Annotated in this window: 47 protein-coding genes (2 of these 47 cut by a window edge); 22 read left to right on the forward strand and 25 right to left on the reverse strand. The window is 68.8% G+C overall.

Translation table 11 applies throughout. The features are described from left to right. The 4 genes from qcrB to ctaE form a co-directional block, all read right to left on the reverse strand. Positions 1-1,512, reverse strand: the 5' portion of a protein-coding gene (qcrB, locus tag ACQCO7_RS11390) for a cytochrome bc1 complex cytochrome b subunit (RefSeq protein WP_464071711.1). The gene continues 129 nt to the left of window position 1, outside the view; the window shows 1,512 of its 1,641 coding nt (coding positions 1-1,512); the start codon lies at positions 1,510-1,512; its stop codon lies beyond the left edge, outside the window. Continuing rightward, complete coding sequence (gene qcrA / locus ACQCO7_RS11395; RefSeq protein ID WP_409114679.1) at positions 1,509-2,567, reverse strand: cytochrome bc1 complex Rieske iron-sulfur subunit; 1,059 nt, start codon at positions 2,565-2,567, stop codon at positions 1,509-1,511. The genes qcrB and qcrA overlap by 4 nt, the downstream gene beginning before the upstream one ends. Beyond that, positions 2,564-3,376 (reverse strand): cytochrome bc1 complex diheme cytochrome c subunit, encoded by an 813-nt coding sequence (qcrC, locus tag ACQCO7_RS11400; protein ID WP_464071712.1) that lies wholly within the window; start codon positions 3,374-3,376, stop codon positions 2,564-2,566. The genes qcrA and qcrC overlap by 4 nt, the downstream gene beginning before the upstream one ends. Before the next feature lie 79 nt (positions 3,377-3,455). Next, entirely contained in the window at positions 3,456-4,076 is a 621-nt protein-coding gene (gene ctaE / locus ACQCO7_RS11405; protein WP_409114680.1) for an aa3-type cytochrome oxidase subunit III, read from the reverse strand. 166 nt (positions 4,077-4,242) lie between these two features. Between ctaE and ACQCO7_RS11410 the strand changes: the two genes are divergently transcribed. Then, the gene (locus ACQCO7_RS11410) at positions 4,243-4,644 is read left to right on the forward strand and encodes a response regulator (RefSeq protein WP_464071713.1); all 402 of its coding nucleotides are present in this window, start codon (positions 4,243-4,245) and stop codon (positions 4,642-4,644) included. A 78-nt stretch (positions 4,645-4,722) separates the two neighbouring features. On the opposite strand, the gene ACQCO7_RS11415 is transcribed toward ACQCO7_RS11410, so the two are convergent. The 4 genes from ACQCO7_RS11415 to ctaC form a co-directional block, all read right to left on the reverse strand. Then, positions 4,723-5,988: a L,D-transpeptidase gene (locus ACQCO7_RS11415; protein ID WP_464071714.1), complete on the reverse strand. Its 1,266-nt coding sequence runs from the start codon at positions 5,986-5,988 to the stop codon at positions 4,723-4,725. A 152-nt stretch (positions 5,989-6,140) separates the two neighbouring features. Further along, positions 6,141-6,539 (reverse strand): cytochrome c oxidase subunit 4, encoded by a 399-nt coding sequence (locus tag ACQCO7_RS11420; RefSeq protein WP_464071715.1) that lies wholly within the window; start codon positions 6,537-6,539, stop codon positions 6,141-6,143. After that, positions 6,536-8,266: an aa3-type cytochrome oxidase subunit I gene (ctaD, locus tag ACQCO7_RS11425; protein WP_409114684.1), complete on the reverse strand. Its 1,731-nt coding sequence runs from the start codon at positions 8,264-8,266 to the stop codon at positions 6,536-6,538. The genes ACQCO7_RS11420 and ctaD overlap by 4 nt, the downstream gene beginning before the upstream one ends. Then, a complete protein-coding gene (gene ctaC, locus ACQCO7_RS11430; protein ID WP_464071716.1) occupies positions 8,263-9,222 on the reverse strand; it encodes an aa3-type cytochrome oxidase subunit II in 960 nt (319 codons plus the stop codon). The genes ctaD and ctaC overlap by 4 nt, the downstream gene beginning before the upstream one ends. Positions 9,223-9,499: 277 nt before the next feature. On the opposite strand from ctaC, the gene ACQCO7_RS11435 reads away from it, so the two are divergent. After that, complete coding sequence (locus tag ACQCO7_RS11435; protein WP_464071717.1) at positions 9,500-10,822, forward strand: aminotransferase class V-fold PLP-dependent enzyme; 1,323 nt, start codon at positions 9,500-9,502, stop codon at positions 10,820-10,822. A gap of 20 nt (positions 10,823-10,842) precedes the next feature. On the opposite strand, the gene ACQCO7_RS11440 is transcribed toward ACQCO7_RS11435, so the two are convergent. Continuing rightward, positions 10,843-11,817, reverse strand: a complete 975-nt coding sequence (locus tag ACQCO7_RS11440) for a carbohydrate kinase family protein (protein WP_464071718.1) — start codon at positions 11,815-11,817, stop codon at positions 10,843-10,845. Between the two features lie 131 nt (positions 11,818-11,948). Here ACQCO7_RS11440 and ACQCO7_RS11445 point away from each other — a divergent pair, with 131 nt between their 5' ends. Continuing rightward, positions 11,949-12,161, forward strand: coding sequence for a hypothetical protein (locus tag ACQCO7_RS11445; protein ID WP_464071719.1), 213 nt, complete (start codon positions 11,949-11,951; stop codon positions 12,159-12,161). A gap of 132 nt (positions 12,162-12,293) precedes the next feature. Continuing rightward, a complete protein-coding gene (locus tag ACQCO7_RS11450; RefSeq protein WP_464071720.1) occupies positions 12,294-14,198 on the forward strand; it encodes a hypothetical protein in 1,905 nt (634 codons plus the stop codon). 60 nt (positions 14,199-14,258) lie between these two features. Here the strand turns inward: ACQCO7_RS11450 and ACQCO7_RS11455 are convergent, their stop codons facing one another. Beyond that, the gene (locus ACQCO7_RS11455) at positions 14,259-14,615 is read right to left on the reverse strand and encodes an iron-sulfur cluster assembly accessory protein (protein WP_031487357.1); all 357 of its coding nucleotides are present in this window, start codon (positions 14,613-14,615) and stop codon (positions 14,259-14,261) included. A gap of 253 nt (positions 14,616-14,868) precedes the next feature. Between ACQCO7_RS11455 and nadA the strand changes: the two genes are divergently transcribed. After that, complete coding sequence (gene nadA, locus ACQCO7_RS11460) at positions 14,869-16,053, forward strand: quinolinate synthase NadA (RefSeq protein ID WP_464071721.1); 1,185 nt, start codon at positions 14,869-14,871, stop codon at positions 16,051-16,053. A 137-nt stretch (positions 16,054-16,190) separates the two neighbouring features. On the opposite strand, the gene ACQCO7_RS11465 is transcribed toward nadA, so the two are convergent. Continuing rightward, entirely contained in the window at positions 16,191-16,463 is a 273-nt protein-coding gene (locus ACQCO7_RS11465) for a hypothetical protein (RefSeq protein ID WP_464071722.1), read from the reverse strand. Positions 16,464-16,617: 154 nt separating this feature from the next. On the opposite strand from ACQCO7_RS11465, the gene ACQCO7_RS11470 reads away from it, so the two are divergent. Genes ACQCO7_RS11470 through ACQCO7_RS11480 form a run of 3 tightly spaced genes read left to right on the forward strand, consistent with a single transcriptional unit; the run spans position 16,618 to position 17,906 of the window. Continuing rightward, positions 16,618-17,463, forward strand: coding sequence for a DUF5753 domain-containing protein (locus ACQCO7_RS11470; protein WP_464071723.1), 846 nt, complete (start codon positions 16,618-16,620; stop codon positions 17,461-17,463). Continuing rightward, positions 17,442-17,639: a DUF397 domain-containing protein gene (locus tag ACQCO7_RS11475; RefSeq protein WP_464071724.1), complete on the forward strand. Its 198-nt coding sequence runs from the start codon at positions 17,442-17,444 to the stop codon at positions 17,637-17,639. The genes ACQCO7_RS11470 and ACQCO7_RS11475 overlap by 22 nt, the downstream gene beginning before the upstream one ends. A gap of 24 nt (positions 17,640-17,663) precedes the next feature. Then, positions 17,664-17,906, forward strand: coding sequence for a DUF397 domain-containing protein (locus ACQCO7_RS11480; RefSeq protein ID WP_464071725.1), 243 nt, complete (start codon positions 17,664-17,666; stop codon positions 17,904-17,906). A 98-nt stretch (positions 17,907-18,004) separates the two neighbouring features. On the opposite strand, the gene ACQCO7_RS11485 is transcribed toward ACQCO7_RS11480, so the two are convergent. Together ACQCO7_RS11485 and ACQCO7_RS11490 are read right to left on the reverse strand one after the other, a co-directional pair. Further along, positions 18,005-18,271 (reverse strand): hypothetical protein, encoded by a 267-nt coding sequence (locus tag ACQCO7_RS11485; protein WP_464071726.1) that lies wholly within the window; start codon positions 18,269-18,271, stop codon positions 18,005-18,007. A gap of 56 nt (positions 18,272-18,327) precedes the next feature. Then, the gene (locus ACQCO7_RS11490) at positions 18,328-23,064 is read right to left on the reverse strand and encodes a ricin-type beta-trefoil lectin domain protein (protein ID WP_464077194.1); all 4,737 of its coding nucleotides are present in this window, start codon (positions 23,062-23,064) and stop codon (positions 18,328-18,330) included. Positions 23,065-23,538: 474 nt separating this feature from the next. Between ACQCO7_RS11490 and ACQCO7_RS11495 the strand changes: the two genes are divergently transcribed. Further along, positions 23,539-24,117 (forward strand): Uma2 family endonuclease, encoded by a 579-nt coding sequence (locus ACQCO7_RS11495; protein WP_464071727.1) that lies wholly within the window; start codon positions 23,539-23,541, stop codon positions 24,115-24,117. Between the two features lie 5 nt (positions 24,118-24,122). Here ACQCO7_RS11495 and ACQCO7_RS11500 read toward each other — a convergent pair whose 3' ends face one another. The 7 genes from ACQCO7_RS11500 to ACQCO7_RS11530 form a co-directional block, all read right to left on the reverse strand. Further along, positions 24,123-25,094 (reverse strand): PLL family lectin, encoded by a 972-nt coding sequence (locus ACQCO7_RS11500; protein ID WP_464071728.1) that lies wholly within the window; start codon positions 25,092-25,094, stop codon positions 24,123-24,125. 195 nt (positions 25,095-25,289) lie between these two features. Further along, positions 25,290-27,428 carry a protein kinase domain-containing protein gene (locus ACQCO7_RS11505; protein ID WP_464071729.1) on the reverse strand — a complete coding sequence of 713 codons (2,139 nt, stop codon included), beginning with the start codon at positions 27,426-27,428 and terminating at the stop codon, positions 25,290-25,292. An 80-nt stretch (positions 27,429-27,508) separates the two neighbouring features. After that, positions 27,509-30,607 (reverse strand): efflux RND transporter permease subunit, encoded by a 3,099-nt coding sequence (locus ACQCO7_RS11510; protein ID WP_464071730.1) that lies wholly within the window; start codon positions 30,605-30,607, stop codon positions 27,509-27,511. A gap of 159 nt (positions 30,608-30,766) precedes the next feature. Then, entirely contained in the window at positions 30,767-31,447 is a 681-nt protein-coding gene (locus ACQCO7_RS11515; protein WP_464071731.1) for a response regulator, read from the reverse strand. Continuing rightward, a complete protein-coding gene (locus ACQCO7_RS11520; protein WP_464071732.1) occupies positions 31,444-32,721 on the reverse strand; it encodes a sensor histidine kinase in 1,278 nt (425 codons plus the stop codon). Before ACQCO7_RS11520 ends, ACQCO7_RS11515 begins: the two co-directional genes overlap by 4 nt. A 349-nt stretch (positions 32,722-33,070) precedes the next feature. Further along, positions 33,071-33,349 carry a PspA-associated protein PspAA gene (gene pspAA / locus ACQCO7_RS11525; RefSeq protein WP_464071733.1) on the reverse strand — a complete coding sequence of 93 codons (279 nt, stop codon included), beginning with the start codon at positions 33,347-33,349 and terminating at the stop codon, positions 33,071-33,073. Positions 33,350-33,371: 22 nt separating this feature from the next. Next, positions 33,372-34,169, reverse strand: a complete 798-nt coding sequence (locus ACQCO7_RS11530) for a PspA/IM30 family protein (RefSeq protein ID WP_409114701.1) — start codon at positions 34,167-34,169, stop codon at positions 33,372-33,374. Positions 34,170-34,385: 216 nt separating this feature from the next. Here ACQCO7_RS11530 and ACQCO7_RS11535 point away from each other — a divergent pair, with 216 nt between their 5' ends. Together ACQCO7_RS11535 and ACQCO7_RS11540 are read left to right on the forward strand one after the other, a co-directional pair. Beyond that, positions 34,386-35,015: a DUF3043 domain-containing protein gene (locus tag ACQCO7_RS11535; protein WP_464077195.1), complete on the forward strand. Its 630-nt coding sequence runs from the start codon at positions 34,386-34,388 to the stop codon at positions 35,013-35,015. A gap of 86 nt (positions 35,016-35,101) precedes the next feature. Beyond that, positions 35,102-35,803, forward strand: a complete 702-nt coding sequence (locus tag ACQCO7_RS11540; RefSeq protein ID WP_464071734.1) for a class I SAM-dependent methyltransferase — start codon at positions 35,102-35,104, stop codon at positions 35,801-35,803. 57 nt (positions 35,804-35,860) lie between these two features. On the opposite strand, the gene ACQCO7_RS11545 is transcribed toward ACQCO7_RS11540, so the two are convergent. Then, a complete protein-coding gene (locus ACQCO7_RS11545; RefSeq protein ID WP_010360665.1) occupies positions 35,861-36,073 on the reverse strand; it encodes a hypothetical protein in 213 nt (70 codons plus the stop codon). A 178-nt stretch (positions 36,074-36,251) separates the two neighbouring features. Here ACQCO7_RS11545 and ACQCO7_RS11550 point away from each other — a divergent pair, with 178 nt between their 5' ends. Continuing rightward, on the forward strand, positions 36,252-37,454 hold the full coding sequence (locus ACQCO7_RS11550; protein ID WP_464071735.1) for a bifunctional adenosylcobinamide kinase/adenosylcobinamide-phosphate guanylyltransferase: 1,203 nt from the start codon (positions 36,252-36,254) through the stop codon (positions 37,452-37,454). A 209-nt stretch (positions 37,455-37,663) separates the two neighbouring features. Here ACQCO7_RS11550 and ACQCO7_RS11555 read toward each other — a convergent pair whose 3' ends face one another. Then, complete coding sequence (locus ACQCO7_RS11555; RefSeq protein WP_464071736.1) at positions 37,664-38,491, reverse strand: methyltransferase domain-containing protein; 828 nt, start codon at positions 38,489-38,491, stop codon at positions 37,664-37,666. Between the two features lie 135 nt (positions 38,492-38,626). On the opposite strand from ACQCO7_RS11555, the gene cobT reads away from it, so the two are divergent. The 3 genes from cobT (at position 38,627) to ACQCO7_RS11570 (ending at position 42,184) form a co-directional block, all read left to right on the forward strand. Then, positions 38,627-39,724: a nicotinate-nucleotide--dimethylbenzimidazole phosphoribosyltransferase gene (cobT, locus tag ACQCO7_RS11560; protein ID WP_464071737.1), complete on the forward strand. Its 1,098-nt coding sequence runs from the start codon at positions 38,627-38,629 to the stop codon at positions 39,722-39,724. A gap of 88 nt (positions 39,725-39,812) precedes the next feature. After that, on the forward strand, positions 39,813-41,492 hold the full coding sequence (locus ACQCO7_RS11565) for a phosphatidylglycerol lysyltransferase domain-containing protein (RefSeq protein WP_464071738.1): 1,680 nt from the start codon (positions 39,813-39,815) through the stop codon (positions 41,490-41,492). Next, on the forward strand, positions 41,489-42,184 hold the full coding sequence (locus ACQCO7_RS11570) for a hypothetical protein (protein WP_464071739.1): 696 nt from the start codon (positions 41,489-41,491) through the stop codon (positions 42,182-42,184). Before ACQCO7_RS11565 ends, ACQCO7_RS11570 begins: the two co-directional genes overlap by 4 nt. A gap of 90 nt (positions 42,185-42,274) precedes the next feature. Here ACQCO7_RS11570 and ACQCO7_RS11575 read toward each other — a convergent pair whose 3' ends face one another. Next, a complete protein-coding gene (locus tag ACQCO7_RS11575; protein WP_464071740.1) occupies positions 42,275-43,021 on the reverse strand; it encodes a hypothetical protein in 747 nt (248 codons plus the stop codon). 60 nt (positions 43,022-43,081) lie between these two features. Between ACQCO7_RS11575 and ACQCO7_RS11580 the strand changes: the two genes are divergently transcribed. Continuing rightward, on the forward strand, positions 43,082-43,864 hold the full coding sequence (locus ACQCO7_RS11580; RefSeq protein ID WP_464071741.1) for an adenosylcobinamide-GDP ribazoletransferase: 783 nt from the start codon (positions 43,082-43,084) through the stop codon (positions 43,862-43,864). Between the two features lie 394 nt (positions 43,865-44,258). Here the strand turns inward: ACQCO7_RS11580 and ACQCO7_RS11585 are convergent, their stop codons facing one another. Next, positions 44,259-45,065, reverse strand: coding sequence for an endo alpha-1,4 polygalactosaminidase (locus ACQCO7_RS11585; RefSeq protein ID WP_464071742.1), 807 nt, complete (start codon positions 45,063-45,065; stop codon positions 44,259-44,261). Between the two features lie 260 nt (positions 45,066-45,325). On the opposite strand from ACQCO7_RS11585, the gene ACQCO7_RS11590 reads away from it, so the two are divergent. The 5 genes from ACQCO7_RS11590 (at position 45,326) to aceE (ending at position 54,538) form a co-directional block, all read left to right on the forward strand. Further along, positions 45,326-46,843, forward strand: coding sequence for a leucyl aminopeptidase (locus ACQCO7_RS11590; protein ID WP_464071743.1), 1,518 nt, complete (start codon positions 45,326-45,328; stop codon positions 46,841-46,843). 504 nt (positions 46,844-47,347) lie between these two features. After that, positions 47,348-48,736: a dihydrolipoyl dehydrogenase gene (lpdA, locus tag ACQCO7_RS11595; protein WP_355876539.1), complete on the forward strand. Its 1,389-nt coding sequence runs from the start codon at positions 47,348-47,350 to the stop codon at positions 48,734-48,736. A 60-nt stretch (positions 48,737-48,796) separates the two neighbouring features. After that, positions 48,797-50,551, forward strand: coding sequence for a 2-oxoglutarate dehydrogenase, E2 component, dihydrolipoamide succinyltransferase (sucB, locus tag ACQCO7_RS11600; RefSeq protein WP_464071744.1), 1,755 nt, complete (start codon positions 48,797-48,799; stop codon positions 50,549-50,551). A gap of 227 nt (positions 50,552-50,778) precedes the next feature. Beyond that, complete coding sequence (locus ACQCO7_RS11605; RefSeq protein ID WP_464071745.1) at positions 50,779-51,402, forward strand: GntR family transcriptional regulator; 624 nt, start codon at positions 50,779-50,781, stop codon at positions 51,400-51,402. 424 nt (positions 51,403-51,826) lie between these two features. Continuing rightward, positions 51,827-54,538, forward strand: a complete 2,712-nt coding sequence (gene aceE / locus ACQCO7_RS11610) for a pyruvate dehydrogenase (acetyl-transferring), homodimeric type (protein WP_464071746.1) — start codon at positions 51,827-51,829, stop codon at positions 54,536-54,538. Between the two features lie 51 nt (positions 54,539-54,589). On the opposite strand, the gene ACQCO7_RS11615 is transcribed toward aceE, so the two are convergent. Beyond that, positions 54,590-55,798 carry a serine hydrolase domain-containing protein gene (locus ACQCO7_RS11615; protein ID WP_464071747.1) on the reverse strand — a complete coding sequence of 403 codons (1,209 nt, stop codon included), beginning with the start codon at positions 55,796-55,798 and terminating at the stop codon, positions 54,590-54,592. Between the two features lie 213 nt (positions 55,799-56,011). Here ACQCO7_RS11615 and ACQCO7_RS11620 point away from each other — a divergent pair, with 213 nt between their 5' ends. Next, positions 56,012-57,671, forward strand: the 5' portion of a protein-coding gene (locus tag ACQCO7_RS11620; RefSeq protein WP_464071748.1) for a protein kinase domain-containing protein. It continues 188 nt past the right edge of the window; 1,660 of the gene's 1,848 nt are visible here — the first part of the coding sequence; the start codon lies at positions 56,012-56,014; its stop codon lies beyond the right edge, outside the window.

Below are 57,671 nucleotides of genomic sequence, written 5' to 3' on the forward strand. Positions count from 1 at the left end.
CTTGACCCCGTTCTCGTCGGTGGTCGCGCCGATCGCGACGGGCTCGTACTGCTCGTGCGCGGTGAGCGTGTGCAGCTGCTCCTGGCTGAGCGGCTCGTGGATCTCGATGAACTCACCGTGCGGCAGGCGCTTGATCGTGCCGGTCTCGCGGCCGTGCAGCACCTTGTCCTTGTCACGGCGCTGGAGGCCGATGCAGATCCGCTTGGTGACGATGAACGCGAGGACCGGGAGGACGAAGAAGCCGATCCGGACGAACCAGGTGATCGCGTTGATGGAGAGGTGGAAGTGGGTGGCCCAGAGGTCGTTCCCACCGCCGATCAGCATCACGAAGTACGCGGTCAGCCAGGCCACACCGAACCCGGTGCGGGTCGGGGTGTTGCGCGGCCGGTCCAGGATGTGGTGTTCGCGCTTGTCGCCGGTGACCCAGGCTTCGATGAAGGGGTAGACGGCGATGGCGACGAGCACCAGCGGGAAGATCACGATCGGGATGAACACGCCCAGGACGAGCGTGTGGCCCGCGAAGTTGATCTCCCAGCCCGGCATCACGCGGACCAGACCCTCGGCGAAGCCCATGTACCAGTCCGGCTGGGCGCCCGTGGACACCTGGTCGGGACGGTAGGGGCCGATGGCCCAGATCGGGTTGATCTGCGCGATGGCCGCGATGACCGCGATGACGCCGAAGACCAGGAAGAAGAACCCGCCGGCCTTCGCCATGTACACGGGCAGCAGGGGCATGCCGACGACGTTGTTGTTCGTCTTGCCGGGACCCGCGAACTGCGTGTGCTTGTGGTAGAAGACCAGGATCAGGTGGGCCACCATCAGGCCGAGCATGATGCCCGGCAGCAGCAGGATGTGGACCGAGTAGAACCGGGCCACGAAGTCGCCGCCGGGGAACTCCCCGCCGAAGATGAAGAACGACAGGTACGTGCCGACCACGGGGATCGACAGCAGCACGCCCTCGATGAACCGCACACCGGTACCCGACAGCAGGTCGTCGGGGAGCGAGTAGCCGGTGAAGCCGGTGAACAGCGACAGCACCAGCAGCAGCCAGCCGAACAGCCAGTTGACCTCGCGCGGCTTGCGGAACGCGCCCGTGAAGAAGACGCGCATCATGTGGATCATCATCGCGGCGACGAAGATCAGCGCCGCCCAGTGGTGGATCTGGCGGATGAGCAGACCGCCGCGCACCTCGAACGAGATGTGCATGGTCGAGGCGAACGCCTCGCTCATCAGCTGTCCCTGGAGCGGGACGTACGGGCCGTGGTACTCCACCTCGTTCATCGACGGGTGGAAGAACAGCGTCAGATACACACCCGTGAGGATGATGATGATGAAGCTGTACATGCAGATCTCGCCCAGCATGAACGACCAGTGGTCGGGGAAGATCTTGCGCATGTTGGCCTTGGCGAGGGAGTAGATCCCCAGCCGGCCGTCGGCCCAGTCGGCGACGCGCTCGCCGGCCGGTGCCTTCCCGCGTTCGCGGGACTCCTCAGTGGACGTCGTGGTGCTCATCCGCGCTCCCAGAACGAAGGACCGACGGGCTCGTCGAAGTCGCCGAGCGCTTCAAGGTAGCCCTCGTCGTTGACGCCGATGCGCAGCTGCGGCAGGGCGTGGCCGGCGGGGCCGAAGATCACCCGGGCACCGTCGGAGAGGTCGAAGGTGGACTGGTGGCAGGGGCAGAGCGCGTGGTGCGTCTGCTGCTCGTACAGGGAGATCGGGCAACCGACGTGGGTGCAGATCTTCGAGTAGGCCACGATGCCGTCGTGCGACCACTCAAGCTCGCGCTTGTCCTTGATGTTCTCCGGCTGGATCCGGATGATCATCAGGGCCGCCTTGGCGATCTCCGTCTGGAACTCGTGGTCGTGCTCCTCCAGGCCCTCGGGCTTGGCGAAGGTCAGCGACCCGACCGCGACGTCCTCGGGACGCAGCGGCTCGTTCGTGTTCATGTTGACGAGGAGCTTGCCCTTGGCCCACAGCGTGGTGCGCAGCTTGGTGCCGGGCAGCGGGCCGAGGTCGCGCAGCAGGACGACGCCGGAGAGCGGGAACATGGCCAGCGCGCCGAACATCGTGTTGCGGATCAGCTTGCGGCGGCCGAGCGCCGACTCCTTGGCGCCCTGCTTGAAGTCGGCCAGGACCTTGGCCTTGACCTCGGGGGCCGCCTCGATCGGGTGGCGCTCGTCGGCCATCTCCTCGTCGGACATCAGGGTGCGGGCCCAGTGGACCGCGCCCGCGCCGATGGAGAACAGCGCCACGCCCAGGGTCAGGCCCAGCGCGAAGTTCAGCGCGTTGAGGTGCCCGATCGGGAAGACGTAGATCGCCTTGTCGTGCGGGATCGCCACGTACGAGGCGATGAACGCGACGGTGGCCAGCATCGAGACCGTGAAGAGCAGGGCGACCGTACGCTCGGAGCGCTTGGCGGCCCGCTCGTCGATGTCCTGGATACGGTGCTCGTGGGGCGGGAGACCGGGGTCGGCGAACGGGTTCTGCTCGTCCGCGACGTCTACCGCGCCGTGCGCGTGATCCTGCGCTGCCGGCAGGTTCTCTTCTGGAATGTCTTGGCTACTCATGACTTCTTGGCCTTTGCGGTCCGAGCGGCGACCCAGACGGCGACCGCGACGAGCGCGCCGAGGCCGAAGATCCAGGCGAACAGGCCCTCGCTGACCGGGCCGAGGCCGCCCAGCTCCAGGCCGCCGGGGTTCTCGGTCTCGTCACCGTTGACCGCGTTCACGTACGCGATGATGTCCTTCTTGTTCTGCGGCGAGAGCGTCCCGTCGCCGAACGAGGGCATGTTCTGCGGGCCGGTCTGCATGGCCTCGTAGATGTGCTTCGGGTCCACGCCCTCCAGCGTCGGCGCGAACTTGCCCTTCGTCAGGGCGCCGCCCTTGCCGGTGAAGTTGTGGCACTGCGCGCAGTTGGTGCGGAAGAGTTCGCCGCCCTTGGCGATGTCGGCCCCGTCGGGGCCGTACTCCGCCTTCGTCGGGACGGTCGGGCCCGCGCCCAGGGAGGAGATGTACGCGGCGAGCTGGTCGATCTGCGCCTGCGCATAGATGACCTTCTTGCGGGGGACCTGCGCGCCCTGGGAGGTCGCGGCCGGCATACGGCCCGTGCCGACCTGGAAGTCGACGGCGGCGGAGCCCACGCCGACCAGGCTCGGACCGTCCGAGGAGCCCTGACCGCCGGTGCCGTGGCAGCTGGCGCAGCCCACCGCGTAGAGCTTCTTCCCCTCCTCGATGGTCAGGGACTGGGCGGTTTCGTCAGCCTTGGCCTTGTCCGCGGGCGCGAAGGCGGAGTAGAGCGCCCCCGAGCCCAACAGCGCAAGGAGTAGGACGACGAACGCCGCCATGGGATGGCGTCGTCGTGCGGAGAGCTTTTTCACGGATTACCCCGGTGTCAGGATCTTCGGTGTCGATGCGTCTGGATGTGCGTTGCGATAACGCGGGTGGGATCGGACCCGGCTACTTGATCATGTAGATCGTCGCGAAAAGGCCGATCCAGACGACATCGACGAAGTGCCAGTAGTAGGACACGACGATCGCGGCGGTCGCCTGTTCGTGCGTGAACTTCTTGGCCGCGTAGGTACGGCCGAGTACGAAGAGGAAGGCGATCAGACCGCCCGTCACGTGCATACCGTGGAAGCCGGTGGTCAGGTAGAACACCGAGCCGTAGGGGTCGGAGGAGAGCGAGAGGCCCTCGTGCTTGACCAGCTCGGTGTACTCGTAGATCTGGCCGCCGATGAAGACCGCGCCCATCACGAACGTGATGATGAACCAGCCCCGGAGCTTCTTCACGTCACCGCGCTCCGCGGCGAAGACGCCGAGCTGGCAGGTGAGGGAGGAGAGCACCAGGATGGTCGTGTTCGTCGCCGAGAACGGGAAGTTCAGGGCGGACGCCATCTCCTTCCAGTGATCCGGACCGGTCACCGATCGGAGGGTGAAGTACATCGCGAAGAGGGCCGCGAAGAACATCAGCTCGGATGCCAACCAGATGATGGTTCCGACGCTGGTGAGGTTCGGCCGGTTGACCGACGGGTGCGCGTGCCCGGTTTCTGCTGTCGTTGCTGTCGCCACGACCGACATTATGTCGGTCGCTTATCCCGCCCTCACTCCGGGGGGTGCCGTTCGGAGTGTCACCGCCCGCCGAACCGGTGTTGACATGGTGTTCAACGGGGCGTATCCGGGAGTAGCATCCGGCCGGATGGGGCTTTCCGTACGACGCCAGTGTCGCCGAAGTCACGGAGGAACGATGCAGCCGACCGCCACGGTGCTGGTCTACAGCGACGACGCGAACACGCGGGAGCAGGTGAGGCTGGCGGCCGGGCGCCGTCCCGCGCCTGACACTCCGTTGGTGAGCTTTGTGGAGTGTGCGACGGCTCCGGCGGTTGTGCGGGAGCTGGACAAGGGCGGCATCGATGTCGTGGTCCTCGATGGTGAGGCCGCGCCCATGGGGGGCATGGGGTTGTGCCGTCAGTTGAAGGACGAGGTCTTCAACTGTCCGCCGGTGCTGGTGTTGATGGGGCGGCCTCAGGATGCGTGGCTGGCCACGTGGAGCCGTGCGGATGCCGCTGTGACGCTTCCGGTGGAGCCGGTGGAGTTCGCGGGCGCGCTGGCTTCGTTGTTGCGTCAGGGGCGGCTTCAGAGCGCCTAGAGGGGTGGGGGGTTCTGTGGGGGCGCGAGTACCGGTCGTGTGTGGTTGCTCGCGCAGTTCCCCGCGCCCCTAAAAACGTCACACCACCGTCGGTTGCAGTCTTGACGTATCTCCCTGTGGCCCCTTCTTCGTCGTCAACGCGCTTCCCTCCTGCCACTTCTTCCAGGTGACGTTCCAGTCGCCGAAGCCGTTGCCGAAGGGTTCCATCTCGTCGCCGTCGCTGTTGACGACCTTGACCACGTCGCCCTCGCGGACGTTCTCGAAGAACCAGGCGGCGTTGCCGGTGCTCATGCCGGTGCAGCCGTGGGAGACGTTGGCGGAGCCCTGGGAGTCGACGGACCAGGGGGCGGCGTGGACGTACTCGCCCGACCAGGTGACGCGGGTCGCGTAGTAGACCGGGAGGTCGTAGGCGTCGGAGGAGCCCGCGCTGATGCCTACCGTCGTGCCGCGCATGCGGACGTAGTACTCCTTGCCCAGCACCACCTTGACGCCGTTGCGGGTCTCGAAGCCCGGCTTGCCCGTGGTGACGGGGATGGAGTTGATCTCCTCGCCGTTCTTGTAGACGGTCATCCAGTGGGACGAGGCGTCCGTCACGGCCACGACCTTGTCGCCGATCTTGAGGTTCAGGTCCTTCGTCCTCGTGCCCCAGAGCCGGTCGCCGATCTTGATGCCGTCGAGGAAGCTGTGCGCGCGGATGCGGGCCTGCGCGGGCCAGTAGTCCTTGGGGCGGTAGTGCAGCTCCTTGGAGTCGACCCAGTGCCAGGCGCCCGGCACGGAGGGCGTGGAGTCGACCTTGAGCGCGCGTTCGACGACGGAGCGCTGTGCGGGGTCCTTGACGGGCTGGCTGAGCGTGGCGGTGATGGGCTGGCCCACGCCGTACGTACCCGCGTCGGGGCCGAAGGTGACGTCGAGCCGCTTCTTGGAGACCGGCGCCCCCGTGTCGAACGTGAGGACCCGGCGCCCCGGCGCCCCGTCGTCGTCCTCGGTGCTCACACGGACCGTGTAGTGGGCATTGGCGGCCAGCGGCTCCGTGGAGTGCCACCGGCGCCCGTCGGCGGCGAGTTCGCCCGCGACGAAGCGTCCTGAGCCGTCGACGGCGGTGACGTCCGTGAGGGGCCCCTCGGAGTCCTTGACGGTGATCTCCAGCGGCTTGTCCGGGTCGGCCTTGTGCCCGGCGTCGGGGAGGCCCGCGAACACGACCTGGTCGGTCGCGTCGTACGGCCGCGAGGCGAGCGGGTGTCCGCCCGAGCCGCAGGCGGCGGCGCCCACGACCAGAGCGCTCACCAGCAGGGTGCAGCGGACGACTGTGGCGGGGCGGGGCGTCGTACGGTTCGGGTGGTTCATGGCTTCACGCTAGGAACCCCGACCCGACCCGGCGCGGTGGGTCACTCGGACGAGGGACACGGCGTCCGGCGAACGGGGACGTGCGTTACGGCGAACGTGTGAGGCCGGACGCTCCTGACGGAGTGTCCGGCCTCGACGGCACAGCGGTGGTGTTACTGCGTGCGGTTCTCACCGCGGTAGTACTCGAAGACCCAGCCCCACAGCCCGACGAGGAGCAGCGGCACCGAGAAGTACAGCAGCCACCAGCCGACCGCGACCCCCAGGAAGGCGAGGGCGCCGCCGACGGCCAGGGACAGCGGCTGCCAGCTGTGCGGGGAGAAGAACCCGATCTCGCCGGCGTCGTCCGCGACGTCCGCTTCCTTGTTGTCCTGTGCGCCCGTGTCGACCCGCCTGGCCGTGAAGCCGAGGTAGAAGCCGACCATGATGCACAGGCCGAAGGCGAGGAAGAGGGCCGTCGTACCGGCCGGCTCCTTCGACCAGACGCCATAGACGATCGCCATGGCGAGGACGAAGACGCTCAGCCAGATGAACATCTTGCCTTGGACCTTCACTTGCCGGCCTCCTTGCCGCCCGCGATGGCACCGGCGTGCGCGTGCTCCAGCTGCTGCTGTTCGAGCGCGACGATCTCGGGGTGGTGCAGGTCGAACGCCGGGGATTCACTGCGGATCCGCGGCAGGGTGAGGAAGTTGTGGCGCGGCGGCGGGCAGGAGGTCGCCCACTCCAGCGAACGGCCGTAGCCCCACGGGTCGTCGACCTCGACCTTCTTGCCGTACTTGGCGGTCTTCCACACGTTGTAGAAGAACGGCAGGATCGACAGGCCGAGGACGAACGAGCTGATCGTGGAGATGGTGTTCAGCGCGGTGAAGCCGTCGGCCGCGAGGTAGTCGGCGTACCGGCGCGGCATGCCCTCGGCGCCCAGCCAGTGCTGGACGAGGAACGTGCCGTGGAAGCCGATGAACAGCGTCCAGAAGGTGATCTTGCCGAGCCGCTCGTCGAGCATCTTGCCCGTCATCTTCGGCCACCAGAAGTGGAAGCCGGAGAACATCGCGAAGACGACCGTGCCGAAGACGACGTAGTGGAAGTGGGCCACCACGAAGTACGAGTCGGAGACGTGGAAGTCCATCGGCGGCGAGGCGAGGATGACACCGGTCAGACCACCGAAGGTGAAGGTGATCAGGAAGCCGGTGGCCCACAGCATCGGTGTCTCGAAGGACAGTGAGCCCTTCCACATCGTGCCGATCCAGTTGAAGAACTTCACCCCGGTCGGGACCGCGATGAGGAACGTCATGAACGAGAAGAACGGCAGCAGCACACCGCCGGTGACGTACATGTGGTGCGCCCACACCGTCACCGAGAGACCGGCGATGGCGATGGTCGCGCCGACCAGGCCCATGTAGCCGAACATCGGCTTGCGGGAGAAGACCGGGATGACCTCGGAGATGATGCCGAAGAACGGTAGGGCGATGATGTACACCTCTGGATGGCCGAAGAACCAGAAGAGGTGTTGCCATAGCAACGCACCGCCGTTCGCGGCGTCGAAGACATGCGCTCCGAACTTGCGATCCGCCTCCAGCGCGAACAGCGCCGCCGCCAGGACCGGGAAGGCCAGCAGGACCAGAACGGCCGTCAGCAGCACGTTCCACACGAAGATCGGCATCCGGAACATCGTCATGCCGGGCGCGCGCATGCAGATGATGGTGGTGATGAAGTTGACCGAGCCGAGGATCGTGCCGAAGCCGGAGAAGGCCAGACCCATGATCCACATGTCGGCGCCGATGCCCGGCGAGCGGACCGCGTCCGACAGCGGGCTGTAGGCGAACCAGCCGAAGTCGGCGGCGCCCTGCGGGGTGAGGAAGCCACCGACGGCGATGAGCGAGCCGAACAGGTAGAGCCAGTAGGCGAACATGTTCAGCCGCGGGAAGGCGACGTCGGGGGCGCCGATCTGGAGCGGCATGATCCAGTTCGCGAAGCCCGCGAAGAGCGGCGTCGCGAACATCAGCAGCATGATCGTGCCGTGCATCGTGAACGCCTGGTTGAACTGCTCATTGGACATGAGCTGGAGGCCCGGGCGGGCCAGTTCGGCGCGCATCAGCAGCGCCATGACGCCGCCGATGCAGAAGAAGGCGAAGGACGTGACGAGGTACAGCGTCCCGATCGTCTTGTGGTCGGTGGTGGTGAGCCACTTGACCACGACGTTGCCGGGCTGCTTGCGCCGGACAGGCAGCTCGTTCTCGTACGAGTCGGCCTCGGCACCCTGGGGTTCGTTGAGGATGCTCACAGGTTGTTCGTCTCCCGGTTCTTCTCGTGGGCGGTCTGCTCGATGCCCGCGGGAACGTAACCGGTCTGCCCCTTCTCTACGAGTTCCTTGAGGTGCTGCTCGTAGCGCTCAGGAGAGACGACCTTCACGTTGAACAGCATCCGGGAGTGGTCGACGCCGCAGAGCTCGGCGCACTTGCCCATGAAGGTGCCCTCCCTGTTGGGGGTCACCTGGAAGGCGTTGGTGTGGCCGGGGACGACGTCCATCTTCATCAGGAACGGCACCACCCAGAAGGAGTGGATGACGTCACGCGAAGTCAGAATGAAGCGGACCGTCTTGCCCTTGGGAAGCCAGAGGGTCGGACCGGGGTTGTTGGTCTGCGGGTTCCGCTCACCGGGGACACCGCAGGTGTAGACGCCGCCCGCGTCCGCGGGGAAGTCCTTCTTGAACCGGTCCGGGATCGCGTCCAGGTTCTTGTCGGTCTTGCCGTCGCCGGTGGAACCGGGGACGTTCTCGACGTAGTTGAAGCACCAGCTCCACTGGAACCCGACGACGTTGACCGTGACGTCCGGCTTCTTCTCCAGGCTGAGGAGCTTCGACTCGTCCCGTGCCGTGAAGTAGAACAGGACCGAGACGATGACGATCGGAACGACCGTGTACAGCGCCTCCAGGGGCATGTTGTAACGCGTCTGCGCCGGCACCTGGATCTTGGTGCGGCTGCGCCGGTGGAAGAAAGCACTCCACAGAATCAGGCCCCACACCAGCACGCCGGTAACCAGCGCGGCTGCCCAGGACCCCTGCCACAGGGAGAGGATCCGCGGAGCCTCTTCCGTCGTGGGGGTGGGCATTCCAAGGCGGGGGAAGTCCTTAGATGTGCAACCGGTGGCGGTCGCCAGGACCAGGCCCGCGGTCATTGCCTGGAGCAGCTTCCGCCGCATCGGGCGCCGCGGCGAGCGGTCGGAGCCGTTGGGACTCACGTAGCGCCTTCCCGAGAGTCTCGCCCGCGCGGGTTGGCTGCGGCCTGACTCCGTCGGTGGTCGGTGGCCGGGCGCCGCCCTGCGTCGGGCAGGGGTTTGGATGTTTATGCGGACCAAACCCTAGCCGACGCCCTCCGGGGGTTCGCGGGGAGGGGTGCCTTCTGACTCGGGTGGTTCGCTGGTTTGGCGGGTGCGAGTTGTTTGTGGCTGATCGCGCCCCGCGGCGGAGCCGCTAATAGACACAGCCCCGCGCCCCTGGGGGCGTTAGCGTGGGCCGGTGCCTTTCTTTGACGCCGCTTCCGGTTCTCCGCTTCATCCCGTTGCTCGCCAGGCCCTGTTGGCCTCTCTGGAGGACGGATGGGCTGATCCCGGGAAGCTGTATCGGGAGGGGCGGAAAGCTCGGGTCCTGCTTGATGCCGCCCGCGAGGCAGCCGCTGAGGCTATTGGGTGTCGGGCGGACGAGGTTCGGTTCACCTCCTCCGGGACCCGGGCCGTTCAGGTAGGGATGGCGGGGGTGTTGACGGGGAGGCGGCGCGTCGGGCGTCACCTGATCGTGTCATCCGTCGAGCATTCTTCCGTGCTCCATGTGGCCGAACAGTGGGACGGGGAGGTCACCCAGGTGCCTGTAGGGCGGTTGGGTGCCGTCGGCGTCGAGGCGTATCGGGATGCGCTGCGGTCCGACACCGCGTTGGCCTGTCTACAGGCCGCCAATCATGAGGTGGGGACCGTGCAGCCGGTGGGTGAGGTGGCTGAGGTGTGTGGGGAGGTGCCGTTGCTGGTGGATGCCGCCCAGTCGTTGGGGTGGGGTCCTGTCGAAGAGGGGTGGGCCGTGCTGACCGCCAGTGCCCGGAAGTGGGGCGGGCCCGCGGGAGTCGGGGTGCTCGCCGTGCGGAAGGGGGTGCGGTTCGCGCCTCGGGAGGACGAGGAGTTCGGGAATCTGCCGGCGATCGTCGCGGCAGCGGCTTCGCTGCGGGCCGTGCGGGCCGACGCCGCCGTCGAGGCCGTGCGGGTACGGGAGTTGACCTCGCGGATTCGGGAACGGGTCGCCCTTCTCGTACCTGACGTCGAAGTCGTGGGCGATCCCGGGCTTCGGCTGCCCGGCATCGTCACCTTCTCCTGTCTGTACGTCGACGGCGAGACGCTCCTCCATGAGCTGGACCGCGAGGGGTTCGCCGTCTCGTCGGGGTCGTCGTGCACGAGCGACACGCTGACGCCGAGCCATGTCCTCAAGGCGATGGGGGTGCTGAGCGAGGGGAACGTACGCGTCTCTCTGCCGATGGGCGTGGCGGAGGCGGACGTGGAGAGGTTCCTGGAGGTGCTGCCGGGGGTGGTGGCGGGGGTGCGCGAGAAGCTGGGCGCGGAGGTGACACCGGTTCAGGGGACGGTCGTGGACTCGCTGGGGAAGCGGTGCCCGATTCCGGTGATCGAGCTGGCGAAGACGGTCAGAACGGTGCCGGTGGGGACGGTGGTGACGGTGTTGGCGGACGACGAGGCGGCGCGGCTGGACATCCCGGCGTGGTGCGAGATGACGGGGAATGAGTACGTGGGTGAGGAACCCCAAGAAAAAGGAAGGGCGTACTTGGTCCGTCGGATCAAGTGAACGCCCTTCCTTCCTTCTGCTCAGCTCAGGTGGACCCGCACTTCAGCCGCCGCCTCTTCGCCGTACGCCTTGGCGAACCGCTCCAGGAAGTGGCCCCGCTCCAGCGTGTACTCCTGCGTCCCCACCGTCTCGATGACAAGGGTCGCCAGCATGCACCCGACCTGCGCCGCACGCTCCAGCGAGACCCCCCACACGAGCCCGGACAGGAACCCGGCGCGGAGTGCGTCGCCGACGCCCGTGGGCTCGACCTTGGCCTCCTCCTCGGGGCAGCCGACCTCGATGACCGGCTCGCCGACCCGCTCGATGCGGACGCCGCGCGCGCCGAGCGTGGTCACCCGGTGGCCGACCTTCGCGAGGATCTCCGCGTCCGACAGCCCCGTCTTGGACTCGATGAGCCCCTTCTCGTACTCGTTGGAGAAGAGGTACGTCGCGCCTTCGAGGAGGACGCGGATCTCGGCGCCGTCCATGCGGGCGATCTGCTGGGAGAAGTCCGCGGCGAAGGGGATGCCCCGGCTCCGGCAGTCCTCCGTGTGGCGGAGCATCGCCTCGGGGTCGTCGGCGCCGATGGAGACGAGGTCGATGCCGCCGACCTGGTCGGAGACGGCCTTCAGCTCGATGAACCGCGCCTCGCTCATCGCGCCGGCGTAGAAGGAGCCGATCTGGTTGTGGTCGGCGTCGGTGGTGCACACGAACCGGGCGGTGTGCCGGGTCTCGGAGACGTGCACGCACTGGGTGTCGACGCCGTGCCGGTCCAGCCAGGCACGGTATTCCGCGAAGTCCGAGCCGACCGCGCCGACGAGGACGGGGGCCGTGCCGAGCAGGCCCATGCCGAAGGCGATGTTCGCGGCGACGCCTCCCCTGCGGACCTCCAGCTGGTCCACGAGGAAGGAGAGCGAGACCGTGTGCAGTTGGTCCGCGACGAGCTGGTCGGCGAAGCGGCCGGGGAACGTCATGAGGTGGTCGGTGGCGATGGAGCCGGTGACTGCGATGCGCACGGCGGGGTCTCTCCAGTGGGGGAGGCGATATGACAGTTCACGCTACCCGTTCGGGTGAGGCCACAGAAGCGGGCGAAACTACCCGATAGTAGGGCTTTCCCGTCGAGGTGGATCATGCCTACGGTGCCGCTATGACAACTTTCGACCGGTCCTTGACAACGGCTCCAGCGGACTTCGAGGGCGGCCTCGCGGCGCTGCGCGGGGACTGTGCTCGTATGGTCCCCCACTGGGCCGTTCCCGAGAAGCCAGCCGACCTGCCTATTTCTCCGTCGCGCATCCACGGGGTGACCGTTCCGGCGGCCTCCGCGCGGCTGCTGGACACGATGGCGGAGTACGGCGACTGATCCGGGGCGCGTCCGAGGGGAACCGCGCGCTCCCCCGCTGCGTCCCATCGCTGTCCCCCGTAAAGGGGAGGTGGGGTACGTCCCCGCCTGCCGCCCCCCACGGAACAGTTGCGCAGCAAAAGGAGCGATGCGGTGAACACCGAGCGACCCGACCACGACGGCACCGCGTCACCGACGCCGGAGGAGACGACGGCGGAGGCGGAGACCGAGGCCGGTGAGGCGAAGGCCGAGGCTGAGATCGAGCAGGCCGACGCCGGGCAGCCGGAAGCGGACGACGGGACGACGTCGCTCGCCAAGGCCGGGGACGACGAGAGCGCACCGGACGTCGCCGAGGCGAGCGCCGGTGAGGATGGGGCCGACGACGACCCCGGCCGCATCCACAAGCCCGGCCCGGTCGAGGAGGCTCCCGGCGAGGAGGCTCGCGCGGAGGAGACCCCGGGCGAGGAGCCGCCGGCCGAGCCGGCCCCCGGCGAGGCGGCCCGCGCCGAGGAAGCCCGCGCCGCCACCCCGGACGACGATGTCGTGGTCGAGGACACCGGGCGGATCCGGCGTCTGGGCCCGGTCGAGGAAGTGCCCGTCGACGGTGACGTACACGTCATCGGCACCCCCCGCAAGCGCCGTCCCTCCGCGCTGATCGTGTCCATCGCTGCCGCCGCCGTTCTGCTGGTCGGTGCCGGTGGTGCGCTGATCGCCTCGAACGCGTCCGCCGGGTCGGACGGCGAGAAGGCGGCCGGGGTCCCCGCGCAGAGTGACTCCGACGGCGACGGCACTCCCCCGCCGAACCTCGCGCTGGACGGGTACACCGCGCCGTCCACCGGCGGCGGCAACGGCATCGCGCCCGGTGAGCCGAACCCGTACGGGACGACGTACCAGGCGACCGGCACCCTCCCCGACGGCCCGACGTCCGCGCCCGTCTACTGGGCGACCGGCGAGGTGGACCAGTCGGAGGTCACGCGGCTCGCGAAGGCGCTCGGCGTCGAGGGGACCCCCGTCGTGGAGGGCCCCGCCTGGCGGATCGGCGCCGGTCAGGACGGTACGGGCCCTGTGCTGCGCGTCAACCGCACCGCCCCCGGCATGTGGACCTACATCCGGTACGCCCCCGGCACGGACAACTGCACCGGCATCACGACCTGCGTGAAGCCGGACACCACGACCGACCCCGTCAGCGAGGAGAAGGCCAAGGACGCCGCCGAGCCGGTGCTCAAGGCCGTCGGCCTGGACGACGCGAAGATGGACGCCGGTCAGACCGCCGGCGCGCAGCGCGTCGTCAACGCGGACCCGGTGCTGGGGAAGCTGCCCACGAACGGGTGGACGACCGGGATCACCGTCAACGGTCAGGGTGAAGTCGTCAGCGGCACAGGGCAGTTGGCGGCGCCGGAAAAGGGCGCGTCCTACCCGGTGTTGAGCGCCGCGCGGACGCTGGAACTCCTCAACTCGGCCCAGGGGAACACGCATCGGATGGGTATCGGCGGCTGCGCGACGCCCATGCCGCTGAAGGACCGGCTGGAGCAGCCGTGCAAGAAGGGGACGACGACCGAGGGGCCGAAACAGTCGGTCGCGAAGGTGTCGGGGGCGACGTTCGGGCTCGCCGCGCACACCTCGCAGGGGAAGCAACTCCTCGTGCCGTCCTGGCTGTTCACCGTGGACACCGTCACGCCGTACGTCGTGAGCTACCCGGCGGTCGACCCCAAGTACCTTGCCGGGGAGTCGACTCCGGCACCTTCCTCGCCGGGCAGGTCGATGCCCCGGAACGTGAAGGTCGACGGATACACCGCCTCCGGCAACGAGTTGACCGTGCGGTTCACCGGCGGGGTGTGCGGGGACTACAGCGTGAGCGCGAAGGAGACGGACGCGCAGGTGACCGTCACCGTGACGGAGACGCCGTGGCAGGACAAGGTCTGCATCATGATCGCCAAGGAGTACGACCGGACGGTCACGCTGAAGACGGCGCTGGGTGAGCGGAAGGTCGTGGGGTCGGACGGCGCCGCGCTGCCGATCGTGAAGCCCGGGGCTCGGCTGCCGGAAACGGTGCAGTAACCGCGTACAGAAAAATGGCGGCATCCCCTTCCACAGGGGGTGCCGCCATTTTCGTACCGCCTAGTTGAACGAGTCGCCGCAGGCGCAGGAACCCGTCGCGTTGGGGTTGTCGATCGTGAAGCCCTGCTTCTCGATGGTGTCGACGAAGTCGATGGACGCGCCGCCCAGGTACGGGGCGCTCATGCGGTCGGTGACGACCTTGACGCCGCCGAAGTCCTTGACCACGTCGCCGTCGAGCGAGCGCTCGTCGAAGAAGAGCTGGTAGCGCAGGCCCGAGCAGCCACCGGGCTGGACGGCGACGCGCAGCGCGAGGTCGTCCCGGCCTTCCTGGTCGAGCAGGGCCTTCACCTTGGCCGCGGCGGCGTCACTCAGGATGATGCCGTCGGTGGCGGTGCTGGTCTCGTCCGATACGGACATCTACATCTCTCCCGGGTTGTACGGAGACTGCTTGCCGACGGTTGCAACCGACGGGGTCCCGGATTCATTCCGGGTCTGGCTTTTCTTCTTCATGCTCGCACATGCCTCGCGGCACGGAAAATGCCTCGGCGCGGGGGATCGGGGTGGCCGCAGGGATTCACGTCACATCGACGCTATGACCATCGTCAAAGTGACACTAATCGCGTTATCATAGATAACGTCAGATCGACGAAAAGTAGAAAGGGTGCGTGACGTGACCACCGCCCAGACCACGGAGCTCGACGTACAGCCGACTCCGCTCGCCCTGTTGCTGCTCGGCCGTGAGGCCGACCCCCGGAGCGAGCGAGGCGTCGAGTGTCCCGGCGACCTGCCCTCGCCGTCCGACCCCGACCTGATCGAGCGGGCCCGCGCGGCCAAGGAGAAGCTCGGCGACAAGGTCTTCGTCCTCGGCCACCACTACCAGCGCGACGAGGTCATCCAGTTCGCCGACGTCACGGGCGACTCCTTCAAGCTCGCGCGGGACGCCGCCGCTCGGCCTGAAGCCGAGTACATCGTGTTCTGCGGCGTCCACTTCATGGCCGAGTCCGCGGACATCCTCACGTCCGACGACCAGAAGGTCGTCCTTCCCGACCTCGCCGCCGGGTGCTCCATGGCCGACATGGCCACGGCGGAGCAGGTCGCCGAGTGCTGGGACGTGCTGACCGAGGCGGGTATCTCCGAGGAGGTCGTGCCCGTCTCGTACATGAACTCGTCCGCCGACATCAAGGCGTTCACCGGGCGGCATGGCGGGACGATCTGCACGTCGTCCAATGCCCAGCGTGCGCTGGAGTGGGCCTTCGAGCAGGGCTCCAAGGTGCTCTTCCTGCCCGACCAGCACCTCGGGCGCAACACCGCGGTGCGGGACCTCGGGATGTCCCTCGACGACTGTGTCGTCTACAACCCGCACAAGCCCAACGGCGGCCTCACCGCCGAGCAGCTCCGTGACGCGAAGATGATCCTCTGGCGGGGGCACTGCTCCGTGCATGGGCGCTTCTCGCTGGAGTCGGTGGAGGACGTGCGGGCGCGGATACCTGGCGTGAATGTGCTCGTCCACCCCGAGTGCAAGAACGAGGTCGTGGCGGCGGCGGACTACGTCGGGTCGACCGAGTACATCATCAAGGCGCTGGAGGCCGCTCCGGCCGGGTCCAAGTGGGCCATCGGTACGGAGCTGAATCTCGTCCGGCGGCTCGCCAACCGGTTCGCTCCCGAGGGCAAGGAGATCGTCTTCCTCGACAAGACGGTCTGCTTCTGCTCGACCATGAACCGGATCGATCTGCCGCACCTCGTGTGGACGCTGGAATCCCTCGCCGCCGGGAAACTGATCAATCAGATCTCCGTCGACAAGGAGACCGAGAAGTTCGCGAAGGTCGCGCTGGAGCAGATGCTGGCGCTGCCGTAAAGGTCTTGTCGTCTTGCCGTCTTGCCGTCTTGTCGCAGTACGCGGGGCGCTCACTCGGTGGATATCGAGGGGGCGCCCTGTGCGTTTCTTTCTGTGCGTTTCTTTCCGTGCGCCAGAATCTCTGGCCAACGATTCCGCTATCCCTCCGGCGTCAGCCGTACCCCCCGGCTCTTCGCGATCCTCAGCGCGTCCTCCAACGCGGCGGCGAGCTGCACCCCGGTGAACGCCAACTCCCTGTGCCTCGGCGCCGGTCCCCGCAGCAGGTCCTTCGCGTGGCCCAGTACGTCCCTTGCCGAGTCCAGGAGTTCGGCCTCCACCTTGTCCGCGAGCCGGCTCATCCTGCTCTCCGGGTTGTCGGTGCTCAGGTAACACGGCATGCCCGTGTCCGAGGTCCACGGCAGGAGCCGCATCGGACGTCCACTCGAATCTCGCACGTTCTTTTCTCTCTTTCCTTCGCGGGATCACCTTCTGCGCCACCATCATTGCTGTCCGGCGGATATCCCAACCGGGCTTTCTGGTCCCGTCGTTGGGAATGGGACACCGGCGAAAGAGAGGGTTCGAACAATGACGTTCCTGCCACAGGCGTTGACTCCTTTTCTCTCCGCTCGGCACTACTTCGGAGCGGAGATGAGGAAGGACCGCGAACTCGCCGGCCTGTCACTGGTGCAGCTCGCGGGGATCGTGGCGTCGAGCAAGAGCACGCTGGCGCGGGTGGAGACGGCGGAGTTGATGCCGCCGCCGGATCTGCCGCCGCACCTGGACGCGGCGTTCGGGACGGGGGACAAGTACTGCAACCTGTATGAGCTGGCGAAGCGTGAGGCGCACCCGGACCAGTACCAGCGGATCATGAACTTCGAGGCGCGGGCGGATGTGATCGAGACGTACGATCCGCAGGTCCTGCCTGGGCTGTTGCAGACCCGGGAGTACTCCACCGCACAGTTCCGGCTTCAGGAGGAGCTGTCCCCGGAGAGGGTGGAGGAACTCGTCAACGCCCGTATGTCCCGGCAGGATCGCTTGCACTCGGCGAACCCTCCGCTGCGCTGGTCGATCATCGACGAGGCAGTGCTCAGGCGGCCGTTGGGCGGCGCGGAGTGCATGTTCAACCAACTGGCTCGGCTGCTTGAACAGGTGGATACTGCGGAGAGCAAGGTTCAGGTCATGCCCTTCAGCGCCGGTGCGTACTACCTGATGGGGGGCGCCCTGGACCTGCTGTCTCTTCCCAACGGCTCCACCGTGGCTTACGAGGAGGGCATCGAGGCCTGTCACCTCTACGAGGACTGGGACTCGGTGAAGAAGTGGCGACGGCGATACGAAGTGCTCCGCTCCAAGGCTCTCCCTCCGGAAGACTCGGCGGAGTTGATCCAACAGGCGATGGAGGACTACGAGAAATGCGCAACGCCCCCGAGCTGAACTCCGCCCGCTGGCGCCGGAGCAGCTACAGCAATGCCAATGGGGGGACCTGCGTCGAGATCAGTGAGGACTTCCCCGGCGTCGTCCCCGTTCGCGACAGCAAGAACCCCAACGGCCCTGCACTCACTGTCCCAACCACCGCCTGGGACACATTCATCAGCTCCCTCAAGTCCTAGGCACCGCCACCGACGGAGGACCGCATGTTGCTCAACACCCGCTGGCGCCGGAGCAGTTACAGCAACGCCAACGGAGGCAACTGCGTCGAGGTAGCCGACGCCTCCTGGCGACGCAGCACCCACAGCAACACCAACGGCGGTGATTGCCTCGAAGTCGCCGACGGCCTCGGCATCGTCCCGATCCGCGACAGCAAAAACCCCGGCGGCCCGATGCTCACTGTCCCAGCGCCGGTCTGGGACAGGTTCATCAGCTCCCTCAAGGCGTAGCCGAGAACAAAACGGCCGGGTCCCGGCCGTTCGCTGTGCAATCAAACAGACCCACATGCCCCCGCGTCAGCGAGAGCCCTCGAACCGAGGCAGTCAGATCACGACTTGCCGAGCCACGGAGATAGGACCGCAGAAAACTCTTCGTCCGAGATGTTCACCTCTCCCCACCCGAACCCTTGCCACGCCTGGGCCTGTTGAAGAATAGGCAACGGAACATCAAAGGCAAGGCGAAAGGACGCGATGAACGAGATGACACCAAAACCTGCGCCCAACCTCTCCTTGGCGAGCAACGCAATTTCGGTCACGTCTTTGCCTTCGGCGCGCGCTACCCTCAGCTCTCCCGCCACTTCCTCCAGACCGCTCATCGCACATTCCACCTTTCACTACAATCTCAATGAACCGTACGGTTCAGGAAATTACCCTAACGGAAGATTGCACCCACATTAGTGTAATATCCGTGCATTCCCCTGAGCTCGACGATCTCCACGTTCGAGAAACCCGCCCTGGAGGACATCTTACCGGTGAATGTGGCCAGCGCCGCCTCCTCCAGTGACGCACCTCCCCGCACAGCCTCGTTGAACGAGTTCAGGTTATCGCTGAGGTCACCACCATTCTGCCAATACCCCTTGATGGCCTTCACTCTTTCCCCGAAATAGGCAAGCGCGGAATTGAACATCTGGCCACCTCTCGGGGTGTCTTTACCTGCCTTGACGGCCGCCGTAAAGAGTCCGTCCTTGTCAACTTCGGCGACTATCCCAAGTCCACTCGGATAAACGTCCGTATACATGGAGCAGTTGACGTTGTGGACAAGCACGGGAGTCTTGCCCATGAGGACGTAGAAGGTGTGAAGGTCCGCGACACTCAGATCCCAGACCCTCTGCGGCGCAGCCACAGGGTCGACACCGATCACGTCCTCGACAGCACCGGTCGCAGTACGGAGCGGATCTCCCGCACGCAAGTCCAATGCCTTGACCCAGCCTCGGCCGGGTACATGGATCTGGTGTCCGGGCGTGGTCAGAAGCTGTCCACCGTCAGCAAGGGTGAGCCTGAGAAGCCGATCCGCCGGGTGGGAGAACGTCGCGGTAACCGGTGACGGGCGGGTGACGCCAGCATTGGGGTCAGTGGCAAGTACTTCGTCACCGACCTTGATCTCATCAATCGGCTTCGCCGCGCCACCAGCCAGCAGTACACGCGTCCCAGCTGGAAAACTGTCCTTCAGACAGAGCGTTTGGATCTTCTGAAACCCCGCCCTGCCGATTCCTGCGACGGCCTCCTCAGGCAATCCCAGTGCACGCAACGTGTGCCAAGCGTCCGTAAATCCGATACCGGTTCGTGCAGCGGCGTCCATCGCCCTGACCGCGTCCGCAATAGGCTTGAGGATCTTACCCGCGAACACACTGGCGACATCCACAGTCGCCCACGCACAACCACCCCAGCTTCCACCCGAACCACCTGGAGCGATTTTCTGAGCGCATTTTATCCAACTGCCAAACAGGATATCGACCGGGTCGACATTGCTCTGATATTCGGCGATCGTGATGGTGTGCGTGGCCGTGCTGGAAAGTTCCTGGGTCGAGTGCTCACCCAAGTACATCGCCTTACTGGATGGACAGACAAATTTTTCCAGGTCCAGATCTTGCGCAGTGCACATGTACAGACTAAGAATCGCTTTGAAGCGGATCTTCAAAGTGAGCGTGCAGTCACCGTTGTAGAAAAGCTTGTCGATCCAGCCGTCGCAACCCCCTGTTTTCTTCACGACTTCCGGATCGCCGATTTTCTCGATGCGATCGGTGACGTAGAACATGCTGCCGATGGAGCCACCGGTCCCGTCGGTGACGGTTCCTGTCTCGATCTGTTTCGCATTGCCCGCTCGCTCGGCTCTGTCCGCCGCTTCCTGCGCCTCCTTGGCGTACTTGTCCGCGTCCTTCGCGGCCTGTTCGGCTTCGGTCGCGGCTGTGTTCGCTCGGTCGGCGGCAGCGCGAGCAGCGGTGGCTGCCTGCTCGGCCTGAGCTGCGGCTGCCCGTGCGGCGGAGGCGTCGAGGGCCGCCTGGTCGGCGGAGGCGCGGGCGGAAACCGCGTACCCCTCAGCGCGGCCTGCGGCGGCGTCGGCCGCGGATGCGTCCGCCGTGGCCTGGCGGTCGTACTCGATTGTGCGGGTCAGGGATGTGGAGGCCGCTGCGGCGGCCTTTGCCGCGTCCGCCGCGTAGCCGAGGGCCTCGTTCGCGTAGGTGCGGGCCGTCGCCGCGTGTCCGGCGGCGTTCGCGGCGTGGATGTATGCCTGCTTCGCGTCGCCCTTCGCCTGTTCGGCGAGGTTCTTCGCGGCTGCGGCCTCGGCTGCTGCGTTCTTGGCGTGGGCGTCGGCTACGGCCTTCTGCTGTTCGGCGATCGTTTTCGATGCCTGGCCGGTCAGGACGACCAAGGATGCGACGGAGTCCTTCTCCTGGTAGGCGGAGCCGATCTGGATCGCGTCGTTGGCGGGGTCGGCGACCTGGGCCGCAGCGGCTCCGGCGTCGGCGGCGGCCTGGGCTGTGACGTACGCGAAGCCGGCGGCCTTCGCGGAGGCGGCGACCGCCTTGGCGGCCTCGTCTCGCGCTCCGTTCGCCTCGGACTTCGCCGTACGCGCCAGCGCCTCCGCCTTCGCGGCCTGGGCGACAGCCGCGTCAGCCTCCTCGGCGGCGTGCCGGGCGGCCTCGATGGCGTCCGCGACAGCGGAGGTCGCCGTCTTCACCGCCGCGTCGGCCCGCAGCTTCGCCGCCTGAGCGCCGTCCGCGTTCGCGCGGGCCCGCTTGGCGGCCGACTCGGCACGGGTCGCGGCGGCGTCGGCGTCGGCTGCGGCCTGGGTGGCGGCGTCAGCGGCCGTACGGGCACGGCCCGCCGCCGCTTCTGCGTCGCCCGCGTGCCGGTCGGCCTCGTCGGCAGCGGTACGAGCGGCGGTCGCGGCGTCCCCGGCGTCCAGCGACTGCGCGTACGCCTCCTTCGCGTCCGCCTTCGCCCGCAACGCGTCGGCCTTCTGCTCCGCCTCCCACGCGTCGTCGCGCTTGGTCTTGGCGTTGTCCCGTGCCTTGACCGCATCGTCCCGGCGAGCGGAAGCCGTCGTCTCGGCGGCCTCGGCCTGCTCCCGCGAGGACTGCGCGGCAGCCGCCTCGGCCTGCGCCGTCTCCTTGAGCTGGTTGGCCTCGGCCTGCTTCGCGGCGGCGTTCTTCTGCTCCGCGAGGGCCGTCTTCTCCTCCGCCTCGGCCGCGAGGCGCTTGGCGTGCGCGTCCGCTGCGGCGGCCTTCGCGTCGCCCTCGGCCTTGAGCGCGACCGCGAGCTTCGCCTCCGCCGTCTCCTTGTCCTTCTTCGCGTTGTCCCGGTGCAGCTTCGCGGCGTCCGCAGCTGCCTTCGCCTGCAACTCGGCCGTACGCGCGGCCTCCCGGCGGAACTCCGCCTTCGACTGCGCGGCCTGGGCGAGTGCCCGCTGCGCGATGGTCTGGCTGTCCGCGCCGGAGGCACGCGTGGCCGCCTCGGCGGTCTCCCCCGCCTTCACCATCGCCGTCAGCGCGGCCACGACACCGTTGGTGACCTGCGCCTTCTGCTGAGCGGCAAGGAGCCCACGGCCACGCGGCGCACCCGCCGCGTCAGCGATCCCGTACGCGGCCTGCACAGCAGCGTCGGACGTGGCCGCGAACTTCCGAGCGGCCTCCAACTGTGCCTTCAGAACGGCGAGTTGCTTCTTCGCCTGCGCCTGAGCCGCCGTGATCCCCCGCTTGGCCTGGTCGAACTGGGCCGCAGGCGGGACCTTGCCGTTCTGCTCCGTGGGGACGACCCGGAACTTCTGCGAGTTGCCCCCGGTGCAGGCCCACAGACGGGCGTCGGTCCCGTTGGTGAAGTTCGCGAGGTCCAGGCACTTGTCCGTGACGACATTGCGCAGCTCGCCCCCGGCACGGACATTGAACTTCCACTGCTGCGCCGGGCTGCTGTTGCACGTGTAGATCTGGATCTTCGTGCCGTTGGCCGGATTGCTGCCCGACACGTCCAGGCACTTCATCGCGTTCGGGTTCCACAGGGAGTACCCGTCGACGCGATCGAGGAGCTGCCAGCTCTGCGCGGCGCTCTTGTTGCAGGTCGTCAGCTGTACGGGAGTGCCGTTGGCCGTCCCCGCGTTCGCGACGTCCAGGCACTTGCCCTTGGCCGCCTCCACCTGGACGACCACCGGCGCGTCCCCGATCGGACCGACACCACCAGGGCTCCAGTAGTCCTGCCAGCGCGCGAGGTGGTCGGCGATCCAGGACTGACCCAGCAGATCCGCCATCGTCTCGGCACCCGTGACCAGCGCCTGTGTGGCCTCTCGGCCGGCGGTCAGGATCTGGTTGCGCTGAACACCCTGGGAGGCGATCTCCTGCTGCCACTCCGCCGCCGCCGTGCTCCGTGCGTCGCGCAGCACCATGTTCGGATCAACGGGGTCACGCCACGTGCACGCCGCGAACCGGGTCTTCAGGTCCTCCACCGCGATCCGGTACTCCGCCGTCCCCGGCTCGGGAGCGGTCGCGGGCCAGCCGCCCGAGGCGAGGAAGATCCGAGCGTCGTCGGAACTCCCGTTGTCGGAGCTGCTGGTCAGATAGTCGAACGCCCGATGCTCGTAGTAGAGACGGTCTCCCCCACCGTGGTACTCACCGTAGAGCGGGGTACCGAGATCCTTGACGGCCCGCGCCGTAGCGGCATCAGGGGCCGTGGTCGGGTCGTAGAAGTTGAACGTCCTGACCCAGTCGACAGCGGCAGCCCAGTTCCCCAGGCCCGTCCGGTCGTAGAAGTCCCCGCCCTCGTCGGTGTAGTGGGGCACTTCCTCGAAATCGGCACTCGAAGCGAACCCGCCCGGCGTCTCCAGACCCTGAACCGGGGCCTCCCACCCCTTCATGACGGTGTCCCAGCGCTTCACATCCCGCTCGTGAGCTGCCTTGTCCTTGTCGTTCGCCTGACTCAGCGGACCCCGGAACGTCCCGTCCAGCGTCGCCATCTCACGCAGCTTCTCCGGCGTCTGGTTCAGCGCGCCCTGCGCGAAGTCGTGCATCTGCCGACCGCCCAGCCGCACCGCGTCGTTCATCAGGCACTGGTCGAACCGCAGTTGCTCAGCGGCCGTCGTCTCGAACCAGTCGTCCGGCCGATCACTCGAACTCGCCACGGCCGTGTCCGCCACGGCGAGTTCGGGCCGCACGACCAGCGACGCCAACGTCGCAGCAACCCCCAGCAGAAGAGTCAGCCGAGTCGACAACCCACGTCTACGAGGCAGAGAAGCAACAGGTCTGGAACGCACACAACCCCCGGTCACATCGCGTCAAAACGGCGAAGCGAGCAGGGGGCACGGACAAACGACACACGGCATCACGCCAAGGAATCCACCCCGACGACACCGGCCCCCCCCGGTCGCCAATTACCAAGTATCCGAACAGAACTGGTCAAGATCTGCTCAGTACCGCTCCAGCGTACGTACATGTGTTCTATAGGGCAATGAGATTCCGAACTGCCCCGGGGCCCGGCTCATGCGAGCCCCTGTCGTCGCCCTGTGCCACGATCGAGGGGACGGTCTCCGACTCCATGGACAGGTGATCTTCCGATGGTCGAGCATGGCGAGCGACAGGAAAAGGAGGGACGTGACATGACTGCCATGGCCCACGAGCCGCTGCCGCAGGATGACGACCTGCTGGAGTGGTTCCTCGCCCTGGAGACCCCGGAGGGTTACCGGGCCGAGTTCGTCGAGGGGGAGATCGTTGTGACGCCGCCGCCGGACGGGGATCACGAGAAGTACATCAGCAGGGTCGTGCGGCAAGTGATCAGAAAGTCACGGGTCGACATGGACGTTTCCGGCAACAAGGGCTTGGTGCTGGGCATCGGCGACGCGTCCCGCAAGAACCGTGTGATCCCTGACGCCACCTTCGGCTCCGTCGAACTCGACCTGTTCGGTGGCGCGGATTCCTGGATGCCGAGTGACGGCGTCGCCCTGGTCCTGGAGGTGACCTCCACCAAGCCCCGGGCGGACCGTGAGGTCAAACGCGGCTGCTACGCCCGCTCCGGCATCCCGCTGTACCTCCTCATCGACCGTGACGACTCCTCCGTCACCCTGTTCAGCGTCCCGGAGAGGGAGGACTACCGCCAGCACATCACCGTGCCGTTCGGTAAGCCCGTCCCCCTCCCTGACCCTTTCGGCTTCGACCTCGATACCGCTGAATTCCTCTGAGCCGCCTACGGCCTCAACGCCCCGTCGAACTGGACCCAGCTCGACCAGCCCCCACCCGGGGTGGCCTGCGAGCGGTGCCACACGTTTCCGACGCTGTTGACGCCGAACAGCTCGATCCGGCCGTCCGCGTTCGTCTCCGCAGCGACCTGGGTCAGGCCCCCGTCCAGCTGGACCCAACTCGACCAGGCGCCGCCGATCGACACCTGCGACCGCGTCCACACCTGACCCGCGCTGTTCGAACCGAAGATCTGCAACCGGCCGTCCGCGTTACGTGCCGCCGCGATCGAGTCCAGGGCGCCGTCGAACTGGACCCACGCCGACCACGCGCCACCCGGCGTCACCTGCGAGCGGTGCCAGACCTGGCCCGCGCTGTTGACGCCGAACAACTCGATCCGGCCGTCCGCGTTCGTCTCCGCAGCCACCTGCGCCAGACCGCCGTCCAGCTGGACCCAACTCGACCAGGCGCCGCCGATCGACACCTGCGACCGCGTCCACACCTGACCCGCACTGTTCGAACCGAAGATCTGCAACCGGCCGTCCGCGTTGCGCGCCGCCGCGATCGACGTCAGCGCGCCGTCGAACTGGACCCAAGGCGACCACGCGCCACCGGGGGTGCTCTGCGACCGGTGCCACACATCACCCGCGCCGTTGACGCCGAAGACCTCGATCCGGCCGTCCGCGTTCGTCTCCGCCGCGATCGAGCGGAGCGCCCCGTCGAACTGGGTCCACGCGTTCCACGAACCGCCGATGCTGGTCTGCGTGCGGTACCAGATGTTGTCGGCGCTGTTGGTTCCGAAGAGCGCCAGTCTGCCGTCCGCGTTTCTCGCGGAGCCGATGGAGGAGCCGAACGCGGAGACCTTGATCGCGGCGGCCTTCGTGGGGGCTGCCGTGGCCGGGGCGGAGAGGCCGAGGCCCGGTGCGGCGACGAGCACGGCCGCGAGCGCGGCGGACGTCACCAGGCGTCGTAGATTTCCCATGCGACTACCCTGCTTTCTGGTCGGGAAAGAGGAACCCCCGGGTTCAGGGCGTCGCTCGACGGCACCATCAGGGAACGAGCTTGCCGCCAGAGCCTTCTGCCCGGTCCCCGTGGTGCGGGACTGTCGGCAAGAGCGTGGCATGTCCGGCGGTGGCTGTTGAGGCTTCTTCCGGCCAGAGGAGCACGGCCGGTGGGGTCACGCTCCGGGGCGCGCGGGGTCGATGCTGAAGAGGGTGCCCTCGGGGGTCATGACCACGAGCGCGCCCTTGTCGAGCAGCGAGGGGGTGGGCGTGCCGGAGATCAGGCTCCCGACCGTCGCCCGGGGGCGGGTCTCCCACAGGAGCGTGCCGGTGCGGGCGTCCAGCGCCGCCGCCCTGCCGCTCGCGGTCGTGAGGAAGAAGGCGCCGCGGGTGTCGGGGACGGCTCCTCCGGGGCGTTCCAGGCTGGTCGCCGTCTGCCAGAGGCGCTTGCCGGTGAGGGGCGATACCGCCGTCACCCGGCCGCTCGTCGCCGCGAACGTCAGGGCGCCGTGCGCCAGGGCCACGGCGCCCTCCTGCGGCTGAGCCAGGTCCGTCGTCCGGGCCGTGTCCGCCTTCAGGTCGATGACCAGGACCTTCCCGTAGAGGGAGTCCTTGCGGACCGTGACGTACACGGGACGGCCGCCGAGGAGCCCGGCGTACTCGGAGCTGACCGGCGGGGCCGAGGTCAGGCGGCGGATCGTGCCGTCGGCCGGGTCCAGCGTGAGGAGCCTGCGGTCGGTGCCGGACGCGGTGTGGTAGTTCGTGCACTCCATGAAGCCGACGCGGAACTCGCAGCCGTAGTCGAAGGGGAGCGTCGTACTCCAGCGGGCCTTGCCGTCCTTCGGGGTGCGGGCCGTGACGGTTCCGCCGTCCGGTACGAGGACCAGGTCGCCGACCAGGGTCGGCCGGGCGTACCGCTCGCCGACGCTGCGGGTCCACAGGCGTTCGCCGTCGGTGGTGGCGTACGCGGCGACTCTGTCCACGCTGTCCATCGACTCGTTCACGAGGAGGACGCCGTCGTGTACGCCGATGACGTCGGCGTTGTAGTCCTCGATCGGGACGCCGGGGGGCCGGGCGTCGATGCGCCAGAGGGTGCGGCCGGTCGCGCTGTCGATGCGGACGGGGAGGGTGCCGGCGCCCGCGCAGTAGACGGAGCCGGTGTCCAGGGCGCAGGACGGGTACTTGTAGCCGTCGTTGTTCGGCTTCGGCGTCTGGGCCAGGCCTGCCGCGGCCGTCGCGAACACGGTCGTCTGCCAGGGGCGCCAGCCGGTGGGGACGGCCTCCCAGCGGGTCGGTGACGGGGACGGGCTCGGTTTCGGCTTCGCGTCGTCCTTCGTGAACTGCGGGACCAGGAAGACGCCGAGCGCGATCGCGAGGGCACCGGCCAGGCCGGCCAGCAGGGGGGTTCTGCGGCTCCTGCGGGACGGTGCGGGGGGCGGCGGGGGCTGTGTCGGTACCGGGTTCGGCGGGCGGCGCAGGACCGTCGGCATCTCGTCCAGGCCGTCCTCGTCCGGCAGCGCCGTCGCGAGGACGGGGGCGAGGGAGTCCAGGGTGGGGCGTTCCGCCGGGTCCTTCGCCAGGCAGCGGACCAGGGTTCCGTGCAGGGCCTCGGGGACACCGGACAGGTCCGGGGGGTCGGTGAGGACCTGGTACGCCGCGATGTACGGACTGTCCGCGTCGAAGGGGCCCTTGCCGGTCGCCGCGAACGTCAGGAGCGCGGCGAGGGAGAACACGTCCGACGCCGGGCCGACCGTACGCGCGTCCGTGAGCTGCTCCGGGGACATGAACGGGGGCGTGCCCATCATGTGGCCGGTCTCGGTGAGCTGCTGGTTCTCGGCGGCGCGGGAGATGCCGAAGTCGATGACCCGGGGGCCGTCGTCGGCCATCAGGACGTTCGCGGGCTTCAGGTCCCGGTGGACGACCCCGGCGCGGTGGATGTCCCGCAACGCCTCCACCAACCCGAGCGCCAGCCGCCGGAGTTCGGTGCCGCGCAGGGGGCCGTCGTCCCGCACGCGGGCGGACAGGGCGCGGCCGGGAACGTACTGGGTCGCCATCCAGGGATGGTCGGCGTCCGGGTCCGCGTCCACGACGGCTGCCGTGAACGCGCCGCTGACCTTGCGGGCGGCGGCGATCTCCTGGCGGAACCTGGCGCGGAACACGGCGTCGGCGGCGTACTGGTTGTGGACCACCTTGACGGCGACCTCACGCCCGGAACGGGACCGGGCGCGGTAGACGACGCCCATCCCTCCGGCCCCGAGCCGGTCGACGATCTGGTACTCGCCGAGCTTCTCGGGGTCGCCTTCGTGCAGTGCCACGCCGTGTTCCCCTCCCCCGCAGAGCTCTACGAGGTCACAGGATAAGGAAACCCTGTGAGGGAGGGGACACCGGGAGACGATCAGACCCCCGCGGGCTCGGGTTCCTTCACAGGATCCGCCGCTTCACCGTTCTTCGCCGCCTTCTTCGCCGCCCGCCGCTCCTTGCGGAGTTCGAGCATCGCGTACAGCGTCGGGACGAGGAGCAGTGTCAGCAGCGTCGACGTGATCAACCCGCCGATCACCACGACCGCCAGCGGCTGCGAGATGAAGCCGCCCTCGCCGGTTACTCCGAGGGCCATCGGGAGCAGGGCGAAGATCGTTGCCAGGGCCGTCATCAGGATGGGGCGCAGGCGGTGGCGGCCACCCTCCACGACCGCCTCGACCACGCCGTATCCCTGGGAGCGGTACTGGTTGATCAGGTCGATCAACACGATCGCGTTGGTCACCACGATGCCGATCAGCATCAGCATGCCGATCATCGCGGGGACGCCCATCGGGGTGCCGGTGACCAACAACAACCCGATCGCGCCCGTCGCCGCGAACGGGATCGACACCAGGAGGATCAGTGGCTGAACCAGTGAGCGGAACGTCGCCACGAGCAGCATGAAGACGATCGCGATCGCCGCCAGCATCGCCAGCCCGAGGTTCCTGAACGCGCTGTCCTGGTCCGACGACACCCCGCCGATCTCGGCGCGGGCACCCTCGGGGAGCTTCAGGGCGTCGATCTTCGACTGGAGGGCCGTGCTGACCGCGCCCGTGTTGTCGCCGGTCGGCTTCGCCGTGATCGTCGCGGCGCGCTGGCCGTCGATGCGGGTCATGGAGACCGGGCCGTCGACGACCTGGACCGTTGCCACGTCACCGAGTTTCACGGCGCCCAGCGGCAGGGCCTTCAGCTCCGCCAGCGTCTTCGCCGGTTTCGCCGACGTGATCACGACGTCGCGCTCGGTGTCGTCGAGAACGGCCTTGGCAGCCGTCGTACCGCGTACGGCCTGCGCGACGGCCATGCCGAGCGACTGGTCGTCGAACCCGGCGGCGGCGGCCTTGCTATTGGCCCTCACCGAGATGCGCGGCACGCTCTGCGAGAGGTCGCTCGTGACGTCCGTGACGTCGTCCAGCGACGCCACCGCCTTGCGGACCTCCTCCGACGCCGTGCGCAGCGTGTCCCCGTCCGACGCCTTCACGACGACGCTGAGGTCCTGCGCCCCGAACCCGTCCCCGGCGGAGACGGTGACCGTCCCGGCGCCGTCGAGCTTCTTGATGCCGTCCTCGACGCGCTTCTGGACAGATTCGTAGGACGCGGAGTCCTCCAGCATGACCTGGTACGACGCCTGGTTGCTGTCGGTCGCGCCGCCGAACGCCGCGAGGAACCCGGAGGACCCGATGGTGACCTGGTAGTCCTTGACGCCCTCGGTGTCGGCCAACAGCGCCTCGACCTTCTTCGCCTCGGCGTCGGTGGCCGCCAGGCTCGTACCCGGCTTCAACTCCTGCTTGACGGTGAGGACCTGCTGCTCGCCCTGGTCGAAGAAGTTCGTCTTCAGCAGCGGCGCCATCCCGAACGTGCCGAGCAGGACGACGACCGCGATGGCCACGCTCGTCAGACGGCGACGGGTCGCGAACCGCAGGACAGGGACGTACGCCTTCTGAAGCCTGCTGTTCTCCTCCTTCTCCTCCGCGATCCGGCGCGCCTCGGCCGCGTCCTCGGGCGTGCCCTTGGGGGCGCGCAGGAACCAGAACGACATGACGGGGACGACGGTGAGCGACACGAGCAGCGACGCGAGCAGGGCCGCCGTCACCGTCAGGCTGAAGGAGCCGAAGAGGGCACCGACCATGCCCCCGACCAGCCCGATCGGCAGGAACACGGCGACGGTGGTGAGCGTCGACGACGTCACCGCGCCCGCGACCTCGCGGACGGCGGTCAGGATCGCCGTCTGGCGCTCCTCGCCGTAGCCGAGGTGCCGTTTGATGTTCTCCAGGACCACGATGGAGTCGTCGACGACCCGGCCGATCGCGATGGTCAGCGCGCCGAGGGTGAGCATGTTGAGCGACAGGTCGCGGGTCCACAGGACGATCAGCGCGAGCACCACGGACAGCGGGATCGAGACCGCCGTGACCAGCGTCGAACGGATCGACGCGAGGAAGACGAGGATCACGATGACCGCGAAGAGCAGGCCGAGCCCGCCTTCGGTGGTCAGGCCCTTGATGGACTTGGAGACGGCCGGACCCTGGTCGCTGACGACGGTGATCTCGGCGCCGAGGTCCTTGCGCAGCGCGGGAAGCTTGTCCTCGACGGCGTCGGAGACGGTGACCGCGCTGCCGTCGTGGGCCATCGTGACGGACACGGCGAGGCTGGGCTTGCCGTCGGTGCGGGTGATGGAGTCGGCGGGGGCCTCCTGCTCGCGGACGGCCGCGACATCCGCGACCTTGACCGGGGCCTTGCCGGGAACGGGGATACGGAGATCCGCTATCTGCCGGACCGACGTGTAACCGCCGCCGATCTGGACCGTCCGGTTCGCGCCCGCCTCGTCGAAGGAGCCGCCCGGCAGCGTGACGCCGCCCGCCTGGAGGGCCTGCGCGAGGGACTGGACGTTCAGACCGGCCGCCGCGAGCTTCGCGTCGTCCGGCGTGACGGTGACCCGCAGGTCGCGTACGCCCGTGACGGTGACCTGGCCGACGCCGTCGATGTCCCGCAGCGCGGGGACCACCGTCGAGTCGAGCTGGTCGGCGAGGGCCTGCTGGTCCTTGGTGGAGGTGACGGCGAGGACGACCGTCGGGATGTCGTCCGTGGACCCCGCGACGACCTGCGGGTCGACGGCGTCCGGCAGCCCCGCGCGGGCGCGGTTCACGGCCTGCTGGACGTCGGCGACGATGCGCTTCGTGTCGTTGCCGTAGTCGAAGGACGCCATGATGACGGCGTTGCCCTCGCTCGCGGTGGAGGTGACGCCGGTGATGCCGTCGACGCCTTCGAGGCTGTTCTCGATCGGCTCGACGACCTGCTTCTCCACGACGTCGGGAGAGGCGCCCTGGTACGGCGCGATCACCGACACCATGGGGAGTTCGATGGTGGGCAGGAGCTGCTGTTTGAGCTGGGGTATCGCGATCAGCCCGAAGACGAGCGCGACCAGCGACATCAGCCCGATCAGGGCGCGTTGGGCGAGGCTGAACCTGGACAGCCAGGACATGGGCGGGAGTTCTCTCTTCTGTGAGCGGCAGAAGCGGGTCTGCGAACGGCGGGAAGCCGGTGACTCCCACCCTGGTTCATCATCGGAGGCGGTTTCGTAGCCCCGAGGTCCCGTTCCTTATCCGCCGCATACTCCGGCCGCAGTACGACCGTACGAACGTCACTCCACCCTTGGGCGTACCAGGCCGGACTCGTAGGCGATCACGACGAGTTGGGCGCGGTCGCGGGCGCCGAGCTTGGCCATGGCCCGGTTGACGTGCGTCTTCACGGTCAGCGGGCTGACTTCGAGCCGCTCGGCGATCTCGTCGTTCGAGTGTCCCCCGGCGACCTGGACGAGGACCTCGCGCTCGCGGACGGTCAGCGCCTCCAGGCGGGCCGCGCGGACCGGGTCGCCCGGGTCGTCGTCGCCCTGCGCGAGGAACCTCGCGATCAGGCCCTTCGTCGCGGCCGGGGACAGCAGCGCCTCGCCGCCCGCCGCTACGCGGATCGCGCTGAGCAGCTCCTCCGGTTCGCTGCCCTTGCCGAGGAAGCCGGAGGCGCCCGCCCTGAGGGACTGCACGACGTAGTCGTCCACCTCGAAGGTCGTCAGTATCACGACCCTGACGTGCGCGAGCGTGGGATCGGCGCTGATCATCCTGGTCGCCGCGAGGCCGTCCGTGCCGGGCATGCGGATGTCCATCAGGACGACGTCCGCGCGCTCCTCCTTCGCCAGCCGCACCGCCTCCGCGCCGTCCGACGCCTCGCCCACGACCCGCATGTCCGGTTCCGAGTCCACGAGCACCCGGAACGCGCTGCGGAGCAGTGCCTGATCGTCGGCGAGCAGGACCCGGATCGGTGTCATAGGGAGTTCTCCGCCTTGCTGGTCGTCTTGACCGGCAGGATCGCATGGACGCGGAAGCCGCCGCCGTAGCGGGGGCCGGTGGTGAGGGTTCCTCGCAGCGCGGTGACGCGTTCCCGCATACCGAGCAGGCCGTGGCCGCCACCCGTCTCGCCGGGCTGATTGTCCGGTGGCGTGCCGTTGTCCAGGACCGTGATCTCGACGTTCGGGCCCACTCGTACGACGCTGACTTCCGCCTTCGCGTTGGGTCCCGCGTGTTTCTGTACGTTCGTGAGGGCCTCTTGGATGACCCGGTACGCGGCGAGGTCGACCGCTGCGGGGAGGGTCGTGTCCTGGTCCGCTCTCGCGACCTCGACCTTCAGGCCCGCGTTGCGGAAGGTGTCCGCGAGTTCGTCCAGGCGGCCCAGGCCGGGGGCGGGTTCCGTGGGGGCCTCGGGGTCGCCGGACTGTCTCAGCAGGCCCACTGTCGCGCGGAGTTCGTTCAGCGCCGAGCGGCTGGCCTCACGGACGTGGGCGAGGGCTTCCTTCGCCTGGTCGGGACGCTTGTCCATGACGTGGGCCGCTACTCCGGCCTGGACGTTCACCAGGGCGATGTGGTGCGCGACCACGTCGTGCAGGTCCCGGGCGATCCTCAGGCGTTCCTCGGCGACCCTTCTGCGGGCCTCCTCCTCCCGGGTGCGTTCCGCTCTCTCCGCCCGGTCCCTGATCGCCTGGACCACAGCACGCCTGCTGCGTACGGCGTCTCCGGCCGTCGCTCCGATGCCGGTCCAGGCGAAGATGCCCAGGTTTTCCTGGGCGTACCAAGGGAGGGGGCCGGCCAGCATCGCGGCGCCGGTGAGGACCGTGACGGTGAGGATGCCCAGGCGGAGGGTGGTCGAGCGGTCTGTTGTGGCGGCGACCGTGAAGAGGGCGATGACGGCTGACATGACCACGGGGGCCCTTGGGTCGCCGGCCGTCAGGCACTCGGCGAGGGAGACGCCGGAGGTCGCCGCGAGGACCCGGATCGGGGCCCGGCGCCTGAAGATCAGTGCGATCGCGCCGAGGGTCATGAGGAGGAGGCTCAGGGGGTCGGGGGTGCTGACGCCCCAGCTGACTCCGCGGTCACCGTGGGGTTCCACGAAGCTGCCGGCGAGCATGCACACGAGGACGCCGGCTGCGAGGGCGGCGTCGAGGGCGAGGGGGTGCGCGCTTACGCCGCAGCGGGCTCGGGCCAGGGTGCGTGTGCGTGTGCGTGTGCTCACGCTGCCAAGGTACGGCGCGGGTGGGTGGGGCGTCATCGGGGGTGGTAGGGGTGGGTTTCGGTGGGGTGCCGGGTGCGGGTTGTGTGGGGCTGGTCGCGCAGTTCCCCGCGCCCCTGAGGGTGGGACCGCTCCCGTGCCTCAGCAGGGTCCCGTCGGTCTGTGTGACCGCGCCGGTGCCAGGGTGCGGGTTGCTGGTCGCGCCTACGCGGCGGAGCCGCATATCGATACAGCCCCGCGCCCCTGAGGGTCGGACAGCTCTCGTGCCTCAACAAGGCCCCGTCGGCTTGTGTGACCGCGCCGGTGCCAGGGTGCGGGTTGCTGGTCGCGCCCATGCGGTGGAGCCGTGTATCGATACAGCCCCGCGTCCCTCTCGGGGTCCGTTCCGTCAGCCTGGGATCAGGCCGTCGTTGTTCAGCATCGCGCGGACCTCGGCGAGGGTCGCGTCCGGGGCGGGGAGGATCAGGTCGGAGGGTTCCAGGGTCTCGTCCGGGAGGGGTGTGCCCAGGCGGCGGACCTCGTTCAGGAGGGCCGTCAGGGTGTGGCGGAACGCCTGGGTGTCGGCGGATTCGAGAGCCGTCAGGAGGTCGTCGTCCAGTTTGTTCAGTTCGGGGAGGTGGGTTTCCGAGAGTTCCAGCTGGCCCTCACCCATGATCCGCACGATCATGACGACCTCCTTGGCGTGACCCCTACTGCTTGTCGAAGCGGGGGGTGTCCTGTGGCTGTTGTTGGGGCTGGGACTGACCGGCGCCGCCTTCGATGGCCTGCTGGGAGGCGGAGGGACCGCCGGCCAGCTCGGCCTTCATGCGCTGGAGTTCCAGCTCTACATCAGTACCACCGGAGAGACGGTCCAGCTCGGTCTGGATGTCGTCCTTGGCGAGACCCGTGGGGTCGTCGAGGGCACCCGACGCGAGCAGCTCGTCCAGCGCACCCGCGCGGGCCTGGAGCTGCGCGGTCTTGTCCTCGGCACGCTGGATCGCGAGGCCGACGTCCCCCATCTCCTCGGAGATGCCGGAGAACGCCTCACCGATCCGGGTCTGGGCCTGCGCGGCGGTGTACGTCGCCTTGATGGTCTCCTTCTTCGTACGGAAGGCGTCCACCTTGGCCTGGAGCCGCTGGGCCGCGAGGGTGAGCTTCTCCTCCTCGCCCTGGAGCGTGGAGTGCTGCGTCTCCAGGTCGGTGACCTGCTGCTGGAGCGCGGCGCGGCGGGACAGCGCCTCGCGGGCGAGGTCCTCACGGCCGAGGGCGAGCGCCTTGCGGCCCTGGTCCTCCAGCTTGGACGACTGGGACTGCAACTGGTTGAGCTGGAGCTCCAGCCGCTTGCGGGAGGTGGCGACGTCGGCCACGCCCCGGCGGACCTTCTGGAGCAGCTCCAGCTGCTTCTGGTACGAGTAATCGAGGGTTTCGCGCGGGTCCTCGGCCCGGTCAAGGGCTTTGTTCGCCTTCGCGCGGAAGATCATCCCCATACGCTTCATGACACCGCTCATGGGCTTCGCGCGCCCCCTTCTGACAGTCTCCAGCTCACGATCTGCGACAGAACCCACAGTACGGGCCCTGCCTCCATTGACGCACTGTTCCGGAACGGATGCGCTCCTCCCCAAGGACGACTGTGTCCGCCCCCGATCCGGCGTAAGGAGTAGGTGAACCCCTTGGCTTACAAGACGACCGGCGTTGCCGGATCGTTCCCCGCCCGACTGGGGTCCATGCGTCCGGAACGCTTACCCTTGGGTTTTGTGTTCCGTAGCCGTGCCACCAAGGACGAGAAGGCCGCCGCCGACGAGGCGTCGCTGACCGACTCCACTCAGACCCGAGACCCGCAGGCCCCCAAGGGCCGGCCCACGCCGAAGCGCAGTGAGGCCCGCTCCCAGCGCCGCAGCGTCTCCAACACGCCGATGACGCGGAAGGAGGCGGCGAAGCGCCAGCGCGAGGAGCGCAGGCGCCAGCTGGACAAGCAGCGCGAGGCCCTCGCCGGTGGCGACGAGCGCTACCTGCCCGCGCGCGACCAGGGCAAGGTCCGCAAGTTCACCCGGGACTACATCGACTCCCGGCTGAACGTCGCGGAGACGTTCCTGCCGATGGCCGTCGTGATCCTCGCGCTGAGCATCGTCCGCGTCGCCGAGCTCCAGACGCTCTCGCTGCTGCTGTGGCTGGTCCTGATCGTGCTGATCGTGCTCGACTCGGTCGTCATCAGCTTCCGGCTCCGCAAGCAGCTCACGGCCCGCTTCCCCGAGGAGAGCCACAAGGGCGCCGTGCCGTACGCCCTCATGCGCTCCCTCCAGGTTCGTCGGCTCCGCCTGCCGAAGCCGCAGGTCAAGCGGGGTGCGAAGCTCTGAGCACGTCGCCGTCGTTCTCCGGGGACGCGGCCGAGGCCTGGCTCGACCGGCTGGGTGGGCTGCGGGACGTCGTACGACAGGAACTGGTGGCACGCCAGCTCGACGAACAGATAGCCGGGCGGTACTCCGTCGGACGGCGGCTGCGGGTCCTCGACGTCGGGATGGGGCAGGGTACGCAGGCCCTGCGGCTCGCCCGGCTCGGTCACGAGGTGACCGGGCTCGAACAGAATCCGCTGATGCTGGCCACCGCCCGTGAGGCGCTCGCCCGTGAGCCCGAGGGCATCCGCGAGCGGGTGCGGATCATAGAGGGTGACGGGCGGGAGACCGGTGTCCACTTCCTGCCGGGCAGCTTCGACGTCGTGCTCTGTCATGGGGTCCTGATGTATGTTCCCGATCCCGACGCGCTTCTCGCCGGGCTCGGGCGGATGCTCGCGCCCGGGGGGATGGTGTCCCTTCTCGTCCGCAACGGGGACGCCCTCGCCATGCGGCCCGGGCTGTCCGGGGACTGGGCCACCGCGCAGGCCGCGTTCGACTCCTTCGACTACACGAATCGGCTCGGGCTCGATGTGCGGGCGGACCGGCTGGCCACGCTGACCGATGCGCTGGCCGGGATCGGGGCGCCGCTCCAGGCCTGGTACGGGGTTCGGGTGTTCACCGACGCGGCTCCCGACGACGCGGTCGTGCCCGAGGATCTGGGGCCGTTGCTCGCCGCCGAGGAGCGGGCCGGGCGTACGGATCCCTATCGGGGGGTCGCCGCGTTGATCCACCTGTGTGGCGTGCGGGGCTGACCGCTCGTACCACCGCCCGGTGAGGGGTTCCCCACCGGGCGGTGTGGTTCTCCTGGCTCAGGAGTCTGCCGGGTGCAGGCTCATCGGGCCGTAGATCTCCGTGGTGTCCTCGAAGAGGCGTACCTGGTCCGCGCCGCCCTCCGCCAGGGCCTGCCACTGTTCGCCGATCCAGGACTCGGCGTCGCCCTGCGTGGTGAACTCCTCCGGTTCCACGGCGGGTTGGACCTCCGTCCCGTCGGTCTTCTCGAACCGCCACGTCCATGCCGCCATGTACGCCTCCTGGTGTGACCGGGGTCTGATCTTGGTCCGGTGGCCCAGAGTATGCGGTCAGGTGGGCCGGTCGTAGGGGGCTTCGAGGTTGTTGTTCGGCTGACCGGCCGGTGGGGGTTGTTCGCGAGTCCTTTGCCCATGTCGCGCGTTCGCTTCTCCTTCAGGTGAAAATCGATCCGTGGAATTGACTCTGCTCGGTACCGGTGCCCCTGCGGGGCTTCCCCGTCCTGACTGTGCTTGTGCGGTGTGTGCCGTGTCTCTCGGGGAGGAGGTCCGGGCGGCTGCCTCCGTGCTGGTCGACGGGGCCCTTCTGCTCGATCTCACTCCCGGGGCCGCCTTTGCCGCCGCCCGGGCCGGGCAGTCGCTCGGGGGGGTGCGGCAGGTGTTGTTGTCCCATCCCCATGACGGGCCCGCTGTCGAGGTGCCTCCTGGGCTTCCCCGGCCCGGGCGTGTGCCCGATGGGCGGGAGTTGGCCCTGTTGACCGGGCATCGGGTGCGGGCCGTCGCCATGGATGCCGGGGGGACCGGGTACGCCGTCACCGGGGGCGACGGGCAGCGGATGCTGTATCTGCCGCCCGGTGGGGCTCCTGCGGGGCTTGAGGAGGGTGGGGGGCAGCGGTACGACATGGTTCTGCTCGATGTCGTGGGGCGGCCGGACGCTCTTGCCCGGCTGCGGGCGGTGGGGGCTGTCGGCGCCACGACCGATGTGATCGCCGTTCACCTTGACCATGACGTCCCCCCTGGGCCCGAACTTCGGCGCCGGCTCGCCGCGGTCGGGGCTCGGGCCGTGGGGGACGGTACGACCCTCACGGTCGGCGTCTACGAGGACGTACCCGACGTTCCCCGTCGCACCCTCGTTCTCGGTGGCGCGCGGTCCGGGAAGTCCGTCGAGGCGGAGCGGCGGTTGGAGGCGTTTCCGGATGTCCTGTACGTCGCGACGGGCGGGGCGCGTGGGGGTGACACGGAGTGGGCCTCCCGGGTCGCCCTCCACCGTGAACGGCGGCCCGGGTCCTGGCGTACCGCCGAGACCTGCGATCTGGTGCCGTTGCTGGTGGAGGAGGGGGCGCCGTTGCTCATCGACTGTCTGTCCCTGTGGCTCACCGATGCGATGGACTCCGTCGGGGCGTGGGACGACGCGGTGTGGGCGGACGGGGGGGAGAAGGCGCTCCGTGGAAGGGTCGGCGAACTGCTGGAGGCGCTGCGGGGGACCCAGCGGACAGTGGTCGTCGTATCGAACGAGGTGGGTTCAGGGATCGTCCCCGCAACGGCCTCCGGCCGCCGGTACCGGGACGAGCTGGGGAGGCTGAACGCGGGGGTGGCTGGGGAGTGCGAACAGGTTGTGCTGGTGGTGGCGGGGCAGGCGATGGTCCTGCGGGGCTGAGGTGGTGGGGCGGGTGCGGGTGCCTTGTGGTTGCTCGCGCCCACGCGGCGGAGCCGCACATCGATACAGCCCCGCGCCCCTGAAGAACCGGCAGTGACCGTAGCTTTTCAGGTGCGGGGCTGTGTCGATGTGCGGTCAGCGTCGGTGTTTTTAGGGGCGCGGGGAACTGCGCGATCAGCCCCCACCGGGCCGCAGCCGAAGCACTCCCCCTACGCCACCCCCTTCCTCTTTCTCGCGATCACCCTGTACGTGTTCGCGAAGCGGGTGCGGCGTAGCAATGGGGCCAAGATGTGGTCCAGTGCTGTCGCTAGCGCCAGTAGGGGTTTCGTCAGAGGGTGCATACGGGGTGGGATGTGGCGAGTCAGGAGCAGCGCTGTTGCTGTTGATGCGTCGTACGGGATGTGTGCCCCTCGGCGGTCCGTCGTGATGATTTCGCAGCCCTGGGACTCCAGTTCTGTGCGGAGGTTTTCCAGGGGGATCAGGTGGTGGGCCTGCGGGAGGCGCCACTTGTTCAAGGGCGTGCGGGCCGGGAGTTCCAGGAGCGCGTGGCCGCCGGGGCGCAATGCGCGGAGTGCTGCGGACAGTTCGGCCCGGGGGTCCGGGGTGTGTGCCAAGTGGTGCAGGACGCTCACCACGTCGTAGCGGGAGTCGAGCGCGGGGCCCAGTCCCCGGTGCGCCTCCTCCACCCGGCCCGCCGAGCGTGCCCGGTCCACGCGAGGCGTCGTGTCCACCCCGTCGAAGGACGTGTACGTGAACAACTCCTTCGCCGCCTCGGGGAAGTCCGCGTACCCCGTACCGACGTCCAGCCAGCTCTCCGGCTCCGGGAACGGGGCCATCGCGTGGGCGGTCGCGAGGAGGCGGCGGCGAGTTGTGCGGGTGGCGAGGGCGCGGGTCAGGAGCGGTCCCCGTACAGCGCCCGCCGTCGCGCGGAAACCGTGCCCGCACTCCTCGCACTCGGCGTACCCCCGGCCCGTGCGGAGGCGTTGGGAGCCGCACCAGGGACAGGTGTCGCGGCGCGGTTCCTGGACGTCCGGCATGAGCGCTCCCCACTGGCCGACAATCTTCGCGAAACGGAACGTATGGGATCGCGATCTTGCGTGCAACGACGCCGCACCCCCGGCGGGGAGATGTGGCGCGGAAACTGTTCGACCGGGGCCGGTACTGTTCGGCGAATGAGCTCGCTTAATCTCGACGACTTCACCGATCTGATCGAGCGCCCCGACGGCGGGGTACGGCGCGACGCGGAGGCGCGGCGGGAGCGTCAGATCGTGCCGCCCGGTGCGCTGGGGCGCCTCGACGACCTGGGTGAGTGGCTGGCGGCGGCGCAGGGCGTGGTCCCGGTGCGCCCGGTCGACAATCCCCGGGTCGTGCTGTTCGCCGGGGACCACGGGATCGCGGAACTCGGCGTCTCCGCACGGCCTGCCGGGACCGCCGCCGAGCTGGTCCGCGCGGTGCTTGAGGGCGGTCGCCCCGTCTCCGTGCTGGCGCGCCGCGCCGGGGTCCCGGTACGGGTCGTGGACATGTCCCTGGACTGCGAGCCGGACACGTTCCCGGCGGAGGTCGGACGGCATCGGGTACGGCGGGGCAGCGGGCGTATCGACATCGAGGACGCGCTGACCCTGGAGGAGGCGGAGGCGGCGTTCCGTGCGGGGGTGGCGGTCGCCGACGAGGAGGCCGACTCGGGGACCGACCTCGTGGTGCTGGGTGATGTGAGTGTGGGCGGGACGACGGCGGCCGGTGTGCTGATCGCCGCGCTCTGCGGGACGGACGCTTCCGTGGTGACCGGGCGTGGCGGGCTCGCCATCGACGACCTGGCCTGGATGCGCAAGTGCGCGGCGATCCGGGACGCGCTGCGGCGGGCCCGGCCCGTGCTCGGGGATCAGCTCCAGTTGCTCGCGACCGTCGGCGGGGCGGACCTCGCCGCGATGACCGGGTTCCTCCTCCAGTGCGCCGTACGGAAGCTGCCGGTCGTGCTGGACGGGGTGGTGGTCGCCGCGTGTGCGCTCGTCGGCCAGCGTGTCGCTTTCCGCGCGCCCGACTGGTGGCTGGCCGCACACAGGACCGGGGAGCCGGGGCAGGCGAAGGCGCTGGACCGGATGGCGCTGGAGCCGCTGCTGGAGCAGAACGTGCGGGTCGGGGAGGGTGCGGGGGGCGTGCTGGCGCTGCCGTTGGTGCAGGCTGCCGCCGCGTTGGCCGCGGAGTTGCCGGAGAAGGCCGAGGAGAAACCTGCGGACGAGGCCGTGGAGTCCGAGGCGTCCGGCGACGAGTAGGGGGGTGGGCGCAGTCCCGTCGTATCGGGCTGCGCCCTTGCGCGGTGATCGTCAGGTTTCCGCATAACGGGACATAGCATCCCGACGCATGGGACGCGTTCGGGCTGGTGCTGTTGTTGTCTGGTATCTGCGGGTGGTTGCGTTCGTCAACTTCCTCAGTGGGGTGTGGGTGTCGTTCGGGCAGGATGTCCGGCAGCACAATCAGGCGGATCTGTTCACGCCTTATCTCTTGACCGCCGGGTTTTCCTCCGGGGTTTTCGCCACGTTTCTCGCCGTCATGACAAGGCGGCGGAAACGGGCCGCCTGGATTCTCAATCTGGGGCTCAGCGGAGCATTTCTGCTGCTGTTCTCCGTGGCCATGCTGCTGCCCGAGGTCCGGCGTTATCCGCAGAATTGGGTGTCCCTCGGAATCACCGCCGGATTCGTGGTGGCGTTGCTTCTCGGACGGCGGGAGTTCTACGCGAAAGGGGACCGGGCCAACCCGAAGCTCGCGGCTCTGGTGGGCGGGGGCGGGCTGCTGGGCGCGTCCTTGCTGGCCGGGGGGCTGGTCGCGCTCACCGACACGGCGGGCGGTGGCTTCGTGCGGCAGTGGTGGTACGGCACCCTGCGGCTCGTGTCGGTGTCCGCCGAGGAGTCGGGGGTCGCGCCGCCCACCTGGGTCGATGTCGCCGTCAACGGGATGAGCACCGTACTCGTCCTCGCCGTGCTGTACGCCGCGTTCCGTTCCCGCCGGGTCGTCGATCCGCTGGGGGACGAGGACGAGAAACGGCTCCGGGAACTGCTCGACAGACACGGCGAGCGGGATTCCCTCGGCTATTTCTCCCTGCGGCGTGAAAAGAGCGTCGTGTGGTCGCCGACGCACAAAGCCGCTGTCACTTATCGGGTCGTCGGAGGCGTTTCGCTGGCCTCGGGAGATCCGCTCGGAGATCCCGAGGCGTGGCCGGGAGCCATTGCGCCGTGGCTCGACGAAGCGCGGGCGCACGGGTGGATTCCAGCGGTGATGGGGGCCGGGGAAGAGGCGGGGAACGTGTACCGGCGGCACGGGCTCGACGCGCTGGAACTCGGGGACGAGGCGATCGTGGAAGTGGACGAGTTCACGCTGGAGGGCAGGGCGATGCGGACCGTGCGGCAGGCGTACAACCGGGTGCGGCGGGCCGGGTACACCGTACGGATCCGGCGGCACGAGGAGGTTCCGGGTGCCGAGATGGCCGGGGTCGTGCGGCTGGCCGACGCGTGGCGGGACGGGGACACCGAGCGCGGCTTCAGCATGGCGCTCGGCAGGCTCGGGGACCCCCGGGACGGGCGGTGCGTGGTCGTCGAGTGCTTCGACGCGGAGGAGGTGCCCCGGGCGCTGCTGTCCTTCGTACCGTGGGGGCCCCACGGGCTCTCCCTCGACCTCATGCGGCGTGATCGCGGCAGCGACAACGGGCTGATGGAGTACATGGTCATCGAACTCCTGCGGCGGGGCGGGGAGATCGGGATCACTCAGGTCTCGCTCAACTTCGCGATGTTCCGGTCCGTCTTCGAACGGGGGGCGCGGCTCGGGGCCGGGCCCGTGCTGCGGCTGTGGCGGTCGCTGCTCAGCTTCTGCTCCCGGTGGTGGCAGATCGAGTCCCTCTACCGGGCCAACGCGAAGTACCGGCCGATCTGGGAACCACGGTTCCTGCTCTTCGAGAAGAGCGCGGACCTGCCCCGGATCGGGCTGGCGTCGGCTCGGGCGGAGGGGTTTCTGGAGGTGCCGGGATGGTTGCCGGGAGGTCGCCGATGAACGTGCTCGTCCGGTGGGCCCGTACCGAGTGGGGGCCGCTGTGGCTCGCCGTGCGGCGGCGGTGGGCCGTGCCGGTGATGACGGTCGCGGCGGTCTGTACGACGTCGGTGCTGCAAGCCGCGCAGAACCTCGACTGGGGGTACCAGGTCGTCCAGGACCTCGGCGCGGTCCGCGCGCAGGACCCGCTGCTCCTGGCCCTCCTCCGTACGCCGCTCTCCCTCTTCGTCCCCGCGCTCGACCTGCCGGTCTGGGGTGCGCTGGCCCAGATCCTGCTGGTGTTCGGGCTCGCGGAGATCTGTCTGGGGTGGGGGCGGACGCTGGCCGTCGCGTACACCGCGACGCTCGCCGGGACGTTGTACGCGCGCGTGGGGGTCGCGCTGGGGCCCGATGTGCCGGTGCTGGGGCTGCCGGCCTCGGCCGCGAAGATCGTCGACACGGGGCCGTCGGCCGCGGTCGTGGGGCTCGCGGTGTATCTGGCGTGGCGGTATCGGGCGTATGCGACGGGTGCGGTGGTGGTGCTCGCGATGGTGGTGGAGGTGGCCGTGAAGGCGAACCTCGCGGGGAAGGAGCATGTGGCGGCGATCGTCGCGGTGGGGGTGCTGGTGGGGGTCCGGGAGTGGTGGGGGCGGAGAGTGGGTGAGCATGAGCTTGCGGGTGGGGTGACGGGGGAGGCGGAGAGGGTGGGGAGATGAGAGCGAGGGAGCGAGGCGAGAGGCGCGGCGAGGGGGCCGCGAAGAGGTGGCGTACGGAGAGGGTGAGGCTGTGAGGGGCCCGTTTCCTTCTCAGCGTGACGACGGGTCCGGTTTGCCTCCCACCAGTTCCTCCACGCACCTTCGTACCCGTGACCAGCGGCGGTCGCTGCGGGCCGCTCTGCGTTCGGCTCGGGCTCTTGCTCGGGGGCGGCGGGTGTAGAAGTGGCGGGCCCAGGGGGACTTGGGGCGGGCCAGGCGGATCGCGCCGATCAGGGCGACCGTGGGGACGATGGCGCCGAAGATCGCCGTGCGGGCCTTGCCCTTCGCCAGGGCGATCAGGGAGAGGAGGAAGTTGATGACCACCGTCGTCAGGGCTACGCCTCTGCCCGCCACCTCGTCGTTCGAGAGGTCGTCCACTCCCAGCGGGGAGTAGCCGAGGAGGACCAGGCCGACCAGCGCCGCCGTCAGGACCACCACCTCCACGCTCTTGCGGCCCTCCTCCGTCCAGTACACGTCGTCCAGGTGCAGGATCAGCGCGAACTCGTCCAGGACCAGGCCCGTGCCGATGCCGAAGCAGACCGCCGAGGCGCAGGCGCCCGCGCCGTGCGTGCCGGTCGCGATCGCGCCGAAGCCGCCGATCACCGTCAGGACCACGCCGGGTACGACGTGGTGGATGTGCAGGCCGCCCGCCTCGACGTTGCCGAACGGGCCCTTGCCCGCGCGGATCAGGCGGGTCACCAGGCGGGTGAGGAGGAACGTCAGGACGAAGGCTGTGAGGGCCAGGAGGAGGGGGAGTTTGCCCGGTTCTACGATGTTCCGTTGCAGCCAATGTCCCATGTGCGCACTTTATCCCTGTTGCCGGTGGGGCTCGGTGTGACCGTCGGATAATCTGCCCCGATGCCCTCGATGTCCGACAGTCTCTCCCTCCACGGCCTGCGGTTCGCCTTCGGCACGCTGACGGTGATTCCGGTCCGTGTGTCCCGGTGGGACCGGGGGGCCGCGCGGGGTGGGATGACGTGGGCGCCGGTGGTGGGGGTGGTGGTCGGGGGGTGTGCGGCTGCGCTCGGGGGGGTGCTGCTGGTGCTGGGTACGGGGGCGATGGTGGCCGCTGTCGCTTCGGTGGCCGTTCCCGCGGTTCTCACTCGGGGGCTGCATCTTGACGGGCTGGCCGATACGGCTGATGGGCTCGGGAGCGGGAAGCCTCCGGAAGACGCCCTGCGCATCATGAAGCAGTCCGATATCGGGCCGTTCGGGGTGCTGACGCTGGTGTTGGTGCTGTTGGCTCAGGTCGCCGCGGTGACTCGGCTGTACGAGGAGTCGTGGGGGCGGGGGGCGTTCGGGGTGGTGGTGGGTGCGGTGGTGGCTCGGCTGGCGTTGACGTTCGCGGCGCGGGCGGGGGTACCGGCGGCTCGGCCGGAAGGGTTGGGGGCGGCTGTTGCAGGGGTTGTACCGGTGCGGTGGGTGTGGGGAGTCGGGGGTGCGGTGGGGTTGTGCGCGGGGATGGTGGGGTGGTGGGTCGGGGTGGTTGCGGCGGTGCCGGCCGTCGTGTTGGGGGTGGGGGCGGCGGAGTTGTTGTTGCGGCGGTGCTTGAAGAGGTTCGGTGGGGTGACCGGGGATGTGTTCGGGGGGGTTGCGGAGGTGGCGGGGGTGGTGAGTTTGGTCGTGCTGACGGTGGGGTGAGCGCGGTATCGGAGGGGGGCGGATGGTTGTGTGGCGGGTGCGGCGCCGTTGTGGCTGGTCGCGCAGTTCCCCGCGCCCCTAACGGCGTTGCGGTGACCGGCGCCGTCCAGCCGACCCCCGCGCCCCTTGATCCCCGCGCCCTTCGACCCCCGCACCCCTCGCCCCACGCACCCCTCGCCCCACGCACCCCTCGCCCCTCGCCCCTCGCCCCTCGCCCCTCGCCCCTCGCCCCTCGCCCCTCGCCCCTCGCCCCTCGCCCCTCGCCCCTCGCCCCTCGCCCCTCGCCCCTCGCCCCTCGCCCCTCGCCCCTCGCCCCTCGCCCCTCGCCCCTCGCCCCTCGCCCCTCGCCCCTCGCCCCTCGCCCCTAAAAAACGGCATCAGCCTGACGTTCGTTTCAACATGATCTGCGCCATGCCCCCAGCTCGTACTTCTTCTCCAGTGAGCTCAGTTTCAACTTCCTTGACTCCTTGCAGAACTTGGTCGTCGGGAGTTCGTACTCCACGTGGAACACCGCCTTGTTCGCCTTGATGAATGGTGTGAGCGTGTCGCATTCGTCGTACTGGGCGCACTGTTCGTTGACCGCGAAGTCGAAGTCGTTTAGGAGGGACGGGATTTGGTCCATGTCGTTTTTCAGGCCCACCGACATGCCTCGGTCGTGGGAGAGTTTGGCTATCAGGCGGTTGTAGTGGAGTTGGTCGTCGGGGGTTAGAGGGAAGCCCGTTTCGTTGCGGTAGCCGTCCATGTTGTCCGGCTCCACCGCGTCGAAGCCCTTCTCCTTGCACATGTCCAGGCGCTTGGCCATCAAGGGTTCGAGGGTGTTCAACTGGCGGATGTCCAGCCAGCGTTCGCCCTCCCAGCCGTTGCTCCTGCCGATGACCGACTTGGGGAAGTCCGCGGCGTCGGGGCGCCAGTCCTCGTACGCGCCGGTCGAGATGTAGCAGATGACCTTGCGGTTCTTTGCGTGGAGCGCCGCGACCGTCGCCTTGGACTGGTCGAAGCCGTCGATGTCGTAGACGGGGACGTCGACGGACGTGTCGAGCTTGCCGTTCAGCTGCCATTGCCAGGCGACACCGGGCCGGGGCTGCCAACGGCCACTCGGCGCCGAAGGAGTCGGGGTGGGGTCGTCCTCGTCGGGTGCCGACGTACTCGTACAGCCGATGAGCAGCAGCAGCGGAAGGATGACCAAGGGGGCGCGTCTCAACGGACCGGCTCCAGACTGTGCGGCAGACGTTCTCCGAGGATGATCCCCTTTACCGCGAGGTGAACACGCGCGGGCGTGAGCGGACGCACACACCCGCGTAGGCTCATGGCGGGATCTGTCGCATCGGTTCGCCGCGCCGATGAGAGGGACCCCGGCACGACCGTGCGCCGGTGGCCGACCTAATGTCGACGGCCGGGTTCGGTCGACCCACACCGTTCGGCCACAGCACTCTCATATTCGGAAGCGGAGAAATCACCACCGTGACTGCTCTCACTCTCAGCACCGCCGCGGCGCCCGGCCTCCGGGCCGACGCGATCGTGATCGGTGTCGCCAAGGGCGCGAAGGGCCCGGTTGTCGCGCCGGGCTCGGAAGCCGTGGACAAGTCCTACGACGGCAAGCTCGCCGCCGTCCTGGAGACCCTCGGCGCGTCCGGCGCCGAGGGGGAGATCACGAAGCTGCCCGCGCCGGCCGGCTTCAAGGCACCGCTGATCGTCGCGGTGGGTCTCGGCGCGGAGCCCGCGAAGGACGCGGCGTACGAGGCGGAGGCGCTGCGGCGGGCCGCCGGCGCTGCCGCCCGGGCGCTGGCCGGGACCAAGAAGGCCGCGTTCGCGCTGCCGCTGGGCGAGGCCGGGGAGGTCGGGGCGGTCGCCGAGGGCGTGCTGCTCGGGGCGTACTCCTTCGACACGTACAAGGAGAGCGCCAAGGGGAAGGGCGGCAAGGCGCCGCTCGGGGAGGCCGCGCTGCTGGGGGGCAAGCCCCGGGACGCCGTGCAGAAGGCGGCGCTCGCCCGCGCCGTCGCCGTGTCCGAGGAGCTGAACCGGGCGCGGGATCTCATCAACATGCCGCCGAACGACCTCGACCCGGCCGCGTTCGCCGCGCTCGTCGTCGACGCGGGCAAGGTGCACGGGTTCAAGGTCGAGGTGCTCGACGAGAAGGCGCTCACCGAGGGGGGGTACGGGGGGATTCTCGGCGTCGGGCAGGGGTCCGCGTCGGCTCCTCGGCTCGTGAAGCTGTCGTACAGCCACCCGAAGGCCGCGAAGAACCTCGCGTTCGTCGGCAAGGGGATCACGTACGACTCCGGTGGTATCTCGCTGAAGCCCGCCGGGCACAACGAGACGATGAAGTGCGACATGAGTGGCGCGGCGGCCGTCTTCGCGGCTGTCGTCTCCGCCGCCCGGCTTGAGCTGGAGGTGAACCTCACCGGGTGGCTGGCGCTCGCCGAGAACATGCCGTCGGGGACGGCCGTGCGGCCCGGGGACGTGCTGCGGATGTTCAGCGGCAAGACCGTGGAGGTGCTCAACACGGACGCGGAGGGGCGGCTCGTTCTCGCGGACGCGCTGTGGGCGGCGTCGCTGGAGAAGCCGGACGCCATCGTGGACGTCGCGACGCTCACCGGCGCGATGATGCTGGCGCTGGGGAATCGGACGTTCGGTGTGATGGCCAACGACGACGCGTTCCGCTCCGCGATCTACGACGCGGCGGAGGAGGTCGGCGAGCCGGCCTGGCCGATGCCGCTGCCGGCCCACCTCCGCAAGGGGATGGACTCCCCCACGGCCGACATCGCGAACATGGGTGAGCGGATGGGTGGTGGCCTTGTCGCCGGGCTCTTCCTCCAGGAGTTCGTGGGCGAGGGCATCACCTGGGCGCACCTCGACATCGCCGGGCCGGCGTTCAACGAGGGCGGGCCGTTCGGGTACACGCCCAAGGGGGGGACGGGGTCGGCGGTACGTACGCTGGTCCGGCTCGCCGAGTTGACCGCCTCGGGCGACCTGGGCTGACGGTTCGCCCACTGAGTGGGGTGCTTCCGTCGTAGGGCGGCTTCAGGGGCGTGGTGGGTTGCTCGCGCAGTTCCCCGCGCCCCTGAGGAGTCGGCTGATCCCCGTCGTCGGCTGCTCGCGCCCGCGCGGCGGAGCCGCACATCGGTACAGCCCCGCGCCCCTGAGGGAGTCGGCTGATCTCCCTCGCCGGCTGTCCGCGCCCACGCGGCGGAGCCGCACATCGACACAGCCCCGCGCCCCTGAGGGAGTCGGCTGATCTCCGTCGTCGGCTGTCCGCGTGTCTGAGGGCGTGGCCCTCGCCCCCCTCCAGACGTCCCCCGACCTCGGGTCCCGTGTGGTGTCTCACACCCCAGCCCCGTGTCTCGTCCGCGTTGTACAAGTGCGAGGATGGGGGGCGGCAGGACAGGGCCCCCATCCAAGGGCCGAAGCAATGAGCGGCCGGACACCAGCCGCCTGCCGGTCAGTGACGACCGGCGTACGGCGCACATGCATGGAGGACGTGACGTGGCGAACGACGCCAGCACCGTTTTCGACCTAGTGATCCTCGGCGGTGGCAGCGGTGGTTACGCCGCGGCGCTGCGCGGGGCGCAGCTGGGTCTGGACGTCGCCCTGATCGAGAAGGACAAGGTCGGCGGTACCTGCCTGCACCGGGGCTGCATCCCCACCAAGGCCCTGCTGCACGCGGGCGAAGTCGCGGACCAGGCTCGGGAGAGCGAGCAGTTCGGTGTCAAGGCCACTTTCGAGGGCATCGACATCGCGGGCGTCCACAAGTACAAGGACGACGTGATCTCGGGCCTGTACAAGGGCCTCCAGGGTCTCGTCGCCTCCCGCAAGGTGACGTACATCGAGGGCGAGGGGCGCCTGTCCTCCCCCACCTCGGTCGACGTCAACGGCCAGCGCGTCCAGGGCCGTCACGTCCTCCTCGCGACCGGCTCCGTGCCGAAGTCGCTGCCGGGCCTGGAGATCGACGGCAACCGGATCATCTCCTCGGACCACGCCCTCGTCCTGGACCGCGTCCCGCAGTCCGCGATCATCCTCGGCGGCGGTGTCATCGGCGTCGAGTTCGCCTCCGCGTGGAAGTCCTTCGGTGCGGACGTCACGATCATCGAGGGTCTGAAGCACCTCGCCCCCCTTGAGGACGAGAACTCCTCCAAGCTTCTTGAGCGCGCGTTCCGCAAGCGCGGCATCAAGTTCAACCTGGGCACGTTCTTCTCGAAGGCCGAGTACACGGCCGACGGCGTCAAGGTCACGCTGGCCGACGGCAAGGAGTTCGAGGCCGAGGTCCTGCTCGTGGCCGTCGGCCGCGGCCCCGTCTCCGCCGGTCTCGGCTACGAGGAGCAGGGCGTCGCGATGGACCGCGGCTACGTCCTGGTCGACGAGTACATGCGCACCAACGTCCCGACGATCTCCGCCGTCGGCGACCTCGTCCCCACGCTCCAGCTCGCGCACGTCGGCTTCGCCGAGGGCATCCTGGTGGCGGAGCGGCTGGCCGGCCTCAAGGCCGTGCCGATCGACTACGACGGCGTGCCCCGGGTGACGTACTGCCACCCCGAGGTCGCCTCCGTGGGCATCACCGAGGCGAAGGCCAAGGAGATCTACGGCGCGGACAAGGTCGTCGCCCTGAAGTACAGCCTCGCGGGCAACGGAAAGAGCAAGATCCTGAAGACCGCGGGCGAGATCAAGCTCGTCCAGGTCAAGGACGGCGCTGTGGTCGGCGTCCACATGGTCGGCGACCGCATGGGTGAGCAGGTCGGCGAAGCCCAGCTGATCTACAACTGGGAGGCGCTGCCGGCCGAGGTCGCGCAGCTCATCCACGCGCACCCGACGCAGAACGAGGCTCTCGGCGAGGCCCACCTCGCCCTGGCCGGCAAGCCGCTTCACGCGCACGACTGACCCTCGGTCACCGAAGCGACGACACAGACTTTCCGCAACTCGTAAGGAGCAACCGAAACCATGGCGGTTTCCGTAACCCTTCCGGCGCTCGGTGAGAGCGTCACCGAGGGCACCGTCACCCGCTGGCTCAAGGCCGAGGGTGAGCGCGTCGAGGCCGACGAGCCCTTGCTCGAGGTCTCGACCGACAAGGTCGACACCGAGATCCCCGCGCCCGCGTCCGGCATCCTCGCGTCCATCAAGGTCGCCGAGGACGAGACGGTCGAGGTCGGCGCCGAGCTGGCCATCATCGACGACGGCACCGGGGCTCCCGCAGCGGCCCCGGCCGCCGAGCCCGTCGCGGCTCCGGCCGCGCCGGCGCCTGTGGCTGAGGCGCCCGCCGCTCCGGCCCCCGTGGCCGAGGCTCCCGCCGCAGCTCCGGCCGCCGGTGGCGCGTCCGGTACGGACGTCGTCCTGCCCGCGCTCGGCGAGTCCGTCACCGAGGGCACCGTCACCCGCTGGCTGAAGTCGGTCGGCGAGGAGGTCGCCGAGGACGAGCCTCTCCTGGAGGTCTCCACCGACAAGGTCGACACGGAGATCCCGGCGCCCGTCGCCGGTGTCCTGCTGGAGATCGTCGTCGGCGAGGACGAGACGGCCGAGGTCGGCGCGAAGCTCGCCGTCATCGGTGCGCCCGGTGCCGCTCCGGCCGCCGCTGCCGCCCCGGCTCCCGTCGCCGCGCCCGCGCCGGTCGCCCCGGCCCCGGCCCCGGCCGCTCCGGCTCCCGCCCCGGTCGCCCCCGCGCCCGTCGCGGCTGCCCCGGCTCCGGTCGCGCCCGCCGCCCCGGTCGCCGCCCCCGCCCCGGTGGCCCCGGCGCCCGCCGCGCCCGCCACCGCCGGTGACGACGGTGCGTACGTCACTCCGCTCGTCCGCAAGCTCGCCGCCGAGAACGGTGTCGACCTCGCGGCCGTCAAGGGCACGGGTGTCGGCGGCCGGATCCGCAAGCAGGACGTCGTCGCCGCCGCCGAGGCCGCGAAGGCCGCCGCCGCTCCGGCCCCCGCGCCGGTCGCCGCCGCTGCCGCCGCGCCGAAGAAGACGACCCCCGTCCTGGAGGCGTCGCCCCTGCGTGGCCAGACCGTCAAGATGCCGCGCATCCGCAAGGTCATCGGCGACAACATGGTCAAGGCGCTGCACGAGCAGGCGCAGCTGTCCTCGGTCGTCGAGGTCGACATCACGAAGCTGATGAAGCTCCGTACGCAGGCCAAGGACTCCTTCGCCGCGCGTGAGGGCGTCAAGCTCTCGCCGATGCCGTTCTTCGTCAAGGCCGCGGCCCAGGCCCTCAAGGCCCACCCGGTCATCAACGCGAAGATCAACGAGGCCGAGGGGACCATCACCTACTTCGACTCCGAGAACATCGGGATCGCGGTGGACTCCGAGAAGGGCCTGATGACCCCGGTCATCAAGGGCGCCGGCGGCCTCAACATCGCCGGTATCGCCAAGGCCACCGCCGACCTCGCCGGCAAGGTCCGCGCCAGCAAGATCACGCCGGACGAGCTGTCCGGGGCGACCTTCACGATCTCCAACACGGGGTCGCGTGGCGCGCTCTTCGACACGATCATCGTGCCGCCGGGGCAGGTCGCGATCCTCGGCATCGGTGCCACGGTCAAGCGGCCGGCCGTCCTGGAGACGGAGGAGGGTACGGTCATCGCGGTGCGCGACATGACGTACCTGACGCTCTCCTACGACCACCGCCTGGTCGACGGCGCGGACGCGGCGCGCTACCTGACCGCCGTGAAGGCGATCCTGGAGGCCGGTGAGTTCGAGGTCGAGTTGGGCCTCTGACTTGGCAGCCGCAAGGCTGAGGATCTCAACGAGGTAGAGCTCGGCCTGTAACACTCTTTGCCGTACGTCGCTGCCCTCGCCGGAAATCCTCCGGCGGGGGCTTCGTCGTGTTGTCCCGTGGCTGCCGTGTAAGTCTCGTCTCACCTGCGTAAAAGGGCCCCCGCGTGCCCTGCCCGCGGCGGCTTGCGGCCGTATTGTCTAAACGTCAAACGCCGTAAGGAGCCCACATGACCGCGCCCGTCGTCCACTCGCTGCGCGAGCAGATCCGCGAGCACATCGTGGAGGGGATCGTCAGCGGGCGCTGGAAGCCGGGCGAGCGGATCGTGGAGCGCCGGATCGCTACGGAGCTGGAGGTGTCCCAGACGCCGGTGCGGGAGGCGTTGCGCGAGCTGGAGTCTCTTCGGCTGATCGAGTCGGCTCCCAACAAGGGCGTACGCGTACGGAACCTGACGGCGGCGGACCTGGAGGAGAGTTACCCGGTTCGGGCGGGGCTGGAGGCGATCGCGGCGGAGCTGGCGGCGGAGGCGCTGGCGGTGGACTGCTCGGCGCTGGAGCCTCATGTGGTGGCCCTGTACGAGGCGGACCGCTTGTCGGACGGTACGGGGCAGGTGCGGCACACGGTCGCGTTCCACCGGGAGTTGGTGCGGGCAGCCGGGAACTCGGTGCTGCTGCACACGTGGGAGGGGCTGGGCATCGAGGTGTTCACGGCGTTGTCGATCCGCTGGCTGGGGACGGTGCAGCAGTCGTACGCGGAGGAGCACGAGGAGTTGGTGGCGGCGTTCAAGAGGCGCGACCCGAGGATCGCGGACTTGGTGAAGGCCCACGTACTGGGGTGTGCGCCGAGCGCGTGAGGGGTGGGGTGGTGACGGTGGACTGGCGGCTGCGGGCCCGTCGTGGCCGTTCGCGCAGTTCCCCGCGCCCCTGAAGGACTGGGTTGCGCCGAGTTTTTGTCTTAATGCCGCACCTGGCAACCGCACAGCCACCATCGTTTTTTAGGGGCGCGGGGAACTGCGCGAGCAACCCCCCACTACCCGCAGTCGCCGAACTACAGAACGCACCCCCCACCTGCGCAAACCCCCATTTCAAGCGGCACCCGGTGTCCTACTTCGAGACACCCCGTGCCTACTTTCTCGGGTTCGAGAAGTTTTGCTCTTCAACCCTTTGATCGATCATCGATCAGGGAGTTAGAGTCCCCGTTGGACCTCCACCGAGGTCCGACGCCCTGTCCTGCCAAAGACCAAGGGCACCCCCCCTTCGACTGAGGAAGGCGGCGACATGACCGACCCCAACGCCATCCAGCCGAGCGCACTCGACCAGCTCCACGACCGTGACCCGGAGGAGACTGCGGAGTGGCAGGCGTCTTTGGACGCCGTCGCGAAGGCCGCCGGCCCCCACCGGGCCGCTTACTTGATGCGCCGCACGCTGGAGAGGGCCGAGGGCACCGGCATCGCGCTGCCCCAGCTGCTCGAAACGGACTACGTCAACACGATCCCGACGGCGGCCGAGCCCGGCGTACCCGGTGACGAGGCCCTGGAGGCCCGGATCACCGCGTGGAACCGCTGGAACGCCGCCGCGATGGTGACGAGGGGTTCGAAGCACGGCGTAGGCGGCCACATCGCGACGTTCGCGTCGGCGGCGTGGCTGTACGAGACCGGCTTCAACCACTTCTTCCAGGGCAAGGACGCCAAGGACGCCCCCGGCTCGGGCGACCAGCTGTTCATCCAGGGCCACGCCTCCCCCGGCATCTACGCCCGCGCGTTCCTGGACGGCCGTCTCACCGAGGCGCACCTGGACAACTTCCGCCAGGAGTCGGGCGGCAACGGCCTGCCCTCGTACCCGCACCCGCGTCGTCTGCCGTGGCTGTGGGAGTTCCCGACGGTGAGCATGGGCCTCGGCCCGATCTCGGCGATCTACCAGGCCCGCTTCAACCACTACCTGACCGCGCGCGGCATCAAGGACGTCTCGTCCTCGCACGTGTGGGCGTTCCTCGGCGACGGCGAGATGGACGAGCCGGAGTCGACGGCGGCCCTCACGCTGGCGTCCCGCGAGGGCCTCGACAACCTCACGTTCGTCATCAACTGCAACCTCCAGCGTCTCGACGGCCCGGTCCGCGCGAACTTCAAGATCGTGCAGGAGCTGGAGGCCCGGTTCCGCGGCGCCGGCTGGAACGTCGTGAAGTCCCTGTGGGGCACCGCGTGGGACGAGCTGTTCGCGCTGGACACGACGGGCGCGCTGGTCCAGCGGCTGCGCGAGGTGCCGGACGCGCAGGTGCAGACGTACCAGACGCGTGACGCGGCCTACATCCGCCAGGACTTCTTCGGCAAGGACCCGGCGCTCGTCGAGATGGCGAAGCTGCTGAGCGACGACAAGATCCTCGACTGTTTCCACCTCTCGCGCGGCGGGCACGAGGCGCGCAAGGTGTACGCGGCGTACAAGGCGGCGGTCTCCCACAAGGGCGCGCCGACGGTGATCCTCGCGCAGACCGTCAAGGGCCACACCCTCGGCACCGGCTTCGCGTCGAAGAACGCCAACCACCAGATGAAGAAACTGTCGGTGGACGAGTTCAAGACGATGCGGGACCTGCTCGAACTCCCCATCCCGGACAGCGCGTTCGCCGACGGCAAGGTGCCGTACGGCCACCCCGGCGCCGACTCTCCCGAGGTCCGCTACCTCCAGGAGCGCCGCGCGGCCCTCGGCGGCCCGGCCCCGGCCCGCCGTACGCACGCGATCGCGCCGCTGCCGTCCGCCTCCGAGAAGGCGTTCGCGTCCTTCGACAAGGGGTCCGGCACGCAGAACGTCGCGACGACCATGGCGTTCGTCCGGCTCGTCAAGGACCTGGTCCGCGACAAGGAGACCGGCAAGCGCTGGGTGCCGATCGTGCCCGACGAGGCGCGGACCTTCGGCATGGAGTCGCTGTTCCCGTCGCTGGGGATCTACTCCCCCAAGGGCCAGACGTACGAGCCCGTCGACCGCGACCAGCTCATGTACTACAAGGAAGCGACCAACGGGCAGATCCTCAACGAGGGGATCACCGAGGCCGGTTCCATGGCCGACTTCATCGCCGCGGCGACGTCGTACTCGACGCACGGCGAGGCCATGATCCCGTTCTACATCTTCTACTCCATGTTCGGCTGGCAGCGCACGGCCGACCAGATGTGGCAGCTCGGCGACCAGCTCGGCCGCGGCTTCCTCGTCGGCGCGACCGCCGGCCGTACGACCCTGACGGGTGAGGGCCTCCAGCACGCGGACGGCCACTCGCCGGTGATCGCCGCGACGAACCCGGCCGCGCTCTCGTACGACCCCGCGTTCGCGTACGAGATCGCCGTGATCGTCAAGGACGGTCTGCGGCGGATGTACGGCGAGGCCGCGCCCGGTGAGGACCCGAACGTCTTCTACTACCTCACCGTCTACAACGAGCCCGTCCCGCAGCCCGCGAAGCCCTCCGGGCTCGGCATCGACGAGGCCATCGTCAAGGGGCTGTACCGCTTCAACACGGCGGAGTCGGCGGGGGTTTCGCCCGCCGCCAACGCCGCGCGCATCCAGCTCATCGGCTCGGGTACGGCGATCCACTGGACGCTGGAGGCGCAGAAGCTGCTCGCCGAGGAGTGGGGTGTCGCGGCCGACGTCTGGTCGGCGACGTCCTGGACCGAGCTGCGGCGGGACGCCCTTGAGGCGGACGCGGCGCTGCTGCGCGGTGAGGAGCGGGTGCCGTACGTCCGGCAGGCGCTCCAGGGTGCGGAGGGGCCGGTGCTGGCCGTCTCCGACTACATGCGGCAGGTGCCGGACCAGATCGCGCAGTGGGTCGAGCAGGACTACTCGTCGCTCGGCGCGGACGGGTTCGGCCTGTCCGACACGCGTGAGGCCGCTCGCCGTCACTTCGGGGTCGACGCGCAGTCGATCGTCGTCGCGGCGCTCGCCCAGCTCGCCCGCCGGGGTGAGATCAAGGCGACGACCGTCAAGGAGGCGCGGGAGCGCTACGGTCTGTAGGACCTGAACTGGACGGGCCCCGGCGGGAGTTCCCGCCGGGGCCCGGTCTGTCTACTCGATGCCCTCGCACAACGCGGTGTCCGTCAGCTTCTGGAGCAGCGCCTCCGCCCTCAACAGCGGTTCGTCCTGCGGGACTTTGCCGGAGGCGGTGATGACGATGCCGCGTCGGCCGTCCTCTGTCACGCCGTTCCGTACGAAGTCCCCGTCGCCGTCTCCGCCATGTCCCCAGCGGTATCCCCCGCACGTCAGCGGCTGGCGCATCAACGCGAGGCCGTAGTGCAGTCCGGGGAACGGGACTTGGAAGTCCGCGCCGACCGGCACGACGTGCTTCATCTCCGCGAGTTGTGCGGGCGGGAGCAGGCGGCCGGTGAGGAGGGCCGTGAAGAACCTGTCCAAGTCCCTTTTGCTGGTGACCAGTTCGCCCGCCGCGTCCGCCCACGACATGTTCCGTACGGTCGTGTCGGTCCAGCCGTCGTCGCCGGGGAAGCGGTGGTACGTGTGCGCGTGCGGTCCGGGAAGGGTGGGGTCGTCGCCGGGGGCGTACGTGTGGGTGAGGCCCAGCGGGCGGACGATCCTGTCGTGGACCTCCGCCCGCCAACTCCGGCCGGTGACACGCTCGATGATCATCCCGGCGAGTACGTAGTTGGGGTTGGAGTAGTTCCACTTCGGGGCGGGGTCCGCCGGGTCGGCCGGGGGGAAGTCCGGTGCGCCGCGCATCGCCCCGGCGATGATCCGCTCCGGCGCGAGATGGTCGTACCGGTGCTCCTCGAACGCCTTCGCGTTGTAGCCGATGTCGTCCGTGTAGTCGTAGTTGTGGATGCCGCTGGTGTGCTGGAGCAGATTGCGCAGGGTGATCCGGCGGCCGTCGTTGCCGTTCCCGGCGACGACTCCTGGCAGCCACTTCTCCACCGTGTCGTCCAGCGACAGCCGCCCCTCTGCGGCGAGTTGGAGCACGACGGTGGCGACGAAGGGTTTGGTGGCGCTGTCGGCCCGGAAGCTTGCGCCGTACGGAACAGGCTTGCCGGTACCGAGCTCCGCCGTACCGGCGCGGGCCCGAATGCGTTTGCTCCCATCCCTCACCTCGACGGAGATCCCCACGAATCCGGCATCCACAAACGCCCGCTCGACCTCCGCTGCCAACTCCCGCTGGCTCAACTTGCCTTTCTGCTGCGCGGCTTGAGCAGGGGTGATGGCGGCGGCGCCCCCGCAGAGCGCTGCCGCGAGCAGAACACCGATGACCTTGACCGACCGTTGCCTCATACCAACCACCTTGTCGTTCAAGGCAGTTGCTGAGCCAGCATGCCAACCCCCGTCCCACAGTGGGGAGAACCCCACCGGCCAACCCTCTGTACAGGGTGAAGGCGGCTCGCTCCGTCACGCGTGGAGACAGGCCATGATTCGGTAAGCTTTCGGCGACCGACTGCGCGCAGTGAATATCACGGCGCCAGGGATCCGCTGGGAGGTACTTTCTCCTTGACCCACGACGCACGCGCCCACCATGATCCGGACGGGTACGAAGTCGGCGAACCCGGAAGATTCCTCGGCACTGAACCGTGGCCGAACCCCGCACCGCGGCTTGTCATTCTGACGGCAGCGACTTCCGAATACACGGCGGTCAGGGAATTTCTGACACCCATGCATGCGACACGTTCGTCCTCTGGGGCTCCCTATTCAGTCGGGAACCTCACCACAACCAGCACTGTCTGGGAGGCCTGGGTCACCTGTATCGGACAGGGAAACATCGCGGCGGCACTCCAGGCGAGTCAGGCCGTGCAGGAATTGAGACCCGCGCTCATCGCGTTCGTCGGCACGGCGGGAAGCCTCAAGAGAGACGTCAATCTCGGTGACGTCGTGTTCGCCACGAAGGTCTACGGCTACGAATCTGCGAGACAGACCGACGAGGGCCTGATGGGACGTCCCTCCATCGAGGTGGCCGATCGGACTCTGGTCCAGCTCGCCTTTCGGGTGGCTGCCGAAGGGGTCTGGCACGAGAAGATCACCCGTGCTGAACGCCGACCGCCACCAGTGGCCCATATAGCCCCCATCGCGGCGGGTGACAAGCTCCACACAGGGAACCGCTCCACACTGCACGCCTATCTGAAAGCGTCTTTCGACGACGCGCACGCCGTGGAGATGGAGGGACTTGGCTTCCTCACCGGCGCCCGCTTCTGGCCCACGGAGACGCATGCGGTTCTGGTACGGGGGATTTCAGACCGGCTCGTCGACAAGGAGCCTGGCCAGGACTCCATGCTTCAGCCGGTCGCATGTCACAACGCCATGGCCTTTCTGTCGGAGCTGCTGGACGGATATCTGCAAATCCCGGATACTCCTCACGCATCGATCCGAAGCCGCTTTCCCAATCCCCCGACTTTCATCCCGCTCCCCTCGGACAGCGGCGGCACGGTCGTCAGGCGCGACGAGATCCCTTCACTCGCCCTGGTCGGGGAAAGCATCGACGGACGCTATCGGCTCGTCAGGGAGATCGGACGCGGCGCGCTCAACGTGGTCTGGGAAGCAGAGGAGTTCGCTTTCGGCAACTCACTCGGCCGAGTCGCTCTGAAACTCCAGCCTCCGCAAGGAGACAAACGCTACGTGTACTTCTCACGCGAAGCGATGGTCATGGCGGGGCTCGACGCACCGAATCTACTACCCTACCGCAGCGCTGGAACACAGGAAGGCGGTGCACTCCACGGCTGGAGCTATATCTGTACGGCTCTCGCGGAATTATCGCTGCGGGATGCCATCAGCGAACAGCCACTCTGGGGCAGCGATCTTCTGGAAATGCTGCGGGACGTCGCCGCCGGCCTGTTTCACCTGCACGCCCTGCGGCTCGTCCACGGCGATGTAAAACCCGCCAACATACTCAAACTCGGGTCGCGATGGGTGATCGGCGACTTCGGACTCACGCAGAAGACTGGCGCGAGCGAACCCGAAGGAACTGTCGGCTACATGGCACCCGAGCGGTTCAACGGCCAGGTCAGGACCAAGAATGATGTGTACTCGTTCGCGGTCACCGCAGCCGTTGCCGCTTCCGGTGACGAACGCAACGAAAACAGCACCGTCGAAGACACCCACCTGAGGATGATGCACATTCTCGCGGGAAATGTTCCCGATCCACCCTTTTTTCATTCAG

This window comes from Streptomyces saintjeani (genome assembly GCF_055409605.1).

Excerpts from the sequence above, each read along its gene's own strand:
- ACQCO7_RS11570 (WP_464071739.1), top strand. The coding sequence starts at position 41,489 with ATGAACGTGCTCGTCCGGTGGGCCCGTACCGAGTGGGGGCCGCTGTGG.
- ACQCO7_RS11555 (WP_464071736.1), bottom strand. The coding sequence starts at position 38,491 with ATGCCGGACGTCCAGGAACCGCGCCGCGACACCTGTCCCTGGTGCGGC.
- ACQCO7_RS11415 (WP_464071714.1), bottom strand. The coding sequence starts at position 5,988 with ATGAACCACCCGAACCGTACGACGCCCCGCCCCGCCACAGTCGTCCGC.
- ACQCO7_RS11485 (WP_464071726.1), bottom strand. The coding sequence starts at position 18,271 with ATGAGCGGTCTGGAGGAAGTGGCGGGAGAGCTGAGGGTAGCGCGCGCC.
- ACQCO7_RS11500 (WP_464071728.1), bottom strand. The coding sequence starts at position 25,094 with ATGGGAAATCTACGACGCCTGGTGACGTCCGCCGCGCTCGCGGCCGTG.
- ACQCO7_RS11410 (WP_464071713.1), top strand. The coding sequence starts at position 4,243 with ATGCAGCCGACCGCCACGGTGCTGGTCTACAGCGACGACGCGAACACG.
- cobT (WP_464071737.1), top strand. The coding sequence starts at position 38,627 with ATGAGCTCGCTTAATCTCGACGACTTCACCGATCTGATCGAGCGCCCC.
- ACQCO7_RS11575 (WP_464071740.1), bottom strand. The coding sequence starts at position 43,021 with ATGGGACATTGGCTGCAACGGAACATCGTAGAACCGGGCAAACTCCCC.
- ACQCO7_RS11510 (WP_464071730.1), bottom strand. The coding sequence starts at position 30,607 with ATGTCCTGGCTGTCCAGGTTCAGCCTCGCCCAACGCGCCCTGATCGGG.
- ACQCO7_RS11545 (WP_010360665.1), bottom strand. The coding sequence starts at position 36,073 with ATGGCGGCATGGACGTGGCGGTTCGAGAAGACCGACGGGACGGAGGTC.
- sucB (WP_464071744.1), top strand. The coding sequence starts at position 48,797 with ATGGCGGTTTCCGTAACCCTTCCGGCGCTCGGTGAGAGCGTCACCGAG.
- pspAA (WP_464071733.1), bottom strand. The coding sequence starts at position 33,349 with ATGATCGTGCGGATCATGGGTGAGGGCCAGCTGGAACTCTCGGAAACC.
- ACQCO7_RS11470 (WP_464071723.1), top strand. The coding sequence starts at position 16,618 with ATGACGTTCCTGCCACAGGCGTTGACTCCTTTTCTCTCCGCTCGGCAC.
- ACQCO7_RS11615 (WP_464071747.1), bottom strand. The coding sequence starts at position 55,798 with ATGAGGCAACGGTCGGTCAAGGTCATCGGTGTTCTGCTCGCGGCAGCG.
- ACQCO7_RS11530 (WP_409114701.1), bottom strand. The coding sequence starts at position 34,169 with ATGAGCGGTGTCATGAAGCGTATGGGGATGATCTTCCGCGCGAAGGCG.
- ACQCO7_RS11565 (WP_464071738.1), top strand. The coding sequence starts at position 39,813 with ATGGGACGCGTTCGGGCTGGTGCTGTTGTTGTCTGGTATCTGCGGGTG.
- ACQCO7_RS11495 (WP_464071727.1), top strand. The coding sequence starts at position 23,539 with ATGACTGCCATGGCCCACGAGCCGCTGCCGCAGGATGACGACCTGCTG.
- ACQCO7_RS11580 (WP_464071741.1), top strand. The coding sequence starts at position 43,082 with ATGCCCTCGATGTCCGACAGTCTCTCCCTCCACGGCCTGCGGTTCGCC.
- aceE (WP_464071746.1), top strand. The coding sequence starts at position 51,827 with ATGACCGACCCCAACGCCATCCAGCCGAGCGCACTCGACCAGCTCCAC.
- ACQCO7_RS11535 (WP_464077195.1), top strand. The coding sequence starts at position 34,386 with ATGCGTCCGGAACGCTTACCCTTGGGTTTTGTGTTCCGTAGCCGTGCC.
- ACQCO7_RS11520 (WP_464071732.1), bottom strand. The coding sequence starts at position 32,721 with ATGACGCCCCACCCACCCGCGCCGTACCTTGGCAGCGTGAGCACACGC.
- ACQCO7_RS11480 (WP_464071725.1), top strand. The coding sequence starts at position 17,664 with ATGTTGCTCAACACCCGCTGGCGCCGGAGCAGTTACAGCAACGCCAAC.
- ACQCO7_RS11465 (WP_464071722.1), bottom strand. The coding sequence starts at position 16,463 with ATGCGGCTCCTGCCGTGGACCTCGGACACGGGCATGCCGTGTTACCTG.
- ACQCO7_RS11455 (WP_031487357.1), bottom strand. The coding sequence starts at position 14,615 with ATGTCCGTATCGGACGAGACCAGCACCGCCACCGACGGCATCATCCTG.
- ACQCO7_RS11445 (WP_464071719.1), top strand. The coding sequence starts at position 11,949 with ATGACAACTTTCGACCGGTCCTTGACAACGGCTCCAGCGGACTTCGAG.
- ACQCO7_RS11605 (WP_464071745.1), top strand. The coding sequence starts at position 50,779 with ATGACCGCGCCCGTCGTCCACTCGCTGCGCGAGCAGATCCGCGAGCAC.
- ctaE (WP_409114680.1), bottom strand. The coding sequence starts at position 4,076 with ATGTCGGTCGTGGCGACAGCAACGACAGCAGAAACCGGGCACGCGCAC.
- ACQCO7_RS11515 (WP_464071731.1), bottom strand. The coding sequence starts at position 31,447 with ATGACACCGATCCGGGTCCTGCTCGCCGACGATCAGGCACTGCTCCGC.
- qcrA (WP_409114679.1), bottom strand. The coding sequence starts at position 2,567 with ATGAGTAGCCAAGACATTCCAGAAGAGAACCTGCCGGCAGCGCAGGAT.
- ACQCO7_RS11475 (WP_464071724.1), top strand. The coding sequence starts at position 17,442 with ATGCGCAACGCCCCCGAGCTGAACTCCGCCCGCTGGCGCCGGAGCAGC.